The organism is Acinetobacter sp. 228 (assembly GCF_048147885.1).
The window spans coordinates 1-41,392 of record NZ_JAYWYV010000024.1 but is presented as its reverse complement, the minus strand read 5'-3'; the positions used below and the strand labels follow the sequence as shown (position 1 = coordinate 41,392).

Below are 41,392 nucleotides of genomic sequence, written 5' to 3'. Positions count from 1 at the left end.
CTATGATAAGATTAACCCGTTAGGTCAGGTGGCCTAACTTAAATAAAAAAGTCTCCGACAAACCCGGTACGGTTCATCATCGACTCAAATCTCTATTTGCAACAGTGCCGAAAGCATACTAAAAAGCTGAATAGCCTAAGCATTAATACAGTTCTAGATTTCGTCTGTGCTTCCCCTTAATGATTAGAGATCAATTCTCTGTAGTCATGCACAGAACAATATTAGAATTACAGGGAATCTCTTGCATTGAAATTGAGCAAAGTCCTAAAGCAAAAAAACAAATAATAGCAAGCCGTTCCTTTGGCCAGAAAGTTTATAGCTGTGACGATCTTAAAGAAGCGATTACTCTTTATGTTCAAGATGCCGTAAGCCGTCTAAGAAGTGAAAATTTACTATGTGGCTGTATTATTAGTTTTGTGCAATCTAATCCATTTGATAGTTCTGAGCCTTTTTATAATAAATCTTTGTCTTACGCTTTACCCGATCCATCAGACAATAGTTTATTACTTTCTAAAATTGCTACCTCAATGATTGATCAGCTATACCAGAAGAATATTGGATTTAAAAAATGTGGAGTTATCCTCACTTGTCTTGAACCTAAAGCTACTCATATTTATGACCTATTCACGGACATGAATAAGATAGAATCAAGTAATAAGCTTATGGATTCACTCGATGATATACAGAATAAATTTGGTAAGAGAAAAATAGGATTAGGTGCCAGTATGCTACCTGATAGAAATTGGAATATGTCACGTAATAAGCTGTCTCCCAATTACTTTAAATGGGATCAACTTATGAGTGTTAAATAATTAGTCATGACTAAGACAATTTCTTTGCATGTAACTTGCCACCTGGCTAAAAGGAATAACAGGAATTGAAATTAAAATATGCAGCGTTTATAGCTCTTTTAATAGTAGTGTCTGTTATGGCCTTTAAACAGGTTTATAACCCTTACTTTGATCAAGAAAAAGAACTAAAGACTTTTAACTTTAATGGAAAAAAATTAACGGCTCTTTATCTGTATAGGGAACATGATCAAGAAATAGGATTTAAAGAAAATCCTTTATTAAAACCATTAGTTTTCACATGGAAAAAGCCAATTTATACCTGTTTTAATATGGTCAATGTACCTTATGATTTAGAAATATTTTTCTTTAATGCAAATAAAAAAATTATTGGGTCAACTGTAATGGAAAAGTTTTCCCAAAAGCAGTACTGCCCCAAAGAAAAGATTCAATTTGCATTAGAAAGATTAAAAATTTAGATTTTTCAATTTAGTCTTTAGTATGCCTAAAATTACTTGAATAGTAACTGCTTGGAAAAAGTATAAAATATGTCTTTAATGTCGATACTGAAATCTTCAGATCCTAAGTGCAAAGAAGTGAAAGAAATTATAAAAAGTGTCGCACCCAAAAAAAAAGATTTCAAAACTTACAGTGGTATTCCTCCTTTTACTAATTATGAAGTGATGAGTGAATATAAATTAACAAATAGTTATGATTCAGGCTTGGTTGGTACAGCATTTGACTACTTATCAAAAATAATTTGTGCGTACTACACGAATACTGAATTGAGTGCTAAAGAATTTGAGCAACCTCAAATTACTAGCTTTCTAGAGGAAACTAAAAACAAAAGCATTTTGATATTATATAAAAAAATGCAAAAGCACATAGATTCTTTACTAGCTAATAGATCAAACAATTTAGAAATAAGTGAAGATTTTATTGGTGGAATTATTCTCATGGCTAAATTGGAAAATCTATGGCGATCTGGATTTCTACCAGTAGCAATAAAGAAGGAAATACTAAAACCAACGGAGAAAATGGTTTACGAAGATATATCTTCCCTAGTCAAAAATTTTGATAATGTATTCATTAAGAATGGACTTATTAAGCCTGATAGTTTGATCACATACAATCCTAGATATTCTGCAAATATTCGTGTTGCACTAGGTGGGATAGATGCAGATATTTGTATTAATGAAACGCTGTATGACTATAAAACCACTAGAAATCATGGATTTATGATCAAAGACAGTATGCAAATCACATCATATTACTTATTCTATTTAATGGATCGGATTATGTCGTCAACGGTGCAGATGCAACGACACAGAATAGAACGAATAGCATTATATAAAGCTAGGTTTGGCCAAATTGAATATTTTGATGTTAAGGATATGCCTGAAAAAGATTTAAAATATGCAATTTCTGAGCTTAATAGAATGTTTAAATTAGGTATGCCCGCTCAGAAAATTCAGGATTTTTAAAGGGCATTTAAGGCACAATAATGTGCCTGACCTTGTTATCTATCTTGCTCTTTCCCCTTGCTCTTTCCCTGCTGCGGATCTGGCTTATTAGGTTGAATCTGTGGCTGTGGCGTTGTTTTTTTCACTTCTACCTGTTTCCGTAAATAGTCCACTAGATCAACTGCTAGTTTCCTATCTTGCAGATCGGGTGACTGTGCTAGAGCTTTAGTAATTTCCTTGTAATGCGTCAATGCTTCTTTTTCTTGCTGTTTAGCTTTCTGCACACGGTCTGGACTGGCCTTATTTTTACCATATCGCTTAAACGATTTGCCTTGCTCTTTCATTTGTTTAACTGACTGTTTATCACTTCTGTTTTTTTGCAGCCTAGCTATCCGTTTTGTCGCATTAGCTTCAATCCCTCTGGATCTTAGTTTTTCAGCAAAACTTTCTCGCCATTCCTGAAGGTCAGCCTTCCTAATATTTAACCGATCCCCTTTTTCAGAAACAGCTTTAACAACAACATGCACATGCGGGTTTTCACTTGGATCTTTTGAAGGGTCATTGGTAAAGGTATGCTGCACCATCATATATTTATGGTCTTTAAAATGTTCCTCTGCAAATTCTTTTGCAGCATCATAAACGCCTTTTTCATCCGTACCTTTCGGCATAGATAACACAATATTAAAAGCCTGCTTATATTTAGATTCTTCATCAGAAATAGGTGTACCTGACATTTGCCAATCTTCAGCAGTATCTTCTATATCATCCTTACCATTAACTTTATTTCCGTCCTGATCAATTCCCTCTAATTGCCCATTCCGTGTGATATATCCCATGTGGGCTTTCACCTTCCCCATAGAATTACCTCCACCAGTAACCTTGACCATTACTTCAGGGGTCTTTTTACTAATTCTATCTAAAGTTGCTTTAACGCCATTTGGAGATGCTTTAGGGGCTGATTTAGCTGAATGGCCAGATCCATTTTTAGGCTTAGACAGGTCATTTAAAAAAGTATCTAAACTTTGGGTCTGATTAACACGCCTAACTTTAGATCCATTGAGTAGCTGCTCACCATGAGCAAGCAAGGTGCTTTGCACTTCTCTGGTAGTCTTACTGCTTCCGTTAGCCATTATTCCCACCTCTTTTTATTGCGCTCTAATACAGTGAAAACATGCCTAACTTGAGCTTTTACTAGCTGATGTACTCGCTCGACAAATTCTCTATCGTAAGATTCATAAATACCATGATTCATATTCTTAGCCATTTGGTTTAGGTTTCTACCAATCGCCAAAAGCTGACTATTTGATTCGCCAAGTTTAAGAGCTTCTTCCTGGCTAAAGAATATTGAATCTTTTGTGACATTAGCTGTTAAAACCGAAATGATATATTGATTCGGTTTCATGCCGACCTGTGCTGCTTTTTCATTAATTGCTTTCATCAAACTCGGTTTAAGCCGTAATTCTTTGCGTGATGTTTTTTCAAATACATCTATAACGTCTTGCGTTTTTTCTATTTCAGATAACTTTTCCTTGATCATTTTTTTGATCAGGTCATTTGGATCTACTTCTTCAAACTTAGCTAACTGATAGATTTTTTCGGCTAAGTCCCTTTCAAGATTCAAGGAAAAATCTTGTCCTGAATAATCTGGATCATTTTCTTTCTTATACGCATTTTCTAAAGCCCTCTGGAAAGGCTCACCTTTCTTGATTCCTTGCTTCTCACACTTAGCTTGCCACCAGTCATAAACGGCATTGCTAACCCTAAATTTTAAAACTTGATCCAAGTTTGATTTCGTCATGATTCCAGTACCTTTATCGAAAGTAATATTTTCGATAGCTATTCTGAAAGAATAGTATAACTTTAATTTGTGTCACAAATTAAAGTTTTTAACGGCTGTTGCCTATCCTGCCATAGATTATTTTTATTCATTTTTCCCTCTTTTTTCCTTAGTCATGACTAAGAGTAATAAAGCTAGGTAGTCGGGATAACCCGCCAAAAAAAAACCTTGCATAAGCAAGGTTTTTTTCCATTGGTAGATTTATGCTTCTTGTAAATACTCGATTTCAAGGCTGCTGCAATCTACAGATACCTCTGTTCCATCTTCGTATTTGATCCATACAAAACCCAAAGAAGTAGGCTTTTTATTTAGCATCAGGTTCGCTTGTCGGCCGTCATGAATAACAACTAAAAGCGGTTTTTTGATTTTGTCTGGATCTTCTTCTTTAGCTTCTGGCTGCTCTTTCTGGTTCGATTGATCCATCAGTTTTTTAACTTCAGGTTCTTCAGTCGCTTCAGCTTGATCATTCCCCTCAAAATTGAAAGATTCATTATCATCAATAATGGCGGTTTGCTCTTGGCTTTCTTGCGCCTGTGGTTCTGATTCTGGATCTGCTTCAGTCGCTTCAGCTTGCTTAGGTTCTTTTAACTTTTTAGATAGAGCCTGTACTCTCGATCTGATAATGTCTTGACCATTCTCTAAAGATTCATCCACCCAAGCGCTTACTTCTTCAGGGAATGATTCCCAAAGTTTGCGTAAGTCATACAAAGTCTTTGGAGATTTAAAACCTGCATCATAAGCCTTAGATAAGCACTCTGGCATATCTACTAAAGCTAAGTGAGTAGAAATAAAAACAGGATCTTCATTTAACTTTTTAGCGATTACGTTTTTCTTTTCGCCTTGCTTAATTTTCTTTTGGATGAAAAGTGCAAGCTCAATAGGTGAATGGTTAAGGCGTTCTTTATTCTCCATGACCTGATCATAATCATCATGATCATTATCAACAAAAGCAGGGATAGCTTCCTTGCCGGCCATCACTGAAGCTCTAAAACGTCTAGCTCCATAATTGATAATCCACTTGCCTTGTTCTGTTGGATGGGGTTTAACACTAATAGGTGTTTTAACTCCACGAGCCTTGATGGACTCGACCATTTTTTGCATCTGATCTTCTGGAAACTCAACACGCGGCTGATCTGGATCTTCAAGAATATCTGTAAGTGGAATCTGTTTAGGTGTTCCGTCTGCTACTGGTGCAGGATTACCTAGATCAATACCTTCCAAAGCTGATAAATCTAACATTCCTTAAATCTCCATAAACTTGTTAATGCTTTCAAAAACTGTTTTTAATTCAGCCCATGCGGTAAAACCGCTAGTTTTACCCAATTTATTTGTAGGTATTCCTTGTGCTTGGGCTTCAGCGATTGCAGTCGTTTTTTTAACGAAAGCATAGCTACCGTCAGAGTTTTTGATCAGGTACTTTGAAAAATGCTGAACAATAGCTTTTAGGTTGTCTTTCTGGAATGGAGTGGGTTCAACAATATTCGGAAGGATGCCGATTAATTTTAAATTTGGGTTAAGCTTTTGATTAATCGCTTGGATCTGCTTGAGTAATCCACCGATGCCGTCAATAGCTTCCTGATTCAACTGAATTGGACTTAAAACATAGTCACTAACAATTAATGAAGCTACTTGGCGAATGTCGGGATTTGGATTGGTATCAATCAGGCAAACATCAAATAAAGAATCAACTGATTTTAAAAACTTCTGGTAATTGGTGGCAAAGTTGTTATGCAAAGTGCCATTTTTTTCTATAGCTGTTAATTCTGGTGTTGCTTGTACCAAAGTAAAGGCTTCAGGATTTGAAATAGTTTGATCTTCTTTGGTCAGTATATCGAAAGCAGATACATTAGCTACAGTCACAGCCCCGCCAGTAATCAATGCTTTTGTAGTGTTTTTCTGGTGGTCTAGATCAATGACTAATACGCGCAAGCCCAAAGAATTTAAATAGTGGGCATACTGGCAAATGATTGCAGATTTACCCACACCGCCCTTTTGATTTGAAGCAACAACTTTTTTCATAGTTTCACCTAGTTTAATGGCTTATTAAGGGTCGCCCTATTGCGTCCTTATGCTGTATATTTTAACGTCCACCTGTGGACATTGCAAGCATTTTCTTAGTCATGACTAAGTTTTTTATCATAAAAAAATCCTCCCATAAAGGGAGGACGTAAATTAAAAATCTTCAGGATAACCTATTGTTATAACTGGCTCTGCTTGATCTCCACCATGTACGTGCAATTCTAAAATATGATTTCTCTTGCGACCTGCGCCTGTGATAATTACATTAAAACGTACCGCACTTGGGCTTAGGTGTGTCTTATATGCTCGGCTCATCCATAAAATGTCATGAATAACGCCCTCTAAGTCATTAAGCCATTTTTCATTTTTTACAGCCTTATCAACTACCGCCCAAAGCGCAGAAGTGAAGCATATAGGATGCTTATAATGTTCTTTTGCCAGTCCATCTAATTTAGGACTAATAGAATTGATTGCGACTAAAAAACCATCTTCAATGGCTTGCTGACGTGTGTAAACTGAAATGTATTGTTCCATGATTTTTAACCTGTTTTATTTCAGGTCGCCCGATGCGTCCTGATAAAATCATTATATCAGTCCACCTGTGGACATTCAAGCAAAAACTTAGTCATGACTAATTTTTTTATAGGGAAAATTGAGTAGAAAAATATCCGTTTTGATACCTGACTAAACCGCTTTTCAAATGCTCTTATTTGCGATTCTTGGTCTACTGACAGCCTTTTTTATATATAAAGCTAGGTTATCCCAGCACCATCCTAAACAGGCCAAAATAAGCGTATATAAAGCAGAACAGATAGACAATTTTTTATGTTTTTTTGGCCAGCTAAAAACCAAAAAAATCGCCACTAAAAAAAACCTCCCATTGTGGGAGGTCTAGCTTAATCGGCTAAGTTATAAGTAATTCTGTAATCTTCAAAGTAACCATTTTCATTATCTCCCCTTCTGATTCTTTCAATATGAGTAACATTTTGAGCTACTCGGCAATTAATCATGATTTTTTCAATTTCTTGGAATAGTGTTTTTTCATCAAATATTGGAAACCAAATATTATTATTTGATCCAGTTAAAACCTTATGACTGCAAAAATGAATCAGTTTACCTGTAGGATAGTTTGTAAAGATTGCAACTATTGAAGCTCGCATATTAATACCCATTTTATTTCAGATCGCCCGATGCGTCCTGATGAAAAACATTATATCAGTCCACCTGTGGACATTCAAGAAAAAGTTTAGTCATGACTAAGAATATTAAAAAAAAGCCCCCTTTCGGGGACTTCTCCTTTAAGCAGTCAAAAGTTTTTTATCTTCTGCCATTCTGGTTTTTTTAACTTTCTGGCTGCCGTGTAAATCTCGCATTTGATCTAAGGTCATTCTGCCTCGACCATTTGATTTTTTACCAATGAAAACCCATTTACATTGCACTCGATTCCAGACAAAACCCGCTTCTTTTAATTTGTCTTTGTGCTGCTTAGTATCACCAGAAACCCAAACCCAAACGCCAATAATTTCAATATCTAAACCATCCAGATTAATAATTGCATCAATAGCCTGTTTTACTTTTTTCTCAACTTCAGAGTGTTCTGAACGGCTTGACCAGAAACCACGCCCATTTTCGGAACTATCTTGATACTGATCTTTTGATGCTTCATTAATAATACGATTTAAAAGCTGTTCATATTCGCTATTAATCTCCTGCATAACTTCGGTTTTACCGCCACGATCAGGATGATTTTTGAAAGCTAGTTTTTTGTACTGAAGTTTTAACTCGTCTAATGATGTAACTGATGAAAAATGTTTCATGTTTAAATACCTGTTTTATTTCAGGTCGCCCAATGCGTCCTGATAAAATCATTATATCAGTCCACCTGTGGACATTCAAGCAAAAACTTAGTCATGACTAATTTTTTTAAATGATATAAATTTATAAAAAATAATTAGTTAAGCATTCTGTCTGGTCTACTTTTCTAATGCTTATATTTACGTTTCTTAGGCTGCTGATAGCCTTTTTTCATCTTATTTCTGGCTACTCCACATCAAACTCACCAACACGCTAAAATGAGCTTAAAACACACAAGATGAAAAATCTTTTTCCCTTAGTCATGACTAAGAAATTATAAAAAAATCCCCTTTTCGGGGATCTCTTTTAAATTGGACAAGAATTAAAAATTATATGGAATGGATCATTCCTATAAGCTGTCACTCTATATGCTTTAAGGCGTTTTTTAGTGTATGGCTCAAAGGTCACTAAAAAGTGTGAGAATAGCCCACCTCCCAACTGTTCAGGTAGCATGAACATTTCAAAGTTAAAACCTCCATACGTGCGGGCAGGGGGAAGAATATTAAACATTTCATCATATTCAGTTAGTGAAATTTCAATCGGTTCTAAATAGTTATTCTCTTTCTGAAAGAAATCTTTTTCAGTTATAACTGAAGCAGCAGCAAAGCTTTCTCCATAACTGTTTTGTAATTCTAGTATTAATTGACCTACATTCTTTTTAGTAAGACAGCAAACATATTGTTCATTAAGATTGTCTAAGTAGCCAAAAAAATGGACTGATTCAACTTCAGATTTCTTTAATGTATATATTAAAACTAAATCCTGATTCATAACTAAATACCTGTTTTATTTCAGGTCGCCCGATGCATCCTGATAAAAATCATTATATCAGTCCACCTGTGGACATTCAAGCAATAGCTTAGTCATGACTAAGAAATATAACAATGTTTAGTTAAGATCCCTAGAAGGTATATCAGAGCAAAGTGTCTACTTTGCGAACTGAAGCAATCAGTTAAATTTTCTCTTCCCTGATTACCGTTGCAAGGGGCAAGCGAAGACGACAAAATCTGTGATTTTGTCGAGCTGACCGCAGCACCGCAACTGCTCCCATTTGTTCCAGTAGCGGTATATACAAAGCTATTCCGGAGGGTAGCGACCAGATAGCATAGAAAAATAAAAAATGTAGGGATAAGTAAGGCAAAAACTAAATTCTTAAAGACTTATCAGACTGGATTTATTAGCAAAATATTACAGGTTTGGCCAAATCTTGGGAAACATTAAGTTATTGTTTTTATTATATGGGGGTAAATTAATATTCTAAAAAGATGGCAAAATATTCCACTTAGGCTAAATGCAAATATTTAGTCATGACTAAGGTATCAATCAGCTAATTATTAAATTTTACTATTTGAATGCGAATAGAAAAGATACTTTTTATATAGATTAATAAGAATTTTTGAAGGTTTTAAATTAAACCTCCATATTGTCTTAAATTAGCGGAGTCTGTTTAAGACAATATGGAGGGTATGCTTTTTAGATATTAATCCTGATCGTCCTTCTTATCATTATTGCTACTAGTAATAATCCCTCGTTTTGCCTGTAACCAGAAGTAATAGTCCATATCTATTGGCTTATGTGCATTAAGCTTATCTAACTTTTCAGTTAATAGAGTTCGCATGATTACTTTAGAAGTATCCTCGTCTAAATTACCTAAGAAATATCCATAATCTAGTAAAAATTCTTCGCAATTTACTAAGGTGCTAATTTGTTTCGGAGATACCTTTACTGGTGGTTTGAAATGCTTAATCCGATCAGGTGCTTTAAAGTGTGATCCATCATCACTAAATGGAATCGCAGCAGCCAGATAACCCTTTTTCATTTTATCTATAAATTTAAGGTGTCCTTGCTCTTTATATTCAGTTTTCAAGTTAAACATAAACTTAATAGCAACTACTTCCTTTCCGTTTTTTACGTTCTCAAATTTAACATTAATATTGCTAAGTTCGTTAATTTCATCTTGAGCCACATTTAAAACACGGCTTTTAAAATTGGCCAGCTCTTTATATTTATCCTCACATTCAAGCATCCATCTTAATTCTTCCAGATCAATAGTGACCTCTGATGTGCGCCACATATAGCTCATTAAGATCCGATACAAGCGAAGGGAATAGCTCGAATTAAATAAGATAATATGCTTCAGTTCATGGCTACTAAATGATTTAGTTTTTTCATCTACTTTTTTAACTAAGTCATAAAAATACTCAAAAAATTCTTTTGCAAATCTGACCTTTATACATTTACTTACTTTGTCATAATGGCAATAAGTCATCATCGGAACTTTAGCAGGTTCATCAGATAAACCATCTTTAACCAACATTGTTGGGTTATCAAATTTTGTATAAATACGTTTTAAAGCGGTTTCCGCATTTCTCTGAATTTCACGTTTATCTGTTGTTGTAAGTACTTCCTTTCTGGCCATTGGAGAAGTCAATTCTCCAAAGTTTTCGCTGCTCACATAAATAAAATCGTCATGAGTAATTGAGGTATTATTTTTTAGCTCATTCTTTCTAACGATGATCATTGCACAGTACATAAGCTTCTCAAGATTGAGATCAATGCTATATCTGGCTGTAGGGAAATCATTGCGGGTCACAACTAAATCGGTCAATTTTGCCCTTGTATTAGATTGGGTATAGTCCTCTAAACCTTGTGAACCAATAATTTTCTGCATTATTTTGTAAATCCATTATATCTATTAAGATCATTATAACTATACAAGTATCTTTATCAAGTATAGTTATTTAATAACTTTTTAATCTATTGTTTTTTAAGATAAAAAATATAAAAAGTCTTTTAAATACCTCTATAACCCTATAGTAGTATAAAAAAAATAAATATATTTTATTATTATCTATTTTGTTTTATTTCAATTACTTACGATGCGACAAAACGTATGGCTATTTTTAAAACAAATACCTGATAAAAAATAATCAATTTTAGATATTTAAATAAAATTATTACATATCATATACTTAGGCTGCGACAAAACGTATAGTTATGGTTTTAAGCCTATACAAATTTCTTCTTTTACCCCAAACAATAAAAATAGCTCTTAAATTTAATTATCTATATAAAACAATGATTTATTATATATATAAGAATCTAGTTAATTCCTGAAAAATATATATAATCGTATTCAGTAAGCATAATTGCAGGTTTGCGACAAAACGTATAGTTATGCGCGGAAGTTGCGACAAAACGTATAGTTTTGGGAGTACAAAATAGGTTAAGGCTAAAAAATACGCAAAAATATAATAAGTTAGAGTTAAAAGCCTAATTAATTACTGATTTTTAAGCAAAATTTAGCTATTTTTTGTATGCTGTTGATAAATCTGTGGATTATCTGCGACAAAACGTATAGGTATGTGACAAAACGTATAGTTATAGCGACAAAACGTATAGTTATAGCGACAAAATGTATAGTTGTAGCGACAAAACGTATAGTTGTAGCGACAAAACGTATAGTTATGAACCTATAAGCTTATGTTTTACAAACAGAAATTAATGCTCTTAAACTGTTCTAAACACTCCTAAACTTTAATTAAACTCTTTTTAAATCTGATTCTAGTTTTTTTAAAAAGTTTTTAGAAATGTTTAGAAGATTATTAAAGTGATATTTACATGACAAAAAAGGGAAGGGATCTAAAAAAATATAAGTTTTGATATATACAAACTTTTTACAAAAGTTTTAACTTTTTTGTTAAAGTTTAAAACCTTTTCATATATATTAAAATTGTTTAAAAATAATTGGTGTTTTTGTGTCTTTTACACACAGTAACACTTCAGTTACATTTTTAAATTAATTATATTTTGTAAGAATCCGCACTTCACTTTCAAAAAACTAGGAATCTTGCAGAAATGGCTTTAACCATGAATGACTTGAAAACAGTCGATGACTTCAATGCCAATAACTATGGTGTTGAAATTGGTATGAATGAACAGTTCCAATATTTCGTGACTGTAAAAGTAAATAATGTTGATCATGTTATTCATACCGCATCAGGAAAAATTCGATTCACACGGAATTTACCCTTCTTGATTCAAGAGATTTGTTCAATGTGCAGTAATGCCAAAACAATATCTCTAAACTTTGAAGGCAAGTTATTCGTACTGGAAAACTCATTTAAATAGAGCGACTACTTGTGTATAAAAAATTTATTTTAGGTTTAACCTTAGCTAGTGCTTCTGCCTTAGTTGCAGCTAAAGACGAAAATTATGGCTGTCGTGCTTTTATGTGCTTTGCTGGCGGTCTTAATATTTCTGAATGTCAGTCTACAATTCGTGACGTAAAAAAAGATTTGGCTAAAGGTAAAGGCTTTCCTCATTGTTCTTTCGTTAGCAGTAATCAAGACGGATCTGTTGGAGGTGGAGAAGGGCAACCTAAAATTTCATCTTATACAAATAATAAAAGAGTTTATCTTTATGTAGATGACAAGTTAGTTACTACAGTGAAAAAGTCCTAAGTTTTTGCAAGAAAAAAAGCCTGATTTAATCAGGCTTTTTTTCTTGTAATTGTTTATAAAAAATTCTCAAAACTTCTTTGACGGCTACACTTTTTCCTTGTTTTTCCCCGCCATAAATATCTTTTAAGTATTCCAAGGCTTCCAGTGCTTCAACATCTTCAGGAACATCCATATTGAAATAAACTGAAAGTGGAGTTTTGGTTGAAGCCTTTTTTCTATATCTTTTTCTACGATCTACTACCTTTTGTGCTGTTTCTGTTTCTTCAGTCATAACTTATCCTATTTAATGAATGTCCACAGGTGGATATTAAGTCCTTTTCAAATAATTTACTACTTTATCTGTTCGCCACCCTGCGGGATGGCTTTGTATATCCCGCTACTGGAACAGATGGGAGTAGTTGCGGTACTGCGGTCAGCTCGACAAAATCACAGATTTTGTCGGCTTCGCTTGCCCCTTGCAACAGTAATCAGGGAGGGGAAATTAACATATTGCACCAGTTCGCAAAATAGACACTTTGCTCTGAGATACCTTTAGGGGTCTGGATTAGATAGGTAATATAGATGCCTGGATAAACGCTGCAGCTTTTATCCAGGCATCGAGGTTTTTAGTCATGACTAAAACAGATTTTAGCTAAAATATTTAAATTTATTTAAATTCTTTAAAAAAACTTTACCAAGATTACCTAAATTGATGATAATGCACCTTTGTTACGGGTGTTTTAAAAGGTTTTATGGATGACTGATTTTATAAATATTGATCCTGATTTTTCTATTTCAGAGGTGGTGCTTGAGGAATCTAATAAACAAGAATTTATTAAAGAGTTAATTATTAATGAATTTGAGGGTGGATTTTTTATTACAGCCAAACTGGCATGGTCAGGCCAAAAGGTTTGGACTTTAACAACAAGACGAGAAAAAGATAAAGCTAGGATCTTTAAGGATCTGACTAGGCTTAATGATTTCTTGAAAGAAAAAATTTATACAGAAGAAGTAAAAATAATAAGAATCAAGTAAAAAAATACAAAAGCCATTTCCAATATGATATATTTTGGATAGTATACTTTAAAGCTCTAAGACTGGATTTAAGAAAATGGCTATAAGTTTAAATAAATATGGAAATTTTTTAAAATTTTTTCTAGTTATTTCATGTGTTTATCTTGTGTGCTTCATGCCACAAGATGCACTGCTTTTAGAAATCCTTGTAGATTTCACTAAATTTCAAGTAGTTGCTTTCTTATATTCATCTTTTCTTTGTGGGCTTTCGAGTTTCCTAAATTTCACAATTTGGAAATAACCCATGAATCTTGTAATCGTTGAATCTCCTAACAAATGTTCAAAAATTGGAAGTTATTTAGGATCTAATTTTAAAGTTGTGGCCAGTGTTGGCCATGTTCGGGATCTACCAAGAAAAGGCTTAGGTATTGATATAGCCAATGATTTTGCAATGGAATATTCATTTATTCCTGATGCTAAAGTTAATGACAGAACTTTTGACGGTGGCGAAAAACGTATTGAAAAAATAAGAGCCTTTTTGAATAAAGCAGACAAGATTTATTTAGCTACCGATCCAGACAGGGAAGGTGAAGCTATTTCATGGCATTTAAAAGAATGTTTAGGTCTGGAAGATGGTCAATTTGAACGAATAGAATTTAATGAGATTTCAGAAAAAGCTATTAGAGAAGCCATTAATAATGGGCGTGGTTTAGATTATCAGCTTGTATATGCTCAAGAAGCACGTAGGGCTTTAGATCGTCTGGTGGGCTATCTAGTTTCCCCTATTGCATCTAATCTTATGGGGCAGACTTCATCTGCGGGGCGGGTACAATCTCCTGCTGTTTTAATCGTTGTCCTTAGAGAAATCGAAATCCAGAAATTCAAAGTTACTAACCACTTTGGCGTTAATTTGAGTTTTGATAAAGAGCCTAAAAAATGGATCTCGCAATGGGTTACAACGGATTTTGTAACTGAGGATCAGCCTTATATTTTAGATCGTTCCTTAGCTGAAGAAGTTGCAAAAACTAAGAAAGTTAAAGTTTTAAACTGCACTGAAAAAACAGAGTATTCAAATGCTCCTTCTCCGTTCTCTACAGCCCTACTTTTACAAGCTGCTAGTGTAGCTTTAGGCTTTAGCCCTCAACAAACGACCAAAGCAGCACAGGCATTATTTGAACAGGGGGCAATTACTTACATTCGGACTGACGGCCTAAATATAGCTGATGAAAGTGTAGAAGAAATCTTTGCTTATGCTAATGAACATCAATTTTCTTTACCTGAAAAGCCTAATAAGTTTAAGGAAAAAGATGGGGCGCAAAATGCACATGAAGCAATCCGACCTGTTCACATAACTGATAAAGATCTAGGAAATTCACCAGAACAAAAAGCTTTATATCAATTGATTTGGGAACGTACTATTTCAAGTCAATTGGCCAAAGCTGAATATAAAGCCGTTACTTTGGAATTACTGTCTGAAGATGGAAAATATAAGTTCCATGCTAAAAGCCGTGAGTTAATAAAAAAAGGGTGGATGGTTTTTGGGCAAGACTGCCTGAATGAAGATGAAAACGAGCCTTCAGGCGTGGTGCCGGTCTTAGAAGTTGGTTCTGTAGTTGATGTTAAAAGCGGTGAAGTTATTGCAAAACAAACCAAGCCACCAAAACGCTATACAGAAGCTTCACTAATTAAAAAATTGGAAAGCTGCGGGATTGGTCGCCCCTCTACTTATTCATCAATCATGGCCAATATTCTGAATAAGGGCTTTTTAGAGGTAGAAAAGAAAGTCTTAAAACCCACTAAATTAGGGAATGATCTAATTGGTAGTCTGTTAAAAGCTAAGTTTAGCTTTCTGGATCTGCACTATTCAAAAGAGATGGAGTTGCAGCTAGATAAAATTGCATCTGGTGAAACTTCATATAATTCGGTTGTTTCTGCCTTATACACTCAACTTGCTCAAGAGCTAAGTACAGCTTCAAAACTGACAGCTATAAACGCAATACCTTGTCCAAAGTGTAAGAGCCAGTTAAAAAAATTTAAGAATACTAAAACCAATCAATTTTTTTGGATTTGTAGCAGTGAGGACTGTAAGCACTCGATGGATGACGACAAGGGTAAACCAGTCGAAAAAGTTATTCATTCATGCCCTAAGTGTAAAACAGGTCGCTTAAATAAATTCCAAAATTCGCAAACTAAAGAATATTTCTGGATCTGCAATGATCAGGAATGTAAGCACTCGATGGATGACAAGAAAGGTCAGCCAGTAGAGAAAATTAAATATCCTTGCCCTAAATGCTCAACGTCATTATTCAGATCCAAAAAAGAAGGTAAAGATCCGATCTGGTTCTGTCCTAATCGGGAAACAGATTGCAAAGTCTTTTTGCCTGAAGTTAATAAAAAGCCACTTCTTGAAGTCTATTCATGTCCTCAATGTGCCAGTGATTTAAGACGGATCAATGGGGCAAATGGCTATTTTTGGGGATGTACCAACTATAAAAATGGGTGCTCCGCTACTTATCCAGATCAAAAAGGTAAGCCAAAATTTGAGGTGAAAAAGTAATGATTGATTTCGTAGTTTTGGCACAACAATGTGCGCCACAAGTTGATGTAAATATTGCGTCTGCAATTGTTAAATCTGAATCCTCATTTAATCCTTTTGCGATAGGGGTTAATCGTGCCGCAGGTCTTAAAAAACAGCCGACTAGCTATGAAGAAGCTGTATCTGTGGCCAAAAGATTAATTAGCCAGGGACGAAATATTGATGTTGGTTTTGCTCAAATTAATAGTGCTAATTTCAAAAGACTAAATCTTAGTGTCGAGCAAGTTTTTGATCCCTGCACTAATCTAAGCGCAATGCAATTTATCTTTAATGACTGCCGAAATAGGGCAAAAGGCAAAGATATTTATAAAGCTATGTCTTGCTATAACACTGGCAACCATTCATCAGGATTTAGAAATGGGTATGTAGCGAAAGTATCAAAGAATTTGAACTATTTTGCTAATGGTTCAACTAATACCATGCCTGTAAAATTCAATCCTCCCGCACCTCCTATGAATAGCTCTGAACAGCTTGCATATTTTGCTGCTAATGCAGATATGCCTAACTCCAATGGATATACAGAAAATACCGAACTTCAAAGCCTTCCAGTAGTGGAAAAAAGGCCTTCATTTTTTTTAACCAATGGCACAGGCTTTAAAGAAAAAGAAAAAAGTTATAAAAATTCTATGATATTTTAAAATATTTTCAAAAAGTTTAAAACTTAGTGTAATATATTAAAAAATTAGTACCAATGGACAGTATTTGATTTCCCGAGAATATCGTCATTGGTGATTAATGCGCTAGGTTTTAATTGCTTCACTTGGAGAAAATAATGAAAGCAAATCAAACGCAAATAACAACGACTAAAACGACTGGTATCAAAGCAAGCGTATTGATGTTGTTCATGACGTTAATCTCAAGCCCTGCCTTTGCTCAAATCTCAAAAGTTAATACGGTTATGTCTAATGTTCAGGCGGTCTTGGCGGGTGTGTCTATAACTATATTTACTATCGTTATCATGTGGGCAGGTATCAAAATGGCTTGGCAACAAGCTAAATGGGCAGACATTTCTAACATCGTTATCGGTGGAATTTTGGTGGGTGGTGCTGCGGGTATCGCTGCTTGGCTGATTAACTAATGTCGAATTTTTCTGATCCAATTTTCAGGGGTTGCACTCGTCCTGCCATGCTTTTTGGCGTTCCAATGTTGCCTTTTTTGTTGGTGACGGGGGTAGCAATTCTTTTAGCGGGTTGGTCTTTTTATCTACTTAGTGCCTATGTGACTTTATTTATAACAGCTATTTATGTGCCTATTTACTTCTGGATGCGGGCAATAACAAAAGTAGATGACCAACGATTAAAGCAAGTATTGATGCGGTGGCGCATAAGAGGGAAACAGATCCAGAACCATCAAAAATGGGGAGCAATCTCATTTTCGCCACTTAAATTAAAGAAAAGGAAATAACAATATCATGCGTTCAAAACAGCAAGTTAAAGATAGCGCAAATGCTGAAGTCGCAATTTCAGACTATCTGCCGTTTGGTAATCATGTTTCCAACAATGTTATTAAGCTTAAAAATGGTGAATACATTGCTACATGGAAATTAGAAGGCATTTCGTTTGAAACAGTTGAAGCCGATATTATTAGAATCCGTAAAGAAGGATTAAATAATTTTTATCGTGCTTTAGGTGGCGGTCACTTTGCTGTTTGGACGCATAAGATTCGTAGGGGAGTTAATGAACGTCTAAATGGCGTTTATGAAAATGATTTTATTGCTGATTTTAATGAAAGATATTATCAGCAGTTTCAGGGTGAAAAGAATAAACAGATGGCTACTGAATTGTATTTAACAATTCTTTATCGTCCTGAAATTTCCAGATTAACAAAGATTTTTAAGAGTAAAGCTAGTCGTGATCCAGTAGCCCTGAAAAAGCAGATTAAGCGGGATCTCGATATTTTGGATGATGTAGCCAAACAGGTTGAAGCAAGTTTATATCACTACAATCCAGAACGTCTGGCGACCTATACCAAGAAAGGTTTTGTCTACTCCGGAATGTGTAATCTGCTTGGTTTCTTAACTAATGGAGTTTGGGAAGAAATCCCTTTAAGACAGGCTAATCTTGATCAATATATTCCAAGTAGTCGCTTGTTCTTTGGTGACAAAAATGGCTATTTACAGATCAAACATCCTGAAGCTCAAAAATATGTAGGCTTTCTGGATATTCAAGAATTTCCACGTTTATCAGAATCAGGAATGTGTAATTCCATCCTGTATGGAAACTATGAATACATTGAAACTCAAAGTTTCACGGTTTATGGAAAGCGTGATGCTGTAGATAAATTAAAAACAATTAAAGGCCAACTAAATTCTGTAGAGGACGTTTCAGATCAAGAGATTCGTGATATTGATCTGGCTATGAGTGAAGCCAATAGCGGGAATTTCCAGTTAGGCGAATATCACTATACACTTGCGATTTTTGGCGATTCACCAAATCAAGTTGCTCTTAATGTTTCGACTGCCAGAACTGCTTTATCAGATGAAGCAGGGTTCAAAATGGCTGTAATTGATACTGTTCCTGAATGTGCATGGTTCTCGCAATTAGCGGGTAACTTTAATATGCGTCCAAGAGAAGCATATCTCACAAGCCTAAATTTTTCTGCTTTAAGCCCTTTTCATAACTTCGCAAGAGGTAAGCGTGACGGCAATCCTTGGGGTGAAGCACTAGCTTTATTTAAAACTCCAAGTGGCCAACCATTTTACTTTAATCATCATGTTAGCCCAGATAAGCAAGATTCTACAGATGACAAGATGCCAGGTAATACGTGTGTCATTGGAACAACTGGTGTGGGTAAAACAACCCTAGTCATGGCCATGATGATGTTTGCTTGTAAGTATAAAAATCTGAAGGGTGTTTTCTTTGATAAAGATAGGGGCGCAGAAATTGGGATTAGACGGATTGGGGGTCAATACTATGCCTTAGAGCGTGGTGTACCAACTGGCTTTAATCCGTTGCAGCTACCACCGACTGAAACAAATATTCAGTTTGTAGAAAAGCTTGTAAAAATTCTGGTAGGTGGCGTTCGTAATGCTGCTGAAGATCTGGAAATCAGTCAGGCTGTTCGTACCATTATGCGTGATGATATACCGTTAGAACTCCGCAGACTTTCAGCTTTATATATGAATCTGAAAGTAAATGGCGGGGGTGATTCGCTTCAGGATCGTTTAGCTAAATGGTGTAACACTGCTGATCATGACGGAAATTTATCTTGGGTCTTTGATAATCCATACGATACTCAAGACTTTTCTAAAGCCAAAATGCCAATCTTTGGTTATGACTACACGGAATTTTTAGATGATCCAGAAGTCCGTACACCAATCATGGCCTATCTATTACACATCACAGATTCATTGATTGATGGTAGTCCGTTTATTTATTGGATGGACGAGTTTTGGAAGCCATTAACAGATGAATATTTCAAAGATTTTGCCAAAGATAAGCAGAAAACTATACGTAAATTGAATGGTCTAGGTGTCTTTATGACGCAGTCCCCAAGTGACGTTTTAGATTCTGACATTGGTAAAACAATGGTTGAACAAAGCGTTACTCAAATCTTTTTACCTAATCCTCGTGCTGATTACGATGACTATGTAAACGGCTTTAAGGTCACTCCGCAAGAATTTGAAATTATTAAAGAGCTAGAAGAAAACTCACGCATGTTCTTAGTTAAGCAGGGTAGCCGTTCCGCACTCTGCAAAATGGATCTAGGCGAAATGCGTGACGTTTTACAGATTATTTCAGGCTCTAAGGACAATGTAGAACTTCTCGAAAATCTCATGAATGAAGTTGGTGAAGATCCTAACGATTGGGGCGAACTTTTCTTACAACGGATCGCAGAACGTAAAAAATTAATTTCAGAAAAAGGAGTTGCTTAGTCATGACTAAGTTTTTAGCACTATCTAGTTTGTTGGTTATTTCTACTTTAACAACTGCATGTTCTGATGATAAGGAACAGGTTAAGCAGTTAAAAGAAGAAGTGAAGGCTGCACAACAATTAAAACCTCAAGACTTAACTGCTGAACAGCAAGAAGAACTGAAGCAGCGCAAGGCTAGAGCATCCCAAAAGGGCAATATTCTTGATGAATATGATCCTTCTGCACCTCAAAAACCAGTAAAACCAGTAAAACCAGTAAAACCAGTAAAACCAGTAAAACCAGAAACCAAAAAAGGATCTGGAAATATTCTTGATGGATATAACCCAGATTCAAAATAATTAAGGATTCATAGGGGATTGCAATGGCAATTATTACTACATTAGAAACAAAAATTGATTCTCTATTAGCAAGTTACGTGACAGGTGTTAGTAGTAATATCGCTTCTGCAATTGTTCCTATAGCTTTGACTGCTGCAACAATTTATATCCTGATCATTGGCTACAATATTGCGACTGGTGCACAAGAAGATTCTATTTATACCGCTTTATGGAAGTTTTTTAAGATCGCTTTTGTTGGTGGAATTGCTTTAAGTGCGGGAGTCTATCAATCCTTTGTTGTTGAAGCTATTAACGGATTAGCTATCGGATTAATTCAGATTGTTAGTCCAGGCGGTGAAACTTCGCTGGGTGCTTTACTGGATCAAGTGAGTGTGCCGTGGGGTGAATTAATCCAAAAATTAGGTGAGGAAGCTCAATCTGCTTCTGGTGTTTTTCCTGATATTGGTTTGTATTTATCTGCTGCTGTTGTTTCTGTTGCTCAATTCTTATTGTTCTTTATTGGCACTGGTCTATATCTGCTTGCAAAAATCAGTCTGCAACTATGTTTAGGGGTCGGTCCCATATTCATTCTATGTGCAATGTTTCCTGCTACACAAAAATATTTTGAAAGTTGGCTTTCCCAAACTTTGAGCTATGTTTTCACCATAGGCTTTATCACAGCAATTATCAGTATGCTCTTTGCCTTCGTTTCAGGCATGTGTACGCAAATCGCTAATAACTTTGATTCGGGTGACATTCTTACTTCTGTAGTTTCCCTCTGTATTGTTGCGGGAACTATTGTAGTGATCATGTGGAATATTCCAACGATGGCTTCAGCTATTACAGGTGGGGCGGGTGTTCAAGGTGTTGGTCGTGCTGTAGCTCAAGCTATTACTAAAGGTAGTGGCGGTAATAATTCAAAATCTGACAGTGCTTCATCTACTTCTACCACTGGGGGAAGTGTTCAAGGGAATTCTAGCAGCTCTAATAATTCTAATAGCTCGAATACAGGAGGATCTAAGCCGTTATATCAACGACATACTCTCTCTAACCTCAAAAGAAACAAATAGGAATTTTTCTAATGAAAAAACAATTGTTAGCTTTGGGTTTAGGTTCATCTTTGTTTATTAGCGGTCAAGCCAAAGCAGGTATTCCTGTCATTGACGGTGCTAACCTTGCTCAAGCTGTTCAAAATATGGTGGCTTGGGGTGAGCAATACAATCAGATGGTGAACCAAATCCAACAGGCAAAACAGCAATATGATTCCATTACTGGTATTCGTGGTTTCGGTGATGCTGTCAATAATCCATATCTTAAAGACGTGATTCCAAGTGATGTTGCTGAAATTTATAAAGGTATCCAACAAGGCGGTGTCAATGGTATGACTTCAGCAGCTAGAAACATTCGTGATGCCACAATGGTTTATGACTGTGCTTCTAGAACTGGCCAGAACTATAAAACCTGTCAAGCTGCATTAAATAACAATGCACAAACACAGGCTTTAAATCAGCAAGCGTTAGGTGTTGCGGATCTGCGTACTGAGCAAATTGATAATCTGCGTAAACAGATCAATAACACTACTGATGCTAAAGCTATCGCTGAGTTACAGGCTAGGATTCAAGCGGAACAGTCACAAGTTGCTAATGATGCAAATCGAATTGCTTTGATGCAAGCGCAAGCGCAAGCGCAAAAAGATGCAGCACAACAGCTTGAAATTGAAGGCCGTTTAAAACGTGCTGCCCAAAAAGGCAACATTCTTGACGGTTATACTGGTAACTAAACTTTTAAACAAAAGCCCATTTCTTTTGAAATGGGTATTTTTTTTGCAATTTTTATGAATATATTGAATCAATATAACCAAAATATATTATTTTGGTTTACGGTTTTTATATTTTTTGGCATACTTAGAGAAATAACTCTAATAGGGTCTATCGGGTCTATCATGAACAAACTTAAAAAAGTATCTGCTGCTGAAGAAGCTAAAAGCTATGAAAAAGCTATGGATTGGGAAGCAGATATTATTGCAATGCGAGCTAAGTCAGAACGTAAAGCTTGGACTATTGCAAAAGTAGCGGTGGGGGTGGCCGTCTTAGAAGCTATTGGACTAGTTACATTAGCTCCAATGCGTCAGACTGTACCTGTTGTTTTCACAGTAGATAAAGCTCAAGGAAATGTTGAATACGTGGGCGTTGTTGATGACCAACAAGTAAAAGGCAAACAAGAATTAATTGATAAAAATAACATTACTCGCTATGTAACCGCCCGCGAGAGTTATTTCTATCCTTTATTACAGCCAGATTATGATTTAGTCATGACTATGAGTAGTAATCAGGTCGGTAATGACTTTGCTTCACTCTATGAAGGTGATACTGCAAGAGATAAAAAGTACGGTAAAAAATATGAATTAAAAGTCGATGTGATTTCTGTCCAAACTAATCAGGATGAAACAGGTTTTACCGCTAGTGTCCGCTTCACTAAGACTTTGCATTCAGTCGAAGCTAATCGTGATGAACAGCCACAATATTATATTGCAAGTATTCGATATGAATATGCTCCGAACAATCTAAATAAACTTACAGAAAAAGATCTAATTAAAAACCCATTCGGCTTTAAGGTCGTGGGCTATCGTGTCGATCCTGAACTATCTCCTAATAGACCTGTAGCGCAAGCTGCGGTTATTGAACCTAGTCAGCAAGTCTATGTTCCGATTCAACAAGGCGGGGCTGTTGTTCAGCCACAAGCTCAACAAGGAATGTAAAGGATCATTACATGAAAAAATTAATTCTTGCTTTGGGTTTAGCGGTGCATGGGATCTCTTATGCAGCAATTACGCCTAAAGCTTTGCCTACCGATTCACGTATTAGAACAATCAATTATGTTCCTAATGATGTTTATCGAATTACTGTCAAAAAAGGCACTGTAACCCGCATCGTATTAGGTGAAGATGAAAGAATTTTAGAGCGTGGTGCTGCTACTGGATATCCTTCAGACTGTGAAAAGGATGACACCAATTGGTGTATTTTTGCGGATACTGGATCAAATTTAGTATGGGTGAAGCCAAAAGATAAAGCTACGCGGAATAACTTAGAGTTACGCACTAATAAGCGTGATTATAGTTTTGATTTTCAAGTCCTAAATAATGCTAAAGAAAAACCGATGTATCGTGTTGTCTTTAAATACCCACAAGAAGAAGAAAAACGTAAACAGCAAGAAGCTCAACGCTATAAAGCTTATACAGCACAATTAAAAGAAGAAAGCCAGCTTACTGAATTTTTGGTTTTACAGCATCGTTTAGCCAATGCTGCGCCTATCCCTAAAAATTGGAATTATCGTCAAGCTGCAAATAGAAAAGGGAAGCATTTTGTTCCAGAAATGCTATTTGATGACGGTCGTTTTACCTATATGCGTTTTAAAGGAAATACTGATATTCCAGTCGTATTTATTGACGGTACGGAAGGGGAAGAAAAAGTTAATTTCCATATCAGTAAAGAAGATCCAAAACTTTTGATTGTTGAAGCTCTAGCTAAAAAATTTGTTTTACGTCAAGGAAAAGGCGTAGTGAGTATTTTCAATGAATCTTATGATCCTGTCGGTGTTGCTCCTCAAGATGGCACTACTGTAGAGGGTGTTAAACGTGTCATTACTGCGGATATGAACTAATGAATATTAATGAACAAAAACCATTAGATGATCAAAAAGCTCCTGATGAAGAATTTAAAGAATCAGAAAATGGCATTGTGTCTGTCAATGAACGTGGGGATCAGGAAGATGGAAAAGGAAAAAAAATAGCGTTTATTGCAGTTATGGCGGTAATTTTTACAGTTATAGCTGTCTTTGCCTATAACTTTTTTTCAGATAGTAGTGATGCTGATGAAGCAGCTCAATTAAAAGAAAGTCAGATTGATCCAAGCCTAGATGCTTCAGCTAAAAGACGGGATTTTACTAATACTGATCCTGTTCCAATGGATGCAGGTCAAAATGCTCAATTTCAAAGCATCGATGCCTGTCAAGATAAAAGTATTCCTAGACAGCTAACAGACAATAACGGCAATGCTTTAACTTATAACGGAATGTTGGTTTTTCAATGCCAAAATGGTCAGCAGATTTTAAGACAGCCTGAAGCTGCGCCAGTAGTTGAACAGCAAGCAGCAAATCAACCTGTAGTAATCCAGCCACAGCCACAACAACAAGCTCAATATGTACCTTTAAATAATGGAAGCCGTTACGGTGGCGGGATCTTTGTCAACTCTTCACAACAAGGCGGGGCGGTTGGTCAGCCGTCAAGCATGAATCAACAAGCAGCTTATAACCAAGTAACAGGCATGATGAAACAGTTTGAACAGGATCAGAATAGTAATAGCCGTTCTGGTAATTTCTCTGGATCTGGTTTGATGTCTTTAGCGCATGATGATGAACCTATGCAGCAGCATCAGCCACAACAAGCTACAACTAACATGGCTAATCATTCCTCTAATAAAGTCCAGGCTAGGTTTATTGGGGATCGAAATTACTTAATTGCTAAAGGTCGTGTAATCCGTTGCAACCTGTCAGTTAAAGTCGTTTCAGAAATTGGCGGTATGGCTTCATGTGTCCTTCCACAACCTGTTTATTCTGATAATGGTCGTGTAGTCCTTGCTGAAGCGGGATCTGAAGTCATTGGAGAATACAAAAGTATTGCAGCACAAGGGCAAAGACGTTTAGGTATCATCTGGTCACGCTTAAAAACTCCACATGGTGTTATTGTCGATATTGATTCTCCCGCAGCAGACCATTTAGGAACAGGTGGTTTAAGTGGTCGAGTAGATAACCGTTGGGGCGCACGTATCGGTGCAGCGTTTATGCTTTCTTTAGTTCAAGACGCTATTGCTTACGGTATTTCTAAAGAAACAGGCGGGAACAATAGCACTCCTTATATGCTTCAAAACACTTCAGACATGGGTAAATCAATGGCTGAAACAGTGTTGAATGAAACAATCAATATCAAGCCAACAATTTATAAAAATCAGGGTGATGTAGCTTCAATTTACGTGGCCAAAGATATTGATTTCAGAGGTGTGTATGAACTCCGCGCAAAATAATGTTTTAAGCAAGGATGTAATGGTTAGACAGCTATTACTTCCATTAGAAAAATTCTTAAAAACTAAAGGGGTGACTGAAATTGCAATTAACGCACCTAACGAAGTTTGGACGGAATCTAATAAAGGATGGGAAAAGCATTCTATAAATCTGGAAATGGCGCAAATAACAGCTTTAGCTAATGTTATTGCTACCTATACCAATCAACGGATTGGCCAAGAAAACCCTATATTATCTGCTCAATTGCCTGATGGAGAGCGTATTCAGATTGTTCTACCGCCAGCCATTGAAAATGGAACGGTATCAATAACAATCCGTATTCCTGACGAGTCAAACCGATCATTTCAGGAATATAAAGATCAAGGCTTTTTTGACCACTTCAGATATGGGAAATCTAATGAGTTTGAGCAGTTTAAACCTGTATTACGTACTGAAGATATTAAGCTAGTCCAGTTTTTAGAAAACAAAGATCTTGATGGATTTTTTAAATTCGCTGTTCAATGTAAGAAAAATATTGCAGTTGTTGGTGATACTGGTTCTGGTAAAACCACTTTCATGAAGGCAATTTGTCAGTACATTCCTAAAGATGAACGTCTTGTCACTATTGAAGATGTACGTGAACTTTTTGTTCCACATGAAAACAAGGTTCACCTACTTTATTCTAAAGGTGGTCAAGGTAAAGCTAAGGTAACCCCATCTGATCTGATCGCTAGTAATATGCGTATGAAGCCAGACCGTGTATTACTTGCTGAATTACGTGGTGGAGAAGCTTTTGACTTTCTGAAACTACTTACAACTGGTCACAGTGGATCTATTACAAGTTATCACGCTGAAAGCTGTTCATTGGCTTATGATCGCTACGTCTTTATGTGCAAAGAACATGAACAAGCAAATATCTACGATGCCACTACACTAAAGGAATTAGTTGCTTTAACCATTGATATTATTGTTCATGTTGAAGTGAAGAAAAAATACGATGATGAAAGTAATTTAATAGGTAAAGAACGCTTTATTTCTGAAATCAAATTTGATCCTGTTTCTAAAGTTAAGGCTCAATTTGGTGATGCTGAAATTATTGTAGGGGATAGGGCGTGAATAAAAAAATTCTGATCCTACTCCTTGCAATTTTTTTAGCGGTCGTTGGTTTCTTTATTACTAAATATCTGGCCGGTGTTCTTTATTACTTAGCTAATAAGACCAATCCATTTCCTGAAGTGAATCTGACAACGTGGGGGTATTATTGGGATTTATATGCACACAATGTACCTGCACAAAAGAAAAAGCTGCAAGGTGCCTTGATCGCTGCACTATTTATCACTTTTGTTCTCCCTGCTTTAGTCATTGCTAGTCTGTTTAATAAAAAACAGTCGTTACACGGTGATGCGAGATTTGCCACAACAAAAGAAATTCAGAAATCTGGATTGATGGGAAATAAAGGAATTTTAGTAGGGAAATATCATAATAAATATTTAATGCTTGGCGGTCAGCAATTTGTACTTCTGGCTGCTCCGACACGAAGCGGTAAAGGTGTAGCGATTGTTATTCCTAACCTTCTAAACTATTCGGATAGTGTAGTTGTACTGGATTTGAAGCTTGAAAACTTCCTATTAACTTCTAAATTTCGTGCTAAGAATGGCCAGAAAGTTTATCTATTCAGCCCATTTTCTGAAGATCTAAAATCTCACAAATGGAATCCATTTGATACCGTTAGTCATGACGAAAATTTTAGAGTAGGTGAAATTCTAGCTATTGGTCGAAGTTTCTACCCTGTGACTGGTGATGCTAAAACCGATTTCTGGAATGACAATGCTAATAACTTATTTCTTGGCCTAGCCCTATATCTATTTGAAACTGAAGATCTGCCTGTAACTATGGGTGAGGTTTTAAGACAGAGTTCAGGTAAAGGTAAGCCAATTCAGGATCATATTAGATCTATTATTGATGAAAGAGCGCAAAGTGATAAACCGCTTAGTGATACTTGCCTAGATGCTTTAAACCGTTTTTTAAGTTCACCAGACAATACGCTCGGTAACATCATTTCTACTTTTACCTCACCTTTAACGATTTTTGCGAACCCGATTGTGGACGCTGCAACTTCATCAAGTGACTTTAAACTTGAAGATGTACGCAGACAAAGAATGTCTATTTATTTTGGTGTTCAACCTAACCGCTTAGGGGATGCTAAGAACTTAATTAATCTGTTTTATTCACTCTTAATTGATGTGAATCTAAAAACACTGCCACAACAAGATTCATCTTTGAAATACCAGTGCCTAGTCGTGAATGATGAAGCAACGGCTGTCGGTAAAGTAGCGAAAATTGCAGACGCTAACTCATTTATTGCGGGTTATAACATTCGTTTATTAACAATTATTCAGTCTATTGGTCAGTTAGAAGACGTTTATAAAACTCAAACTAGGGGGCTTGTAACTAACCATGCTTTGCAGATCATTTACCCGCCTAGAGAACAACGAGATGCTAATGAATATAGTGAAATGCTTGGCTATTTCACTTTCAAAGCAAAATCTAGAGGCCAAAGCCGTTCTATGGCATGGGGGCAAGGTGGCTCTAATTCAGAAAATGAATCAGATCAAAGACGAGCTTTAATGCTCCCTCAAGAGTTAAAAGAATTGTCGCAAGATAAAGAAATTATCTTTATGGAAAATACAAAACCTATCATGTGTGAAAAGGCTAAGTATTTTAATGACAGTGCTTTTGTGGATCGCCTAAAGTCCGTTTCTCCTAGCATGAAAGCAATTAAAGGTTTTCCAACTCACAAGCAATTAGAAAAAATTGCCTTTGAGGATCTGGAACTTTCAATTCCTATTCCTGATTTAGACGTAAAGCTGCATAAGGCAAAAATTGAAAAACGTATAACTGAAATTACTACAGTGGAACAGGCTGAACAGATAGATATTTCTAGCTTAGTTATCCCTGAATTTAAGTTAGATAAAACAGTTTTTGAAGATCCAGAAAATCCACAACCTGAAGAATGTCTACAAGTGGTCGATCAATTCTTTGGGGCTGTTGAATGGGAAGAAGATACTGAAGCGCAAAATATTGTCGATGATTTCTTTAGCCAGGTGGAAGCTAGTGCTGAAAATCCAATAGAAAACCTAGTTGCAGTAGATGAACCAGAACAAACGGAAAACCTTATTGCAGTTGATGACACTGAATTTAGTCATGACGAAATGGAAAATCTGATTGCAGCAGATGAATCAGATCCTCTGGCCATGATTGCAGAAATGGAAAATCTGGTTGCAGTAGATGAATCAGATCCTCTGGCCATGATTGCAGAAATGGAAAACCTAGTTGCAGTAGATGAACCAGAACAAATGGAAAACCTTGTTGCAGCAGATGAATCAGATCCTCTGGCCATGATTGCAGAAATGGAAAATCTTGTTGCAGTAAATGAACCAGAACAAATGGAAAACCTTGTTGCAGCAGATGATCAACAGCTAACTAATTCAGATATTGATGACGTTTATCGAGCGTTTACAAACCAAGTTAATTCTAAATAAGGAAACTATTATGAAAAAAATCTCTCTTACATTAATCAGCCTTGCGCTATCTTTTTCAGTTGTGGGCTGCGCATCAAATAAAGCTGTAACCAGTCCTAATGGCTTTTCATCTAAAGCAGTTAATCAACCTGACACTGTTAAAAACTATATGCAAAGTATAGTTGTATATCAGCAAAATAAAGATTTAAGCACTGAAACTGAAAGACAAATTGCACTTCTAACAGACAAATATATTCAAACAAAAATGATCATTGACGAAGCAGCACGTCGCCAAAATATTTCTAATCAATAAGGACTTGATCATGACTGAAGCAAACAAGGTCGATAAACCTAGTTCTAATAAAGAACAAACAGGCTATACCAAGCTTGGCAAGACGCTAGAAACTAATCAAGCTGAGGTCAATTCAATTGAAAAAGCTGAAAATATAGATATTTCAAAAGGTTTAAAAGGTATTAACCAAGATCCTGAAGAAACTAAGGTAACTGATACCAAAAAGTTAAAAACTGATGACAGTAAAGAATCTAGTGAAGAAGGTATACCTAAAGCATTGCTCAATAAATATTATGTGGTAGATGACAAATATCACTTTAAAGGTAATCCTGAAAAAGTAGCTTTTGAGGATTCTGGAAAAGCCTTAAAAACCACAATTGATGATAAGCATATTGCTGCTTCAATGGTGGAGGTAGCAAAAGCTAAAAAATGGGAAACAATACAGGTTAAAGGCTCTGAAGAATTTAAACGGAATGTATGGCTTGAAGCTTCAATGAAGGGCATGATAGTAAAGGGCTATGAACCTCGTGATATTGATCTAGCCTTGCTCAATGATATGAAAAAAGAACAAGGTAAAGAGGTAGTTCACAATACTATTGAAAAGGGTAATGAACGCCAGAAAGAGAAGTCTTTAAATGAGAAGGATAAAGTAGATCCAGCACAAGAACGGAAGGAAAAAATTAATAACCTGTCAGAACAGGAAAAAGCTTTACTGAGAGTTTTTGATAAAAAAATGAAAGCAGACGGTTTCACAGAAAAGCAGCGCACAGCCAGTATAGAAGTTGCGGTTGAACAGCTTAATCAGAAAAAAATGCACGTTGGAAAATTAGTAGATCATGGCGCAGCACCTTATAAGCATGATCCTAAAAATAACAGCAGCTACTATGCCACTATTAAAAATAGTAAAGGTGAAAAAAATACAATCTGGGCGAAGGATCTGGAACGTACTTTGAAAGAACAAAATATTATTAAGAATGATGATATTGTCCTGACCTATAAAGGGTCTAACAAAGTCGAAGTGAATACTAAAGAAATTGATCCTAAAACTGGACTGCCAACAGGCGCAAGAGTTCAAACATTAGCAAATAAAGGGAAGTGGGAAGCCCAAAGCTTGAGTAAATTGAAAGAAACAACTGAAAAAGCTCTAACCAAAAATGATAAAACTAAGCTTCAGATTCAACACAATACCGATATTCAAAATCAGAAATTTCATAAGCCAAAATTAACGGCTTATGATGCCAATGCTCCAAAACAGCAGCCACAAACTAAAACTCAAGAGAGAACTAAAAATAAAGATATATCCCGATAATCTATGCCACGAAAACACCCATTAAGAGTGTTTTTTTATATCTCGTTACTGGATCAAATGGGAGTAGTTCATTTTCTGCAGTCGCCATTTAAAAAGCACAGCTTTTTAAAGCTCGCTTGAAAATCAACGGTAATCAGGGAAGGGAAAATTTAACTGATTGCGTCAGTTCGCAAAGTAGACACTTTGCTCTGATATGTCTGCTATGGATCTGCATTAGATAGTTAGAATAGAGGCTTGGATAATAGCTGCAGCTTGCAGCAATTGTCCAAGCATCGGGATTAGACGTTTTAGAGATTATGGACCAGACAATAACATTGGCAGTCCATGATCTACTAAAACTAATAGAAGGTTAAACTTTGGATATTACTTGTTTTGTCCACCTGTGGACTATATAATCAAATTTAATCTGATTAAGGACGGTATATAATGACAAATGCAGATTTTAAACTGCTAGTTGAATCATTGGGGTTCTATAACGCTGAAGCAGTAAGGGATTATTTCAAAGCTATAGGCTTTAATGAATCTATTAACGTCCGACCAATCCAATATTGGTTGAATGGTAAGAGTGTAGCACTCAATATGCCGATTCCAGACGATGTGGTTGAGCATTTTAAGCAGCTTGAACAAATGAAAATTGAATTATCTGGTCAAGAAAAATTTAAGAGAAATAGCTTTCTTTACAAAGACAAATATTTAATGTGGGAAAAATTCCCTGAATTAAATGGATTACCTTGCACATACCTTAACCAGTTAATGGTTCTGGTGAATATGCTTCATGGTTATAGAGAAATGCAGTATTGCTCAAGCTACTAAGGATCATGGAATGAAAAATCAGGATCTTTCTATTGTCGAATTGGTTAGTAAACGCAATAAAATTTTCTATACAGTCTGCGGATTATTGGTCTTACTAACAGCATTATCATTTGCCAGATACTTTCTGAATTTTAGTATCCTTTATCTATTAATCTTGCTTATTCCATTTTTTGCTCTCCTTTATTGGATGATAAAAATTACTGAAGGAATAAAAGAGAAAAGGATTAGTCAGGAAGGATAGGAGAGACTAGTGGTAGATATTGTTGACCCTTCTACACGTAGCCGTATGATGGCCGGAATCAAAGGCAGTAATACAAAGCCTGAATTGCTAATAAGACACCTGCTTCATAAAAAAGGATTCCGTTATCGTCTTCATGTAAAGGATCTGCCGGGAAAACCGGATATTGTGCTACCAAAATATAAGTCAGTGATTTTTGTACATGGCTGTTTCTGGCATGGCCACCAAGACTGCCATCTTTTCAGGTTACCGGCAACGCGGACTGAATTCTGGCAGGAAAAAATCTGTCGTAATCAGGCGAATGATTCCAGAGCTGTAGATCTCCTGCTCGCCAGTAACTGGCGGGTCTGTATCGTCTGGGAATGCAGTATTCGGGGAGCCAAAAAAGATCCGGAAAAAGTAGTCAGTACAATTGCTGACTGGCTTGCAGGTGATGAACAGTTTCTTAAAATACGTGACATTCAAAGAGATCTATGATCTTTGGGAAAATACAGCCATACTTATTCCTCTGATGACAGATCAAGCTCCTTATATTCATCATAGAGACAAGCTGAATTGCCTGCTGACACCCTGAACTGGTTACGTTTTTTCTGTTTCCATTTACCTGTATTCTGATCCAATGCATATTTACATCCTGGATCATGGACTACTATTCCTGTAGACAGGGCATCCAGGAATTTTTCAATACTCGCTCCTTTAGCCAGCGATACCTTTGGGCCAAACTGGTAATAGGTAGATCCTTCAATTTTTAAATTAGTATATGAGACATAGCATGTTTTTGTATGTTTTTTCTTCCAGTGATTGAGCAGTTTGCTGAAGGTCCACCCGGCCGCAATTTCTCCATTGTCATTTTTCAGAAAATAGCCACCCTCGCTCAAGGTGATTTTCTTTTTCTCCAGATCATACCCTTCAATGAAAAGTGTCAGGTGGGTTTCCGGATTTCGGATTCCAGTCTGGTGTTTGGCGGTAAAATAAAGTTGATGCGGTTGCCTACGGTTTGCATGGGTATTCATGAAATTTGCATAGCTATCACGATAGAGTCCGATATCCGGTTCAGGAGTCATCAGAGTTGTACTGCTTTTTGATCTTGTTTTCAGCTCCCAGTCCAGAAAATCTGGACTGGCATTTCCGTTTGGAATGATGCCAAATTCGCATTCAAGGGTAAAACCGGCTCCATTAGGTGCTTCATAGAAGATAACAGTACCGTCTTTGTCCAGTCTTCTGGATCTTATGGGCCCTTTGATGTAGATATCTTTGAGTTTTTCAATTAAAAGACCCTGACTGTCTGCAAGGCTGGAGTAATATTCATAGAAAACTGACAGGACCTGCTTGTCCTGATTCTGTTCGGTATATTCCTGGATCTCTTTTGAAATTTCTTCATTCCATGATCCTGTATACGCAAAGACCTTGTCATCAGTCAGTCCTAGTATCATGCCCCGTTTCTGGCTGGCATACCGTTCACGTTCTTCTGATGTTGGTGGTTTCATTATCTTGCCTGGGGCAAGCGAGCAGCCACGAAGGAATCCCGAAAGCCTGATTTCCGGATATTTGGGATAAAGGATAATCTGGGAACCTGCGGCTTCTTCAGTTTCACCTTCTGGTGTAATCCAGAACAGTTTGAGAGGTGCCTTGAATATAGGGCCTTTGCTGGACTCTCCATCAGCACGGATCTCTCCCAGCGGGAAGTCCTGAATAACCTCAAAATTCCCCCCAAAATAGATCTGCTGTTTGGAATTGTCATTATTGGAAAGAAGCTTGAGCAGGATACGGGTTGCACCCAGATCCTGCATTTTCTGTGATATCTGTCTGAGAGTGGCCATATACAATCCAGTCATTGTCTTCTAACCGGATCGTACCTCTATTTTAGTGATTTTTATAGCTTTTAAGCAGACATCTTGTCTTTTTCACGCTTCCGGATTTCTGCTGCACGTAAAATATAAGGTTCCAGTAACTTTGCAACGGCAGCGAAAACAGGCACAACAACCGAGTTGCCGAACTGCTTGTATGCCTGTGTATCCGAGACCGGAATACGGAAGAAATCTTCTCCGTCCAGTTTCTGGAAGCCCATCAGTCTGGCACATTCCCGTGGTGTTAGACGACGTGGGCGGTTTTTCTGGTTATTTGGATCATCAAACTCTTCTTCTCCCCGCTGCATGTCCCAGCCGCGGTCAATTAGTATTTCCGAACCGTCTTTATGATAACGAGCTGAAAGGGTTCTGGCCACGCTGCCAGGATTTTTCGGATCTACCAGACCAAACCCAAAACCGTTACCTTTGGCCTGATGTTTCTTTGCATAGTTGTAAAGATACTTCCAGAGATTTTCAGTGAGTATGTACTTGTCTGCTACTTCTGTTTCTAACACATCCTGTATGGTCGGACGGACTTCAGGGAAGAGTTTACTGATATTTTTCAGGGAAAAGTCTCCCTTGATATCCAGACTGCGTTTGAAGCCTACCAGTACAATACGCTCACGGTGCTGGGGAAGGAAATTTTTGCCGTCAATGATTTTGGGGTCATTCGGACCACTCGCGTCAGCATCTGCAACATCATAGCCCAGCTCGTCCAGCGTCTTCATGATGATACGGAAGGTATTTCCCTTGTCATGGCTTTTCAAGTTTTTTACATTCTCGAGTACGAAAATGGCTGGCTGTTTTGCAGCAATAATACGTGCCACATCAAAAAACAGAGTTCCCTGTGCTTCACATTCAAAACCATGAGCCTTGCCAAGGGAATTCTTTTTTGAAACACCTGCCAGAGAGAACGGCTGGCATGGGAAACCGGCCAGTAGTACCTCATGATCTGGAATTTCGTTATCAATATGCTCATAAGCTTCATTGATGTCTGTATCCGGATCTTCAGTCAGCGTAACCTGTCTGATATCTTCGTTGAATTTATGCTGTTCAGGATCACAGTACCAGTTAGCCTTGTATGTCCGGACGGCTTCCTTGTTCCATTCGCTGGTAAACACGCATTGTCCGCCGATTTCTTCAAATCCCTTTCTGATCCCACCAATACCGGCAAAAAGATCAATAAAACGGAATTTATAATCTGGATGGTGGGCTGGTGGTTTTGGAAGCATTTTTTGCTGAAGCATTTCTACTTCACCTTCACTCAATGCCCTTGGTGCACTCTTTCCATTCAGCCATTTATTCAGCGTTTCACGGGTCCAGTCATACTGACCTACTCTACGAAGTATTTCAGCAACAGTTTTCTGGTCATAGGACTCCAGTACCTGATTAACCAGCGCCTTGTGTTCTGCAATTTTCTGGTTTTCCTGGATTAGGTACTTTTCATGCAGGTCATCAGCTTGGGACAAAAGCTCTTTCATCTATAAATCTATATTGGGTATTTTGAGTGATATTTTATCACTCATTTAACCCAGATTGGAGGATTTAAGTTCTTTGTGTTCATTAATTATGCAATACTCAACTGATCTTTTAGTTGATTCTGGTACATATGCGGATTTTTAAACAAATAGAAAATTAATGAGAATTGCTAAAGTAAGTACATAAAGCGTCAGCAGCTTACTATGAAATGTATTTGTGATTCTTGTCATTTTTGACGATTATGGTTGGTAAAATGATTATTCTTTTTTTCTTTAGATACAACCTCCATCAGAAAGAAGTCCAAGTTAAAAGGAATTTTAGTCTTACCTTCAAATGCTAAAAAAGGAAAACTGTGCAAGAATAGGAAAAGTATTGATAATTCATTTTCTTAGTCTATCCCAATGGCTATTTTAAAAACTTCGAGGTTTCTTCAAGAATTCACATGTCAGAGCAAAAAATTAAACTAGTACCACCTAAGAATTATCGCCATCCTTATAAAGTTGAAGGTATTTCCTACATGGATACTGAAGACCCAAGATTTACGTATGCCATCATAAGTCTAGTTTCAACTCATAAAAAAATTAAGAATAATAAATATCTTATTCGTGTTCTTATGATGAATGACCATCTTAAATCTAATGCTGAATTTAATATTGCCTCAGGGTTATTTACCAGTCTTATACATCCGGATGTTTCAGTAGTTGTTAAAAATATAGCACGTCCGGTACAAGACTCTGATTTATATGAAGCATTAGCTCAAACAGCAATGGATACTCTAGCTCAAAAGTACAGCTATGCTTCTATTATTGAAAATCAGGATATGGCTCGATTATTCGGGTTTCTAATATCTTCCATGATTGGAATCGAGTTCAATCCTAATCCTTTTAAATCTGAGGTAGCGGTTGCCTCTGAGCTTTTAAAAAATATTGATGATATTATTTATATCTATGATAACTATATGGCTCTTGATCTAAGTGATGAGCTCAAGGCTGAACTTAACTATCAATTCTGGTCAGCTATTACAATGATGACGCGTAGCAATGCTTTGGTATATGCGGATAATTCAAGAGGTATGGATTTCTCAAGTCTTGCTAATAATAAAACGAACCTGACTATTAAAAATCTAAAAAAAGCGATTGAAACCAGCTTACCTTATTTCAATAAAGTGCATATTCAGTGTGAAATTCGAGATTTATTAACCCACTCAGATTTTGATGTATCTAACAGAAAAATAATTTGCAAAGATATGCTTATATCCTCTCCTCAAGCTGGCAGACTGAATATGCAAGTTTATATGAAATATAAAACTGCCATAGCGATCCTTTACCGTGCTTATCTTGTTTCTGTGGAGAAGAATATTCATGAAAGCACGATCAAAAGATTAAATACTATTCTTGATGAATCTGTTTATCGTCTTCAAAGTACTGGTCAAGATCCTCTTACATTAAAGATTCTTAAAGACCTCTTTATGATAGTGAAAAAGCCTTTAAATGCTGACGGCAATAATGATGTTGAAATTATTTTTAGTGAAGAAATTTCCAATGTCATCAAAAACCATGCCTTAGTATCTTAAGAGAAAATTCTACTTTTAGATCCTTTTATTTTTAGGGGGGATTACCAATCCAGATTACCTGATAAAAAACTCCGGCATCTTGCCAAGGTTTTTCATATTGGGCTCGCTTGGTGTAAGTCCTGTCGTATCTGCTGATCCTGTGCGATTTCCTTATTCTTGTTATTTGGAGCATCCTGCTTTCGATACATCCATCATAGGAAATTACAGCCAAGTCATCATATAGGCACAAAGCGGATATATCTATTTGGGGCTTACATTTTTTGTTATTCCCAAGTAGAAATGTCCTACCTTAAAACCAAATAGAAATGTCCTATACAGACATTTCCAAGTCAAGCACAGGATTCAGATTTCGTTGTTGAATTGCTGTTTTCTGTGCACGTCTTCTTGGCATAGATTGAGAACGATTGCGTTTGTATTGCTGTTCCAACTCTTCATGCTGTTGTTGAATATGATTGAGAACAGCACCTAAACGTTTATTCTCAACAATCTCTCGCTGGTTAAGCTGACTTAATTTATCGAAGATGCTGTAATTGATTTTTCTTCCCTGATATTCAATCGCGACTGTACCATCCGGGTATTCTAGGAACTCAAGATACTTACCAATCAATCTTTGGTTTTCTTCCGTGTTTTCCAGGAGATATACGCATTTATCATAAGTAATCGTCAGGCTATTCGTGACTCTGCGGGGTTCACGCCAAGTAAAAACATCATCTAACTCCTCAGCAGTTTCAGTAACAGTCCGGTGTAAATCCTTGGGATTAAAAGCCATCTTGGCGAACTTCTGATTGAACTGCTCAATGAAGCAGGGTAGCCAGGCATTCGCTTGCTCAATCGAACAGATGCCTTCCAGGCGCATTTCTTTGATCAGACGGTCCTGAAGCGTTCTATTGGCCCGTTCTACACGGCCTTTGGCCTGTGGTGAATTAGCGAAGATAATATCGATATTCAGGGTGCTGAGTACGCGCCCAAACTGGGTAATCTTGGTGTCTTTCTTACTGCTTTGATTCACCCTGAAGACTGAATGTTTATCGCTGTAAAATGCCAACGGCTTACCATGCTGCTCAATATACAAACGTGTTGAAATCATATAGTCAAAGGCTGATTCTGATTCACAGAAGCGTAAATGCTGCAATTTTCCTGTGGCATCATCGATAAACACCAGCAGACAGCATTTAGGGGCTCGACCTTCAAACCAGTCATGGTGTGAGCCATCAATTTGAATCAGTTCACCATAACAGTCCCGGTTATAACGAGGCTGATACGGGCGTTTCAGACGCTTGGATCGAGGAATCCATAAATCGGCTGCAATCATCCAAGAACGTAGTGTTTCCACCGAAATGTCGAATCCATGAATGGTAGTGAGCTTTTCATGCGCTAAAGTGGGTCCGAAACCATGCAGTTGATCCGAAACAATATTGAGGCACTTGAGTCTGAGTTCTTCAGGAAGCCTGGAGTTGCTGATTTGACCACGACCGGCATGGGCTAATGCAACTGGGCCTTGAGCTTTGTATTTCTGCAGTAAGCGTCTGATCTGACGCTCTGAAATATGAAGTAACTGAGCAGCTTGGGACTGGGTTATGCGTTGATCACAGATTTCCTGCAAGACCGACAATCGTTTAAGTTCTTTATCCGACATAGACACCAACATATCAAACCGTCCGCTAAGGAAATTGCAAAAATGCATATTCTAAAAGCGGACATTTTTACTTTGGAGAAACCGGACATTTCTATTTTGGGCTTACATTTTTATTGCGTATAAGAGATTTTATGTTAAATTATTATCAAGATAATTATGAGGAAAGTATCTATTTACCTTAATTAAAACAACAAAAAAATTTTTATTTTCAATATAATAAGTTAATTTTCAAAAAACTAATCGGGAATAAAAATGTCTTTTTTTGATGAAATATTTTCAGATAATGATCCTATTGAAATTAATAATATTAATGAATTGTATGATTCATTAGATGCAAAAAGTTCTCATAGTTCACTGCGTGTTATACAGCAAGAATGTATTGATATTTTAGACTCTAAATTAGAAAAAAAGGCAATTATTCTTAAACTTAGTACTGGTTCGGGGAAAACAACAATTGGTTTACTCTACCTAAAGTATTATGCCCAAAAATATAAGGAACCAGTTCTATTTTTGGTTCCAACTTTACAATTAGCAGAGCAAGTAATATCGGAAGCTACAAAATTAGGCATACAATCAAATATTTATTCAAAAGGACATAGAGTAGTAAGTCCAGAAGCTATGTGTGGTGATGAAATTATTGTCTCAACATATGAAAAATTATTTAATGGACTTAGTACTTTTAAAACATATGGGATACAACCTTGTGCAATTGCTTTTGACGATGCCCATACTGGTATGGATATAATTAAAAAACAATTTTCTATTATTTCGTCGGGAGAAATTTATACTGAATTATTATCTATTATAAAAGAACCATGCAAAATACATTTGGGTATTCAATGGCTTGAATTTGAAACAGATGGTAAAGCTTTTGAAGTTCCTTATTGGATATGGCAATCAAAAATAGAAGAAATTTTTGGGTTATTAAACCAGTATAAAGATCATAAAGATTTAAAATTTAATTATCCTCTTATTAAAAACGAGCTAACTTTTTGTAGATGTATATTTAGTCAAGGAAATTTTGAAATTTCACCAAATATATTAAATATCAAAAATATTACTCCATATTATGAGTCTAAGCATAAACTATTTATGTCTGCGACTTTTTCTGATTCAGATAATTTTATTAGATTTTTGGGCTTGGAAAAAGATATTGTTCAGAATATGGTTGCACCTTTATCGGATAAAGGTACAGGCGAACGGATGATCCTTGTGCCCTCTATTATTTCGCCAGATTTAGAAAAAAATAAAGTAGTTAATCTTTGTGCTGATTTAAGTAAACAGACCACAGTATTTGTGCTTACATCATCTATAAATCAAGCAAAAGTTTGGACTGATGAAGGGGCAATTTTTCTTAATAGTGAAAATATTAATGAAGTCTTATTCGATTTAAGTTCAAAAATAAATAAATCAGGATTTTATGTGATGGCACAAAGATTTGAAGGATTAGATCTTGCAGATGACTTGTGTCGAATATTAGTGATAGATGAGATACCTTTTGGTGAAAGTATAATTGATAACTACGATAGTGAATGCTTAGGTAATATAACTGGATTCGGTGGGAAAAACATATTTAGACTAGAACAAGGTATGGGAAGAGCTGTACGTTCTCATGTTGATTACTCCGTAATATTATTAGTTGGTAGTGATTTAAGCTCTTTTATTGCTCATAAAGATTGTAGAACAGCATTGAGTCCTGAAACTAATTGTCAGTTAGATTTGGGAATTAGAGTCAGTAAACAAATTGCTAAACACCAAAAAGACTCTATTGAGAATATTAAAAAGACTATTGCTAGTTGCTTGAGTCGGGATCTAGCTTGGAAAAATGGTTATCAATCTGAAATGAAAAAGGTTAAAAAAACTGAATTTTCATATGATGAAAAATTGCTAGATTTGGCTTACACAGAACGTAAATTCTATGAAGATTCATATATAAATCAATTTCACCTTTCGAAAGAGTCATTTAATAATATTATTAACTCTTTACCTGATTCAAAATATAAGGGGAAAATGTTGGAAAATTTTGCTCGTATTGTAAGCTTTACTGATGATGTGGAAAGTATGCAAATTCAGAATAAGGCAATACAATTATATCCTCGAGCTATTAAACCATTAACAGTATATCCAAGAAAACTTTTTAAAGAGCCAACATATTCCGCAATAAATATTGAAAAAATAATTAAAAATTACAATAATTTAGAAGGTATTTTAATACAATTGCAAAAAATTAAATCTGATTTTGGATTCAATGAAGTTAGAAGTAATAAAATAGAAAAAAACTTTAAAATATTAGGATACTTCTTAGGGGCGGATTCAATAAATCCTGAAGATGAATATAAGGAAGGTCCAGATGTCTGTTGGTATCTAGATAATAATGTTTATGTGATAGAGATAAAACATAATCAGGTTGAATCATTACATAAAAAAGATTCTGGGCAGTTAAGTGATAGTTGTGAGTGGGCAAAGAAAAATTATCCAACTATGGTAAATATAATTCCAACTACTTTAACTAATGTTACATCTTTTGATAAAGATGCTCACTATCCAACAGATACGGTTATTATCAATCAATCAAGAACCTTAGAACTTTTGGATGTTATGATAAAGTTTTATGAACATATGATAAGTGAATCTAAAAATACTGCTCAGGAAATAACAAGTGAATTGAACCATTATGGACTGGATAATAATTCTATCTTTAAAAAATATTTTAAAAGATTTGAATCTATTATGAAGAAAAAATAAGAAACTCTTTTTTTGAGAAGGAACTTTAAGTTTCTCTAAAATTAAAATAATACACGTTATACGAAATGCTATTTCTATTCCTTTAAAAATCAATTTCTTATATGCTATTGAAAAGCCCATTCACCCTCGAATGGGCTTTTTTGTTGATTTTTATGTTCCACGATTAATATTTTTCCCATGTTTAACGATTTTGATTAGCTCCTCTGCTTAATCTACATCTAATTCCTGACTTACTTTTTAAAGGAGGGATACGGGAAGTCTTCATTTAAAAAAATAACAATTGGGTATACTTTTTCCCCTCTTTACACTTAATACCGGATGATATAAGTAACTGATCATATAAAAGAATCCTAAAAATTATATTTGAGAATTAATATAATCTTTTAAATGCTCAAGAAAATGTGCTATTCGAGGTGAATGCTCTAATCTATCTGCATATATAGCGTAAATATCAGCAGGTAAAGTTTCATATTCTTTTAAAATTTGTACTAATCTTCCACTTTTTAAATACTTTAAGACATCCCATTCTGCCCTCATTAGTATTCCATGACCATCAAGAGCCCAGTCTAGTGTCACCTGCCCATCATTACTACTAAGTTTTCCATGAACCGTACCGGGTTTGTCGGAGACTTTTTTATTTAAGTTAGGCCACCTGACCTAACGGGTTAATCTTATCATAG

37 protein-coding genes and 2 pseudogenes are annotated in these 41,392 nt (G+C 36.1%); 25 read left to right on the top strand and 14 right to left on the bottom strand.

Going from position 1 to position 41,392, the window contains the following annotated elements; genetic code table 11:
• Positions 1-108 precede the first annotated feature (108 nt).
• The 3 genes and pseudogenes from VXQ92_RS14285 to VXQ92_RS14275 all read left to right on the top strand — a co-directional run.
• Positions 109-812: pseudogene (locus VXQ92_RS14285) on the top strand (DUF4113 domain-containing protein); the annotation flags it as partial.
• A 116-nt stretch (positions 813-928) separates the two neighbouring features.
• Positions 929-1,267, top strand: coding sequence for a DUF192 domain-containing protein (locus VXQ92_RS14280; protein ID WP_004644788.1), 339 nt, complete (start codon positions 929-931; stop codon positions 1,265-1,267).
• Positions 1,268-1,336: 69 nt separating this feature from the next.
• Complete coding sequence (locus VXQ92_RS14275) at positions 1,337-2,272, top strand: hypothetical protein (protein WP_163172859.1); 936 nt, start codon at positions 1,337-1,339, stop codon at positions 2,270-2,272.
• Positions 2,273-2,307: 35 nt separating this feature from the next.
• On the opposite strand, the gene VXQ92_RS14270 is transcribed toward VXQ92_RS14275, so the two are convergent.
• The 9 genes from VXQ92_RS14270 to VXQ92_RS14230 form a co-directional block, all read right to left on the bottom strand.
• On the bottom strand, positions 2,308-3,381 hold the full coding sequence (locus VXQ92_RS14270) for a relaxase/mobilization nuclease domain-containing protein (protein ID WP_163172856.1): 1,074 nt from the start codon (positions 3,379-3,381) through the stop codon (positions 2,308-2,310).
• Positions 3,381-4,049, bottom strand: coding sequence for a plasmid mobilization protein (locus VXQ92_RS14265; RefSeq protein ID WP_004644784.1), 669 nt, complete (start codon positions 4,047-4,049; stop codon positions 3,381-3,383). The genes VXQ92_RS14270 and VXQ92_RS14265 overlap by 1 nt, the downstream gene beginning before the upstream one ends.
• Positions 4,050-4,289: 240 nt before the next feature.
• Positions 4,290-5,327, bottom strand: coding sequence for a ParB/RepB/Spo0J family partition protein (locus VXQ92_RS14260; protein WP_004644783.1), 1,038 nt, complete (start codon positions 5,325-5,327; stop codon positions 4,290-4,292).
• A gap of 3 nt (positions 5,328-5,330) precedes the next feature.
• Complete coding sequence (locus VXQ92_RS14255; protein WP_163172854.1) at positions 5,331-6,107, bottom strand: ParA family protein; 777 nt, start codon at positions 6,105-6,107, stop codon at positions 5,331-5,333.
• Positions 6,108-6,260: 153 nt separating this feature from the next.
• Positions 6,261-6,641 (bottom strand): DUF6573 family protein, encoded by a 381-nt coding sequence (locus VXQ92_RS14250; RefSeq protein WP_004644781.1) that lies wholly within the window; start codon positions 6,639-6,641, stop codon positions 6,261-6,263.
• 362 nt (positions 6,642-7,003) lie between these two features.
• The gene (locus VXQ92_RS14245; protein ID WP_016807023.1) at positions 7,004-7,279 is read right to left on the bottom strand and encodes a hypothetical protein; all 276 of its coding nucleotides are present in this window, start codon (positions 7,277-7,279) and stop codon (positions 7,004-7,006) included.
• A gap of 126 nt (positions 7,280-7,405) precedes the next feature.
• Complete coding sequence (locus VXQ92_RS14240; RefSeq protein WP_163172852.1) at positions 7,406-7,924, bottom strand: molecular chaperone DnaJ; 519 nt, start codon at positions 7,922-7,924, stop codon at positions 7,406-7,408.
• A gap of 343 nt (positions 7,925-8,267) precedes the next feature.
• On the bottom strand, positions 8,268-8,732 hold the full coding sequence (locus VXQ92_RS14235) for a hypothetical protein (protein WP_416682232.1): 465 nt from the start codon (positions 8,730-8,732) through the stop codon (positions 8,268-8,270).
• Positions 8,733-9,441: 709 nt separating this feature from the next.
• Positions 9,442-10,632: a replication initiation protein gene (locus VXQ92_RS14230; protein ID WP_004644776.1), complete on the bottom strand. Its 1,191-nt coding sequence runs from the start codon at positions 10,630-10,632 to the stop codon at positions 9,442-9,444.
• 1,187 nt (positions 10,633-11,819) lie between these two features.
• Here VXQ92_RS14230 and VXQ92_RS14225 point away from each other — a divergent pair.
• Entirely contained in the window at positions 11,820-12,092 is a 273-nt protein-coding gene (locus VXQ92_RS14225) for a hypothetical protein (RefSeq protein WP_004644775.1), read from the top strand.
• An 11-nt stretch (positions 12,093-12,103) separates the two neighbouring features.
• On the top strand, positions 12,104-12,424 hold the full coding sequence (locus VXQ92_RS14220; RefSeq protein WP_004644774.1) for a hypothetical protein: 321 nt from the start codon (positions 12,104-12,106) through the stop codon (positions 12,422-12,424).
• Positions 12,425-12,449: 25 nt separating this feature from the next.
• Here VXQ92_RS14220 and VXQ92_RS14215 read toward each other — a convergent pair whose 3' ends face one another.
• On the bottom strand, positions 12,450-12,695 hold the full coding sequence (locus VXQ92_RS14215; protein WP_004644773.1) for a hypothetical protein: 246 nt from the start codon (positions 12,693-12,695) through the stop codon (positions 12,450-12,452).
• Positions 12,696-13,159: 464 nt separating this feature from the next.
• On the opposite strand from VXQ92_RS14215, the gene VXQ92_RS14210 reads away from it, so the two are divergent.
• From VXQ92_RS14210 to VXQ92_RS14125, 18 genes are all read left to right on the top strand, one after another.
• Positions 13,160-13,438 (top strand): hypothetical protein, encoded by a 279-nt coding sequence (locus VXQ92_RS14210; RefSeq protein ID WP_004644772.1) that lies wholly within the window; start codon positions 13,160-13,162, stop codon positions 13,436-13,438.
• Between the two features lie 283 nt (positions 13,439-13,721).
• Positions 13,722-15,974, top strand: coding sequence for a type I DNA topoisomerase (gene topA, locus VXQ92_RS14205; protein WP_163172848.1), 2,253 nt, complete (start codon positions 13,722-13,724; stop codon positions 15,972-15,974).
• Positions 15,974-16,651, top strand: coding sequence for a lytic transglycosylase domain-containing protein (locus VXQ92_RS14200; protein WP_416682230.1), 678 nt, complete (start codon positions 15,974-15,976; stop codon positions 16,649-16,651). The genes topA and VXQ92_RS14200 overlap by 1 nt, the downstream gene beginning before the upstream one ends.
• 134 nt (positions 16,652-16,785) lie before the next feature.
• The gene (locus tag VXQ92_RS14195) at positions 16,786-17,091 is read left to right on the top strand and encodes a TrbC/VirB2 family protein (protein ID WP_163172843.1); all 306 of its coding nucleotides are present in this window, start codon (positions 16,786-16,788) and stop codon (positions 17,089-17,091) included.
• A complete protein-coding gene (locus VXQ92_RS14190; RefSeq protein ID WP_163172841.1) occupies positions 17,091-17,417 on the top strand; it encodes a type IV secretion system protein VirB3 in 327 nt (108 codons plus the stop codon). The genes VXQ92_RS14195 and VXQ92_RS14190 overlap by 1 nt, the downstream gene beginning before the upstream one ends.
• A 7-nt stretch (positions 17,418-17,424) precedes the next feature.
• Positions 17,425-19,887: a VirB4 family type IV secretion/conjugal transfer ATPase gene (locus VXQ92_RS14185; RefSeq protein ID WP_163172839.1), complete on the top strand. Its 2,463-nt coding sequence runs from the start codon at positions 17,425-17,427 to the stop codon at positions 19,885-19,887.
• Positions 19,888-19,889: 2 nt separating this feature from the next.
• Positions 19,890-20,225, top strand: coding sequence for a hypothetical protein (locus VXQ92_RS14180; protein WP_416682229.1), 336 nt, complete (start codon positions 19,890-19,892; stop codon positions 20,223-20,225).
• 23 nt (positions 20,226-20,248) lie between these two features.
• Positions 20,249-21,274, top strand: a complete 1,026-nt coding sequence (locus VXQ92_RS14175; RefSeq protein WP_163172835.1) for a type IV secretion system protein — start codon at positions 20,249-20,251, stop codon at positions 21,272-21,274.
• A gap of 11 nt (positions 21,275-21,285) precedes the next feature.
• Complete coding sequence (gene virB5, locus VXQ92_RS14170) at positions 21,286-21,984, top strand: P-type DNA transfer protein VirB5 (RefSeq protein WP_163172833.1); 699 nt, start codon at positions 21,286-21,288, stop codon at positions 21,982-21,984.
• Between the two features lie 162 nt (positions 21,985-22,146).
• Positions 22,147-22,962: a virB8 family protein gene (locus VXQ92_RS14165; RefSeq protein ID WP_163172863.1), complete on the top strand. Its 816-nt coding sequence runs from the start codon at positions 22,147-22,149 to the stop codon at positions 22,960-22,962.
• Positions 22,963-22,973: 11 nt separating this feature from the next.
• Complete coding sequence (locus VXQ92_RS14160) at positions 22,974-23,864, top strand: TrbG/VirB9 family P-type conjugative transfer protein (RefSeq protein ID WP_416682228.1); 891 nt, start codon at positions 22,974-22,976, stop codon at positions 23,862-23,864.
• On the top strand, positions 23,864-25,282 hold the full coding sequence (gene virB10 / locus VXQ92_RS14155) for a type IV secretion system protein VirB10 (protein ID WP_416682227.1): 1,419 nt from the start codon (positions 23,864-23,866) through the stop codon (positions 25,280-25,282). Before VXQ92_RS14160 ends, virB10 begins: the two co-directional genes overlap by 1 nt.
• A complete protein-coding gene (gene virB11 / locus VXQ92_RS14150) occupies positions 25,263-26,375 on the top strand; it encodes a P-type DNA transfer ATPase VirB11 (RefSeq protein ID WP_163172827.1) in 1,113 nt (370 codons plus the stop codon). Before virB10 ends, virB11 begins: the two co-directional genes overlap by 20 nt.
• Entirely contained in the window at positions 26,372-28,801 is a 2,430-nt protein-coding gene (locus VXQ92_RS14145) for a type IV secretory system conjugative DNA transfer family protein (protein ID WP_163172817.1), read from the top strand. The genes virB11 and VXQ92_RS14145 overlap by 4 nt, the downstream gene beginning before the upstream one ends.
• A gap of 10 nt (positions 28,802-28,811) precedes the next feature.
• Complete coding sequence (locus VXQ92_RS14140; RefSeq protein ID WP_163172815.1) at positions 28,812-29,093, top strand: hypothetical protein; 282 nt, start codon at positions 28,812-28,814, stop codon at positions 29,091-29,093.
• Between the two features lie 10 nt (positions 29,094-29,103).
• Positions 29,104-30,381 (top strand): LPD7 domain-containing protein, encoded by a 1,278-nt coding sequence (locus VXQ92_RS14135; protein ID WP_416682225.1) that lies wholly within the window; start codon positions 29,104-29,106, stop codon positions 30,379-30,381.
• A gap of 426 nt (positions 30,382-30,807) precedes the next feature.
• Positions 30,808-31,194: a hypothetical protein gene (locus VXQ92_RS14130; protein ID WP_004644755.1), complete on the top strand. Its 387-nt coding sequence runs from the start codon at positions 30,808-30,810 to the stop codon at positions 31,192-31,194.
• Between the two features lie 250 nt (positions 31,195-31,444).
• On the top strand, positions 31,445-31,909 hold the full coding sequence (locus VXQ92_RS14125; protein WP_396469911.1) for a very short patch repair endonuclease: 465 nt from the start codon (positions 31,445-31,447) through the stop codon (positions 31,907-31,909).
• 23 nt (positions 31,910-31,932) lie between these two features.
• Here the strand turns inward: VXQ92_RS14125 and VXQ92_RS14120 are convergent, their stop codons facing one another.
• Both VXQ92_RS14120 and VXQ92_RS14115 read right to left on the bottom strand, forming a co-directional pair.
• Complete coding sequence (locus VXQ92_RS14120; protein ID WP_416682224.1) at positions 31,933-33,252, bottom strand: MvaI/BcnI family restriction endonuclease; 1,320 nt, start codon at positions 33,250-33,252, stop codon at positions 31,933-31,935.
• Positions 33,253-33,314: 62 nt separating this feature from the next.
• A complete protein-coding gene (locus VXQ92_RS14115; RefSeq protein WP_416682222.1) occupies positions 33,315-34,760 on the bottom strand; it encodes a DNA cytosine methyltransferase in 1,446 nt (481 codons plus the stop codon).
• Positions 34,761-35,200: 440 nt separating this feature from the next.
• Here VXQ92_RS14115 and VXQ92_RS14110 point away from each other — a divergent pair, with 440 nt between their 5' ends.
• On the top strand, positions 35,201-36,331 hold the full coding sequence (locus VXQ92_RS14110; RefSeq protein WP_416682220.1) for a hypothetical protein: 1,131 nt from the start codon (positions 35,201-35,203) through the stop codon (positions 36,329-36,331).
• 310 nt (positions 36,332-36,641) lie between these two features.
• On the opposite strand, the gene VXQ92_RS14105 is transcribed toward VXQ92_RS14110, so the two are convergent.
• Entirely contained in the window at positions 36,642-37,967 is a 1,326-nt protein-coding gene (locus VXQ92_RS14105) for an ISNCY family transposase (protein WP_253157337.1), read from the bottom strand.
• A gap of 252 nt (positions 37,968-38,219) precedes the next feature.
• Between VXQ92_RS14105 and VXQ92_RS14100 the strand changes: the two genes are divergently transcribed.
• Positions 38,220-40,712 (top strand): DEAD/DEAH box helicase family protein, encoded by a 2,493-nt coding sequence (locus VXQ92_RS14100; protein ID WP_416682218.1) that lies wholly within the window; start codon positions 38,220-38,222, stop codon positions 40,710-40,712.
• Positions 40,713-41,069: 357 nt separating this feature from the next.
• On the opposite strand, the pseudogene VXQ92_RS14095 reads toward VXQ92_RS14100, so the two are convergent.
• Positions 41,070-41,324 (bottom strand): annotated as a pseudogene (locus tag VXQ92_RS14095) (LysR substrate-binding domain-containing protein); the annotation flags it as partial.
• Positions 41,325-41,392: the final 68 nt, after the last annotated feature.

Bases quoted from the DNA above. Each gene is read 5' to 3' on its own strand.
- VXQ92_RS14250 (WP_004644781.1), bottom strand. From the start codon at position 6,641: ATGGAACAATACATTTCAGTTTACACACGTCAGCAAGCCATTGAAGAT.
- VXQ92_RS14270 (WP_163172856.1), bottom strand. From the start codon at position 3,381: ATGGCTAACGGAAGCAGTAAGACTACCAGAGAAGTGCAAAGCACCTTG.
- topA (WP_163172848.1), top strand. From the start codon at position 13,722: ATGAATCTTGTAATCGTTGAATCTCCTAACAAATGTTCAAAAATTGGA.
- virB5 (WP_163172833.1), top strand. From the start codon at position 21,286: ATGAAAAAACAATTGTTAGCTTTGGGTTTAGGTTCATCTTTGTTTATT.
- VXQ92_RS14260 (WP_004644783.1), bottom strand. From the start codon at position 5,327: ATGTTAGATTTATCAGCTTTGGAAGGTATTGATCTAGGTAATCCTGCA.
- VXQ92_RS14165 (WP_163172863.1), top strand. From the start codon at position 22,147: ATGAACAAACTTAAAAAAGTATCTGCTGCTGAAGAAGCTAAAAGCTAT.
- VXQ92_RS14280 (WP_004644788.1), top strand. From the start codon at position 929: ATGGCCTTTAAACAGGTTTATAACCCTTACTTTGATCAAGAAAAAGAA.
- VXQ92_RS14100 (WP_416682218.1), top strand. From the start codon at position 38,220: ATGTCTTTTTTTGATGAAATATTTTCAGATAATGATCCTATTGAAATT.
- VXQ92_RS14135 (WP_416682225.1), top strand. From the start codon at position 29,104: ATGACTGAAGCAAACAAGGTCGATAAACCTAGTTCTAATAAAGAACAA.
- VXQ92_RS14200 (WP_416682230.1), top strand. From the start codon at position 15,974: ATGATTGATTTCGTAGTTTTGGCACAACAATGTGCGCCACAAGTTGAT.
- VXQ92_RS14105 (WP_253157337.1), bottom strand. From the start codon at position 37,967: ATGTCGGATAAAGAACTTAAACGATTGTCGGTCTTGCAGGAAATCTGT.
- VXQ92_RS14140 (WP_163172815.1), top strand. From the start codon at position 28,812: ATGAAAAAAATCTCTCTTACATTAATCAGCCTTGCGCTATCTTTTTCA.
- VXQ92_RS14215 (WP_004644773.1), bottom strand. From the start codon at position 12,695: ATGACTGAAGAAACAGAAACAGCACAAAAGGTAGTAGATCGTAGAAAA.
- VXQ92_RS14185 (WP_163172839.1), top strand. From the start codon at position 17,425: ATGCGTTCAAAACAGCAAGTTAAAGATAGCGCAAATGCTGAAGTCGCA.
- VXQ92_RS14265 (WP_004644784.1), bottom strand. From the start codon at position 4,049: ATGACGAAATCAAACTTGGATCAAGTTTTAAAATTTAGGGTTAGCAAT.
- VXQ92_RS14245 (WP_016807023.1), bottom strand. From the start codon at position 7,279: ATGGGTATTAATATGCGAGCTTCAATAGTTGCAATCTTTACAAACTAT.
- VXQ92_RS14130 (WP_004644755.1), top strand. From the start codon at position 30,808: ATGACAAATGCAGATTTTAAACTGCTAGTTGAATCATTGGGGTTCTAT.
- VXQ92_RS14190 (WP_163172841.1), top strand. From the start codon at position 17,091: ATGTCGAATTTTTCTGATCCAATTTTCAGGGGTTGCACTCGTCCTGCC.
- virB10 (WP_416682227.1), top strand. From the start codon at position 23,864: ATGAATATTAATGAACAAAAACCATTAGATGATCAAAAAGCTCCTGAT.
- VXQ92_RS14115 (WP_416682222.1), bottom strand. From the start codon at position 34,760: ATGAAAGAGCTTTTGTCCCAAGCTGATGACCTGCATGAAAAGTACCTA.
- VXQ92_RS14160 (WP_416682228.1), top strand. From the start codon at position 22,974: ATGAAAAAATTAATTCTTGCTTTGGGTTTAGCGGTGCATGGGATCTCT.
- VXQ92_RS14225 (WP_004644775.1), top strand. From the start codon at position 11,820: ATGGCTTTAACCATGAATGACTTGAAAACAGTCGATGACTTCAATGCC.
- VXQ92_RS14210 (WP_004644772.1), top strand. From the start codon at position 13,160: ATGACTGATTTTATAAATATTGATCCTGATTTTTCTATTTCAGAGGTG.
- VXQ92_RS14180 (WP_416682229.1), top strand. From the start codon at position 19,890: ATGACTAAGTTTTTAGCACTATCTAGTTTGTTGGTTATTTCTACTTTA.
- VXQ92_RS14230 (WP_004644776.1), bottom strand. From the start codon at position 10,632: ATGCAGAAAATTATTGGTTCACAAGGTTTAGAGGACTATACCCAATCT.
- VXQ92_RS14235 (WP_416682232.1), bottom strand. From the start codon at position 8,732: ATGAATCAGGATTTAGTTTTAATATATACATTAAAGAAATCTGAAGTT.
- VXQ92_RS14175 (WP_163172835.1), top strand. From the start codon at position 20,249: ATGGCAATTATTACTACATTAGAAACAAAAATTGATTCTCTATTAGCA.
- VXQ92_RS14240 (WP_163172852.1), bottom strand. From the start codon at position 7,924: ATGAAACATTTTTCATCAGTTACATCATTAGACGAGTTAAAACTTCAG.
- virB11 (WP_163172827.1), top strand. From the start codon at position 25,263: ATGAACTCCGCGCAAAATAATGTTTTAAGCAAGGATGTAATGGTTAGA.
- VXQ92_RS14120 (WP_416682224.1), bottom strand. From the start codon at position 33,252: ATGGCCACTCTCAGACAGATATCACAGAAAATGCAGGATCTGGGTGCA.
- VXQ92_RS14255 (WP_163172854.1), bottom strand. From the start codon at position 6,107: ATGAAAAAAGTTGTTGCTTCAAATCAAAAGGGCGGTGTGGGTAAATCT.
- VXQ92_RS14275 (WP_163172859.1), top strand. From the start codon at position 1,337: ATGTCTTTAATGTCGATACTGAAATCTTCAGATCCTAAGTGCAAAGAA.
- VXQ92_RS14195 (WP_163172843.1), top strand. From the start codon at position 16,786: ATGAAAGCAAATCAAACGCAAATAACAACGACTAAAACGACTGGTATC.
- VXQ92_RS14110 (WP_416682220.1), top strand. From the start codon at position 35,201: ATGTCAGAGCAAAAAATTAAACTAGTACCACCTAAGAATTATCGCCAT.